At 61.2% G+C, this 57,064-nt stretch carries 53 protein-coding genes and 1 other RNA gene (2 of these 54 only partly in view); 31 read left to right on the top strand and 23 right to left on the bottom strand.

Annotation, left to right across the window (positions count from 1 at the left end):
• From accC to KUL93_RS00800, 5 genes are all read right to left on the bottom strand, one after another.
• Positions 1-83 carry the beginning of an acetyl-CoA carboxylase biotin carboxylase subunit gene (gene accC, locus KUL93_RS00820; RefSeq protein ID WP_217125230.1) on the bottom strand. It extends 1,318 nt beyond the left edge of the window, so only the first 83 of its 1,401 coding nucleotides appear in the window; it begins with the start codon at positions 81-83; the stop codon falls past the left edge of the window.
• A gap of 7 nt (positions 84-90) precedes the next feature.
• On the bottom strand, positions 91-579 hold the full coding sequence (accB, locus tag KUL93_RS00815) for an acetyl-CoA carboxylase biotin carboxyl carrier protein (protein ID WP_217125229.1): 489 nt from the start codon (positions 577-579) through the stop codon (positions 91-93).
• Positions 580-590: 11 nt separating this feature from the next.
• On the bottom strand, positions 591-1,076 hold the full coding sequence (gene aroQ, locus KUL93_RS00810) for a type II 3-dehydroquinate dehydratase (RefSeq protein WP_217125228.1): 486 nt from the start codon (positions 1,074-1,076) through the stop codon (positions 591-593).
• Between the two features lie 88 nt (positions 1,077-1,164).
• A complete protein-coding gene (locus KUL93_RS00805; protein WP_217125227.1) occupies positions 1,165-1,788 on the bottom strand; it encodes a TlpA disulfide reductase family protein in 624 nt (207 codons plus the stop codon).
• On the bottom strand, positions 1,788-2,369 hold the full coding sequence (locus KUL93_RS00800) for a hypothetical protein (protein ID WP_217125226.1): 582 nt from the start codon (positions 2,367-2,369) through the stop codon (positions 1,788-1,790). The genes KUL93_RS00805 and KUL93_RS00800 overlap by 1 nt, the downstream gene beginning before the upstream one ends.
• A 56-nt stretch (positions 2,370-2,425) precedes the next feature.
• Here KUL93_RS00800 and mpl point away from each other — a divergent pair, with 56 nt between their 5' ends.
• Both mpl and KUL93_RS00790 read left to right on the top strand, forming a co-directional pair.
• Positions 2,426-3,835 carry a UDP-N-acetylmuramate:L-alanyl-gamma-D-glutamyl-meso-diaminopimelate ligase gene (gene mpl / locus KUL93_RS00795; protein ID WP_217125225.1) on the top strand — a complete coding sequence of 470 codons (1,410 nt, stop codon included), beginning with the start codon at positions 2,426-2,428 and terminating at the stop codon, positions 3,833-3,835.
• Between the two features lie 76 nt (positions 3,836-3,911).
• The gene (locus KUL93_RS00790) at positions 3,912-4,475 is read left to right on the top strand and encodes a DNA-3-methyladenine glycosylase family protein (RefSeq protein WP_346731606.1); all 564 of its coding nucleotides are present in this window, start codon (positions 3,912-3,914) and stop codon (positions 4,473-4,475) included.
• Here KUL93_RS00790 and KUL93_RS00785 read toward each other — a convergent pair.
• The 11 genes from KUL93_RS00785 to KUL93_RS00735 all read right to left on the bottom strand — a co-directional run bounded on the left by KUL93_RS00785 (position 4,469) and on the right by KUL93_RS00735 (position 18,065).
• Entirely contained in the window at positions 4,469-7,216 is a 2,748-nt protein-coding gene (locus KUL93_RS00785) for a nitrate reductase (protein WP_217125223.1), read from the bottom strand. The genes KUL93_RS00790 and KUL93_RS00785 overlap by 7 nt on opposite strands.
• Positions 7,201-7,509 carry a nitrite reductase small subunit NirD gene (gene nirD, locus KUL93_RS00780; protein WP_119334799.1) on the bottom strand — a complete coding sequence of 103 codons (309 nt, stop codon included), beginning with the start codon at positions 7,507-7,509 and terminating at the stop codon, positions 7,201-7,203. The genes KUL93_RS00785 and nirD overlap by 16 nt, the downstream gene beginning before the upstream one ends.
• A complete protein-coding gene (gene nirB, locus KUL93_RS00775; protein WP_217125222.1) occupies positions 7,506-9,947 on the bottom strand; it encodes a nitrite reductase large subunit NirB in 2,442 nt (813 codons plus the stop codon). Before nirB ends, nirD begins: the two co-directional genes overlap by 4 nt.
• Positions 9,944-10,756 carry an ABC transporter ATP-binding protein gene (locus tag KUL93_RS00770; protein ID WP_217125221.1) on the bottom strand — a complete coding sequence of 271 codons (813 nt, stop codon included), beginning with the start codon at positions 10,754-10,756 and terminating at the stop codon, positions 9,944-9,946. The genes nirB and KUL93_RS00770 overlap by 4 nt, the downstream gene beginning before the upstream one ends.
• Positions 10,757-10,771: 15 nt before the next feature.
• The gene (locus KUL93_RS00765) at positions 10,772-11,722 is read right to left on the bottom strand and encodes an ABC transporter permease (RefSeq protein ID WP_217125220.1); all 951 of its coding nucleotides are present in this window, start codon (positions 11,720-11,722) and stop codon (positions 10,772-10,774) included.
• Between the two features lie 22 nt (positions 11,723-11,744).
• Positions 11,745-13,172 (bottom strand): CmpA/NrtA family ABC transporter substrate-binding protein, encoded by a 1,428-nt coding sequence (locus tag KUL93_RS00760; protein ID WP_217125219.1) that lies wholly within the window; start codon positions 13,170-13,172, stop codon positions 11,745-11,747.
• Positions 13,173-13,365: 193 nt separating this feature from the next.
• Positions 13,366-15,093, bottom strand: coding sequence for a bifunctional protein-serine/threonine kinase/phosphatase (locus KUL93_RS00755; protein WP_217125218.1), 1,728 nt, complete (start codon positions 15,091-15,093; stop codon positions 13,366-13,368).
• 73 nt (positions 15,094-15,166) lie between these two features.
• Positions 15,167-16,057, bottom strand: a complete 891-nt coding sequence (locus KUL93_RS00750; RefSeq protein WP_217125217.1) for a formate/nitrite transporter family protein — start codon at positions 16,055-16,057, stop codon at positions 15,167-15,169.
• Positions 16,058-16,457: 400 nt separating this feature from the next.
• Positions 16,458-17,087, bottom strand: coding sequence for a BON domain-containing protein (locus tag KUL93_RS00745; protein ID WP_217125216.1), 630 nt, complete (start codon positions 17,085-17,087; stop codon positions 16,458-16,460).
• Positions 17,084-17,644: a phosphoheptose isomerase family protein gene (locus KUL93_RS00740; RefSeq protein WP_217125215.1), complete on the bottom strand. Its 561-nt coding sequence runs from the start codon at positions 17,642-17,644 to the stop codon at positions 17,084-17,086. The genes KUL93_RS00745 and KUL93_RS00740 overlap by 4 nt, the downstream gene beginning before the upstream one ends.
• Positions 17,645-17,654: 10 nt before the next feature.
• The gene (locus KUL93_RS00735; protein WP_217125214.1) at positions 17,655-18,065 is read right to left on the bottom strand and encodes a YraN family protein; all 411 of its coding nucleotides are present in this window, start codon (positions 18,063-18,065) and stop codon (positions 17,655-17,657) included.
• A gap of 12 nt (positions 18,066-18,077) precedes the next feature.
• Here KUL93_RS00735 and rsmI point away from each other — a divergent pair, with 12 nt between their 5' ends.
• From rsmI to KUL93_RS00630, 21 genes are all read left to right on the top strand, one after another.
• Complete coding sequence (gene rsmI, locus KUL93_RS00730) at positions 18,078-18,974, top strand: 16S rRNA (cytidine(1402)-2'-O)-methyltransferase (protein ID WP_217125213.1); 897 nt, start codon at positions 18,078-18,080, stop codon at positions 18,972-18,974.
• A complete protein-coding gene (gene pyrC / locus KUL93_RS00725; RefSeq protein ID WP_217125212.1) occupies positions 18,964-20,043 on the top strand; it encodes a dihydroorotase in 1,080 nt (359 codons plus the stop codon). Before rsmI ends, pyrC begins: the two co-directional genes overlap by 11 nt.
• The gene (locus KUL93_RS00720) at positions 20,024-20,458 is read left to right on the top strand and encodes a hypothetical protein (RefSeq protein ID WP_217125211.1); all 435 of its coding nucleotides are present in this window, start codon (positions 20,024-20,026) and stop codon (positions 20,456-20,458) included. Before pyrC ends, KUL93_RS00720 begins: the two co-directional genes overlap by 20 nt.
• A gap of 18 nt (positions 20,459-20,476) precedes the next feature.
• Positions 20,477-20,850, top strand: an RNA gene (gene rnpB / locus KUL93_RS00715) — RNase P RNA component class A.
• 163 nt (positions 20,851-21,013) lie between these two features.
• Positions 21,014-21,457, top strand: a complete 444-nt coding sequence (gene mraZ / locus KUL93_RS00710; protein WP_217125210.1) for a division/cell wall cluster transcriptional repressor MraZ — start codon at positions 21,014-21,016, stop codon at positions 21,455-21,457.
• A complete protein-coding gene (rsmH, locus tag KUL93_RS00705) occupies positions 21,454-22,386 on the top strand; it encodes a 16S rRNA (cytosine(1402)-N(4))-methyltransferase RsmH (protein ID WP_217125209.1) in 933 nt (310 codons plus the stop codon). The genes mraZ and rsmH overlap by 4 nt, the downstream gene beginning before the upstream one ends.
• Positions 22,383-22,655 (top strand): cell division protein FtsL, encoded by a 273-nt coding sequence (ftsL, locus tag KUL93_RS00700; protein ID WP_217125208.1) that lies wholly within the window; start codon positions 22,383-22,385, stop codon positions 22,653-22,655. Before rsmH ends, ftsL begins: the two co-directional genes overlap by 4 nt.
• Entirely contained in the window at positions 22,652-24,382 is a 1,731-nt protein-coding gene (locus KUL93_RS00695; RefSeq protein WP_217125207.1) for a peptidoglycan D,D-transpeptidase FtsI family protein, read from the top strand. Before ftsL ends, KUL93_RS00695 begins: the two co-directional genes overlap by 4 nt.
• 9 nt (positions 24,383-24,391) lie before the next feature.
• The gene (locus tag KUL93_RS00690) at positions 24,392-26,092 is read left to right on the top strand and encodes a Mur ligase family protein (RefSeq protein ID WP_217125206.1); all 1,701 of its coding nucleotides are present in this window, start codon (positions 24,392-24,394) and stop codon (positions 26,090-26,092) included.
• Entirely contained in the window at positions 26,089-27,480 is a 1,392-nt protein-coding gene (locus KUL93_RS00685; RefSeq protein WP_217125205.1) for a UDP-N-acetylmuramoyl-tripeptide--D-alanyl-D-alanine ligase, read from the top strand. Before KUL93_RS00690 ends, KUL93_RS00685 begins: the two co-directional genes overlap by 4 nt.
• Positions 27,481-27,500: 20 nt before the next feature.
• Positions 27,501-28,589 carry a phospho-N-acetylmuramoyl-pentapeptide-transferase gene (mraY, locus tag KUL93_RS00680; RefSeq protein ID WP_217125204.1) on the top strand — a complete coding sequence of 363 codons (1,089 nt, stop codon included), beginning with the start codon at positions 27,501-27,503 and terminating at the stop codon, positions 28,587-28,589.
• 6 nt (positions 28,590-28,595) lie between these two features.
• Positions 28,596-29,981, top strand: coding sequence for a UDP-N-acetylmuramoyl-L-alanine--D-glutamate ligase (gene murD, locus KUL93_RS00675; protein WP_217125203.1), 1,386 nt, complete (start codon positions 28,596-28,598; stop codon positions 29,979-29,981).
• A complete protein-coding gene (gene ftsW, locus KUL93_RS00670; protein ID WP_217125202.1) occupies positions 29,981-31,204 on the top strand; it encodes a putative lipid II flippase FtsW in 1,224 nt (407 codons plus the stop codon). The genes murD and ftsW overlap by 1 nt, the downstream gene beginning before the upstream one ends.
• On the top strand, positions 31,183-32,256 hold the full coding sequence (gene murG, locus KUL93_RS00665; protein ID WP_217125201.1) for an undecaprenyldiphospho-muramoylpentapeptide beta-N-acetylglucosaminyltransferase: 1,074 nt from the start codon (positions 31,183-31,185) through the stop codon (positions 32,254-32,256). Before ftsW ends, murG begins: the two co-directional genes overlap by 22 nt.
• Positions 32,253-33,665 carry a UDP-N-acetylmuramate--L-alanine ligase gene (murC, locus tag KUL93_RS00660; protein ID WP_217125200.1) on the top strand — a complete coding sequence of 471 codons (1,413 nt, stop codon included), beginning with the start codon at positions 32,253-32,255 and terminating at the stop codon, positions 33,663-33,665. The genes murG and murC overlap by 4 nt, the downstream gene beginning before the upstream one ends.
• Positions 33,665-34,612 (top strand): D-alanine--D-alanine ligase, encoded by a 948-nt coding sequence (locus KUL93_RS00655; protein WP_217125199.1) that lies wholly within the window; start codon positions 33,665-33,667, stop codon positions 34,610-34,612. The genes murC and KUL93_RS00655 overlap by 1 nt, the downstream gene beginning before the upstream one ends.
• On the top strand, positions 34,597-35,376 hold the full coding sequence (locus KUL93_RS00650; RefSeq protein WP_217125198.1) for a cell division protein FtsQ/DivIB: 780 nt from the start codon (positions 34,597-34,599) through the stop codon (positions 35,374-35,376). The genes KUL93_RS00655 and KUL93_RS00650 overlap by 16 nt, the downstream gene beginning before the upstream one ends.
• Positions 35,373-36,590 carry a cell division protein FtsA gene (ftsA, locus tag KUL93_RS00645; protein WP_217125197.1) on the top strand — a complete coding sequence of 406 codons (1,218 nt, stop codon included), beginning with the start codon at positions 35,373-35,375 and terminating at the stop codon, positions 36,588-36,590. The genes KUL93_RS00650 and ftsA overlap by 4 nt, the downstream gene beginning before the upstream one ends.
• A gap of 46 nt (positions 36,591-36,636) precedes the next feature.
• Entirely contained in the window at positions 36,637-37,842 is a 1,206-nt protein-coding gene (ftsZ, locus tag KUL93_RS00640; RefSeq protein ID WP_217125196.1) for a cell division protein FtsZ, read from the top strand.
• A gap of 13 nt (positions 37,843-37,855) precedes the next feature.
• Positions 37,856-38,803, top strand: coding sequence for a UDP-3-O-acyl-N-acetylglucosamine deacetylase (lpxC, locus tag KUL93_RS00635; RefSeq protein WP_217125195.1), 948 nt, complete (start codon positions 37,856-37,858; stop codon positions 38,801-38,803).
• On the top strand, positions 38,800-38,988 hold the full coding sequence (locus KUL93_RS00630; RefSeq protein WP_217125194.1) for a hypothetical protein: 189 nt from the start codon (positions 38,800-38,802) through the stop codon (positions 38,986-38,988). The genes lpxC and KUL93_RS00630 overlap by 4 nt, the downstream gene beginning before the upstream one ends.
• Here the strand turns inward: KUL93_RS00630 and KUL93_RS00625 are convergent.
• On the bottom strand, positions 38,950-39,459 hold the full coding sequence (locus KUL93_RS00625; RefSeq protein WP_217125193.1) for a DciA family protein: 510 nt from the start codon (positions 39,457-39,459) through the stop codon (positions 38,950-38,952). The two genes, KUL93_RS00630 and KUL93_RS00625, sit on opposite strands and share 39 nt — an antisense overlap.
• Positions 39,460-39,501: 42 nt before the next feature.
• On the opposite strand from KUL93_RS00625, the gene secA reads away from it, so the two are divergent.
• The 3 genes from secA (at position 39,502) to purB (ending at position 44,978) form a co-directional block, all read left to right on the top strand.
• The gene (secA, locus tag KUL93_RS00620; protein ID WP_217125192.1) at positions 39,502-42,255 is read left to right on the top strand and encodes a preprotein translocase subunit SecA; all 2,754 of its coding nucleotides are present in this window, start codon (positions 39,502-39,504) and stop codon (positions 42,253-42,255) included.
• Positions 42,256-42,294: 39 nt separating this feature from the next.
• Positions 42,295-43,539: a bifunctional glutamate N-acetyltransferase/amino-acid acetyltransferase ArgJ gene (gene argJ / locus KUL93_RS00615; RefSeq protein ID WP_217125191.1), complete on the top strand. Its 1,245-nt coding sequence runs from the start codon at positions 42,295-42,297 to the stop codon at positions 43,537-43,539.
• Positions 43,540-43,610: 71 nt separating this feature from the next.
• Complete coding sequence (purB, locus tag KUL93_RS00610) at positions 43,611-44,978, top strand: adenylosuccinate lyase (RefSeq protein WP_430408191.1); 1,368 nt, start codon at positions 43,611-43,613, stop codon at positions 44,976-44,978.
• A gap of 19 nt (positions 44,979-44,997) precedes the next feature.
• On the opposite strand, the gene KUL93_RS00605 is transcribed toward purB, so the two are convergent.
• The gene (locus KUL93_RS00605) at positions 44,998-45,624 is read right to left on the bottom strand and encodes a response regulator transcription factor (protein WP_217125189.1); all 627 of its coding nucleotides are present in this window, start codon (positions 45,622-45,624) and stop codon (positions 44,998-45,000) included.
• 8 nt (positions 45,625-45,632) lie between these two features.
• Positions 45,633-47,546 (bottom strand): sensor histidine kinase, encoded by a 1,914-nt coding sequence (locus KUL93_RS00600; protein ID WP_217125188.1) that lies wholly within the window; start codon positions 47,544-47,546, stop codon positions 45,633-45,635.
• A gap of 76 nt (positions 47,547-47,622) precedes the next feature.
• Between KUL93_RS00600 and KUL93_RS00595 the strand changes: the two genes are divergently transcribed.
• From KUL93_RS00595 to KUL93_RS00585, 3 genes are read left to right on the top strand one after another with little or no spacing between them, the layout of a single operon-like run.
• Entirely contained in the window at positions 47,623-48,222 is a 600-nt protein-coding gene (locus KUL93_RS00595) for a TRAP transporter small permease (RefSeq protein WP_217125187.1), read from the top strand.
• On the top strand, positions 48,223-49,506 hold the full coding sequence (locus KUL93_RS00590; RefSeq protein WP_217125186.1) for a TRAP transporter large permease: 1,284 nt from the start codon (positions 48,223-48,225) through the stop codon (positions 49,504-49,506).
• Between the two features lie 25 nt (positions 49,507-49,531).
• Positions 49,532-50,539, top strand: coding sequence for a TRAP transporter substrate-binding protein (locus KUL93_RS00585; RefSeq protein WP_217125185.1), 1,008 nt, complete (start codon positions 49,532-49,534; stop codon positions 50,537-50,539).
• Between the two features lie 68 nt (positions 50,540-50,607).
• Here KUL93_RS00585 and secF read toward each other — a convergent pair whose 3' ends face one another.
• From secF to KUL93_RS00565, 4 genes are all read right to left on the bottom strand, one after another.
• Positions 50,608-51,540, bottom strand: coding sequence for a protein translocase subunit SecF (gene secF, locus KUL93_RS00580; RefSeq protein WP_217125184.1), 933 nt, complete (start codon positions 51,538-51,540; stop codon positions 50,608-50,610).
• A 12-nt stretch (positions 51,541-51,552) separates the two neighbouring features.
• The gene (gene secD, locus KUL93_RS00575) at positions 51,553-53,391 is read right to left on the bottom strand and encodes a protein translocase subunit SecD (RefSeq protein WP_217125183.1); all 1,839 of its coding nucleotides are present in this window, start codon (positions 53,389-53,391) and stop codon (positions 51,553-51,555) included.
• Positions 53,392-53,410: 19 nt separating this feature from the next.
• Positions 53,411-53,740, bottom strand: coding sequence for a preprotein translocase subunit YajC (yajC, locus tag KUL93_RS00570; protein WP_249419154.1), 330 nt, complete (start codon positions 53,738-53,740; stop codon positions 53,411-53,413).
• 76 nt (positions 53,741-53,816) lie between these two features.
• The gene (locus KUL93_RS00565) at positions 53,817-54,302 is read right to left on the bottom strand and encodes an Lrp/AsnC family transcriptional regulator (RefSeq protein WP_217125182.1); all 486 of its coding nucleotides are present in this window, start codon (positions 54,300-54,302) and stop codon (positions 53,817-53,819) included.
• A gap of 115 nt (positions 54,303-54,417) precedes the next feature.
• Between KUL93_RS00565 and ipdC the strand changes: the two genes are divergently transcribed.
• Together ipdC and rfbB are read left to right on the top strand one after the other, a co-directional pair.
• Entirely contained in the window at positions 54,418-56,046 is a 1,629-nt protein-coding gene (gene ipdC, locus KUL93_RS00560) for an indolepyruvate/phenylpyruvate decarboxylase (RefSeq protein WP_346731605.1), read from the top strand.
• Positions 56,047-56,154: 108 nt separating this feature from the next.
• Positions 56,155-57,064 carry the 5' portion of a dTDP-glucose 4,6-dehydratase gene (gene rfbB / locus KUL93_RS00555; protein WP_217125180.1) on the top strand. 173 nt of this gene lie beyond the right edge of the window, so 910 of the gene's 1,083 nt are visible here — the first part of the coding sequence; it begins with the start codon at positions 56,155-56,157; its stop codon lies off the right edge, out of view.

Below are 57,064 nucleotides of genomic sequence, written 5' to 3'. Positions count from 1 at the left end.
TCACCCCGGTTCGCGATGAGAATTTTGCTAAACGGAGGCCGTTCAGGGACTGTGTCGAGCGCAGGTTGGTTTGTGTGACGCATCGCGGTCTCATCCGATCACGAAGAGGGGTTGACCATATTCGACCGGCTGGCCGTTTTCGACCAGGATCGCTTTGACGACACCCGCGACGTCGGCTTCGATTTCGTTCATCAGTTTCATCGCTTCGATGATGCAGAGCCGGTCGCCCACTTTGACATGGCTGCCCACTTCGACGAAGGGGGGCGCGGTGGGCGACGGGGCGCGGTAGAAGGTGCCCACCATCGGCGATTTCACGACGTGACCTGGGGGCAATCCCGGGTCGGCTGGGGCAGCGGTTTCGTTGGTGGGGGCGCTCACTGCGGGTGTGGCTTGTGGGGCGGTGGGTACCGGTGTGGCGTGGACCGTTGCGCCCGCGGGGTATGGGGCAGTGACCGGCGGGAGGGTAACCGGGGGTTGCTTGGCGATGCGAACTTTTTCTTCGCCTTCGGTGATTTCGATTTCGGCAATCCCGGACGCTTCGACGAGTTCGATCAATTTCTTGAGTTTGCGCAAATCCATCGATCGGTTCCTTACGTGGTTGAACGGAGGGGCGGCGTTTCGCGTTCGAGCCAGTTCATCGCCGCTTCGAGCGCCGCCTCATAGCCAAAGGCGCCAAGCCCGGCGATGACGCCCACGGCTTTGTCGGAAAGGTAGGAGTGGCGCCGAAACGGCTCGCGGGCGTGGATGTTGGAAAGGTGAATTTCGATGAAGGGAATTTGCACCGCGGCAAGCGCGTCGCGAATCGCGATGCTGGTATGGGTGTAGGCGCCGGGGTTGATGAGGATGAAATCGACGCCCTCTTCCATCGCTGCTTGGATGCGGTCGACGAGCGCCCCTTCGTGGTTGCTCTGATAGCTTTCGATCACGGCTTTGGCGCCAGCGCGTGCGGTGAGCGCCGCGTGGATGTCGGAAAGGGTGGTGCGACCGTAGATTTCTGGTTCGCGCACGCCCAAGAGGTTGAGATTCGGGCCGTGGAGTACCAAAATGCGCCACGGTTCGTTAGGAGCAGCAGCCATCGGGTCGTTCCTTTGCAGCGTTTCGCGGTGCAAAGCTGCAAGTTTGCCGCATTTCGCCGCTTTTGGCTAGAGGGCGTTCGCCCGGGGGTCATCGTTCGAGCGCTTGGGCGATGAGTGTTTCAAGACGCTCCCGCGAGATCAAGCCGACATGGTGCGCGACTGGTTGCCCGTTTGCGTCGAGAACCAGCGTAAAGGGCATGCCGCGGTTGGGGTTGCCGAGTTTCGTCGTCTGCCCCAAGGCAAAGCCGCCTGCGACCAGGGTGGGGTAGGGCAGGTCGAATTCGCGAGCGAACGCAAGGAGTTTGTCGCGTTCGTCAAGCCCCAAGCCTACGAAATGGACGCCCCCAGCGTAGTGACGCGCAAGCGCGGCGAAATCGGGGAGTTCCTTTTGGCACGGCGGGCACCAGGTGGCCCAAAAGTTGATGACCAGCGGTTTGCCGCGCCACTCGTTCAGGGTTCGTGGGCTACCCGTGTCGATTTCCGGCATTTGAGCGGTCAGGAGCTGCCGAAGCGCACGGGCATCGTAACCCGAAATGGTGGGCCCGGTTGGGTTCTGGGGGGCAACTGTTTGACTGAAAAAGAGCCACAAGACGCCTGCGGCAAGAAGCCCCGCAATGAGCCAATGGAGTAGGGTTTGGCGTGGCGACGCACGAGTAGACTTCGAGTTCGGTGCTTGGGGGGTGGGGTTTGGGGCGTTGCGTGGGTCGTTCATCACGCCTCCTGCAAGAGTTGTTCGAGCATCGCGAGGGTGAGGCCGCGCTCCGCTTTTTTCCGTCGCCGTTCGTCGAGCGCGGGCCAGACGCGCAACCGGACGGGATAGGGGGTGTCTTCGAGGATCAATTCGGTTTCTGGGCGGCGCGCGGCACTGGCTTTCGGGGTATGGACCCGGAAATGGCGGTGTTCGTTGAGGAGAAAAATTTCCACCTCTTTCCCCGATTCGGCGAAGAGGTCGATTTCGATTTCACTCATCGGCCCAGCGGTCCCGTGCGCAACCGCGCCGACCAGGTACGCCGGCCACGGAAGCCACGAAAGCGTGTGCGCAGCTTCGCGACGCATCGCGGTGAGCTGTTCGGGAAGGTTTTCAATCTCACCGTATTCGGCGACGAATTCTGCCAGTGCTGCTTCGACCGCTTCGTTGCTGGGCAGCATCGTGCGCGGCGGCAGGCCAAGCTGTTTGGCCGCTTTGCGCTTGGCAAACGCCAGATCGCGAATGCCTTCGTCGAAGATGAGCCGCGCAGCAACGTGGGCGATCTCGTCGCGGTAGTCGATCGCCTCGTAAGTTTTGCGTTTCATGGGGAATGGGGTATGCGAGAATTCGCCTTATTGTACCAATCAGACGGTGCTGCACGATGCATCTGCACATTTTGGGTATGGGCGGGGTGTTCATGGCTGGGGTGGCGATCTTGGCGAAAGCGCTCGGCTACCGGGTGACCGGGTGTGATGGGCCCCTCTATCCTCCGATGAGCGACGTGTTGGCAGCGCATGGGTTGACGCCGATCGAAGGGTATGACGCCGATCAGATTCGTTTGGGTGCCGATTGTTACGTGGTCGGGAATGCGATTTCCCGCGGCAACCCGTTGCTGGAGGCGATCCTGGACGCCGGTTTGCCTTTCGTCTCGGGCCCACAGTGGTTGGCCGAGACGGTGCTGCGCGGGCGGTGGGTGATCGCGGTGAGCGGTACCCACGGCAAGACGACCACTACGGCGATGACGGCGCATATTTTGCGCACGGCGGGGTTCAACCCTGGGTATCTCATCGGCGGCGCGGTGCCGGGGTTCGAAGCGCCGGCGGCGTTGGGGGATTCTCCATTTTTCGTGATCGAAGCCGACGAGTACGACACCGCTTTTTCGGACAAGCGGGCGAAATTCCTCCATTACCGCCCGCGGACGTTGGTGATCAACCATTTGGAGTACGACCACGCCGATATCTACCCCGATCTGGCTGCGATCGAGACGCAATTCCACCATTTGATCCGAACGATGCCGCGAAGCGGGGCGATTTTCGCGCGTGCGGGAATCCCGGCGATCGATCGCGTATTGGCGCGGGGGGTATGGTCGGAAGTGGCCCGTTTTGGGTTAGCAGAATCGTATCCAGGTGGACATAATGCCCAAGCAGACGACCGGGCGGAAGTGCCGCGCTGGCAGGTGCAGGTGGCAGGGGATCGGGCGCACTACGCGTTCGATGGGCGAGCGATCGGAAGTGTGACCCTTCCGTTGCCGGGAGTCCATAATGCGCTCAACGGACTTGCTGCGGTGGCGGCTGCGTCTCATGCGGGTGTGCGCCCGGAGATCGCGGTGGAAGCGCTGGCCAGTTTTCCCGGGGTGAAGCGGCGGCTCGAAAAGGTGGGGGAGGCGGCTGGGGTGACGGTCTTCGACGACTTTGCCCACCATCCGACGGCGATTGCCGCGACGCTCGATGCGCTGCGACCCCGGGTGACGGGGCGATTGATCGCGCTTTTCGAACCGCGGTCGAACACGATGAAGCGCGGGGTGATGCAGGCGGAGTTGCCCGCAGCCTTTGCACGCGCGGATCGTGTCTTCGGGTACGCGAAAGGACTTTCTTGGGACTTGGCGGCAGCGCTGGCGCCGCTCGGTGCAAAGGCCAAGGTGGCAACTGAGATCGAAGCGTTGGTGGCGGAGATCGTTGTGTGCGTAGAACCGGGTGATGCGGTGGTGGTGATGAGTAATGGGGCATTCGAAGGGGTGCAGCAGAAGTTGCTCGCGGCACTGATGGCTAAGGAGCGACACGTTGGTGTGTGATCCGGGCCCCGAAGCGTGGGTTCGTCCACCCTATTGGGAAACGGCGTGTGCCGAGCTCAGGGCGCGAGACCCCAAAATGGCCGAACTGATCGCGCAGTATGATGGGGAGCTGCTGGGGTCACACGGCGATCCCTTCGTGACACTTGCGCGCGCGATCGTGGGGCAGCAGGTATCGGTGGCGGCAGCCGATCGGTTGTGGGAACGGCTTACCGCTGCGGTGGATGGCGTGGTGTCACCCGAACGGGTTTGGGCGGTTGAACCTGAAGCGTTGCGCGGCGCGGGCCTTTCGGCGCGAAAAGTGGAATACCTGCGTGATTTGGCGCGACACGCGCAGGAGGGTTCTCTCGACCCGGAACGCTGGGCGGGGATGTCTGACGAGGTGATCATCGGCGCACTCACTGCGGTGCGGGGCATCGGGCGGTGGACGGCTGAGATGTTTCTGATTTTTCATCTGCTGCGCCCCGACGTCTGGCCAGCGGACGACTTGGGGTTGCGTAAAGCGTTGGTTGCGCGTTATGGGCTGCCGGCAAAGCAGCCCCTTGCGGCATGGCGCAGCGCTGGGGAGCGTTTCCGCCCGTGGCGCACCGTTGCCACCTGGTATCTGTGGCGTAGCCTCGACCCGGTGGCGGTGGCTTATTGAACGGCGCGCGCTTCTAAGGTGATTTTCCGGATTTCTGGCAGGCATGAGCCGCACACGGTGCCGCATCCGAGTTCCGCTTGTAGCCGTTCGAGGTCGGCGCCAGCCGCAACGGCACTGCGTATGGCCGTTTCACTGACCATACGACAGTTGCTGACGATGCGGCTGGATGTGAGGTCGGCAAGTGGCGGTTCCGCCAACGGAGCGAAGAGCCAGCGGTGGAATGTATCGGTTTGGGTCCCGTTCTTGATCGCTTCGCAGAGCCAATGTGCCGCCGCGGTTTCTCCGCTCAGCAGGATACCGGTCAGTTGCCGCTCAGCGATGCGCGCCCGTTTGAGGATGTGGTTGCTGCGGTCTTCGTATTGCAGAAGCTCCGGCCCGCTGAGTGCGAGGAGCGATGCCAACCGTTCCAGAAGCTCGTCTTCGGGAGGAGTGCTATGGGCGAGGGTGACGCGCAGGATCGGCCAGCGTCCTTCGTCGAGGGTCAGGGCCGCGTAAGGGAAGTTGGCCACCAGAGGGCGTAACGCTGCTTGCCATTGAAGCAGGGGTTCGATCGGGTTATCTGGGTGATCGCTTCGGCGCAGGATGACGGTTCGCCACGGCAGGTTGCATTTTTCGACGCGCACCGCTGCGTGTTTCAGGTGAGGCTGTTTGGAGAGGGGATCGGTGACGGCCAAAGTGAGCGCATTGCTCCCTTCGCCCGAAAGAGAACGCCTGCCCCAGTGCATAGCAAGGAACAGGTGGCCGCTGCGGACTTCGTCTGCGGCGGCTACCGGCAGGATGAGTTCGCCGCGTCGGCTGCGCAGGCGCAGCAGATCCCCTTCATGCCAACCGCGCCGTTCGATGTCGGTGCGGTTCATGCACACGACCGGTTCAGGGTCGTGGCGGAAGAGTTGCGGAATGCGTCCTGTGCGGCTCATCCCGTGCCACTGGTCGCGCAACCGTCCGGTGATGAGCAGAAAAGGGTGGCGCGCGTCGATTTGCTCGGGGAGACGGCCGCGATCGAGCGTTTGGAATCTAGCTTTGCCGTCGGGATAGGAAAAACGGTGATCGGAGAAGGGGCGCGCTTGACTTTGACCGGAGGTAAAGGGCCACTGTTGCGGTCCAAGCTGGTCGAGCGTGGCGTAGGTGAGCGTTTCGATAGCGATCTCGGTGCCCGCAGTGGTTCGGGCATAATCGAGAAAGATCGCCTCTTCGGTGGGGAAGGAAAAGAGGCGCTCGGCCCGCTCCGGTATGCCGAGGGCTTTGCCCAGATGCCGGGCGAAAGCCTGGACGATCCACCAGTCGGGTTTGGCCTCACCAGGAGGGGGTACGGCGGTGCACACGCGGCTGATTCGCCGTTCCGAGTTGGTCATCGTTCCCTCTTTTTCACCCCAGGTTGCAGCGGGAAGAAGAAGATCGGCAAACGGGGCAGTTTCGGTATCCTGCCACGCGTCTTGGAGGACGACCCATTCGGCGCGGCGCAAGGCTTCGACAGCATGTTCCAGGTGGGGGAGCGAATGGGCCGGATTGGCGCACGCGATCCAGATGGCCTTGATCGTGCCCTCGGCAAGAGCGTCGAAGATTTCGACCGCGGTTTTTCCTGGACGCTCGGGCAGGGAGGGGATGCCCCAGAGTTGAGCGAGTTCGCTTCGGTCTTTCTCCGAGTTGGGGTCGCGGTGGCCGGGGAGCAGGGTGGCCATGGTGCCAGTCTCGCGGCCGCCCATCGCGTTGGGCTGACCGGTAAGCGAGAAGGGCCCCATGCCCGGTCGCCCGATCTTACCGGTGGCCAAGTGAAGGTGGATGAGCGCCACACCGTTGCTGGTTCCATGGATCGACTGGTTCAGTCCCTGGCACCACAAGGAGAGGGGGGACTGCGCGCTTCCGAAGCGTCGCGCTGCGTCGACGATGGTTTTTGGGCTGAGGCCGCAGATCGGCGAGACAGCGCCGGGGGTGAGCTCGGCGAGTTCACGGCGCAGAGCTTCGAACCCTTCGGTGTGCGTGGCGATGAACGCCTCGTCGATCATCCGTTCCCAGACGAGCACGTGGAGCATTGCCAGGAAGAGAAACGTGTCGGTCCCCGGTTGGATGGCCAGGTGCAGGTCTGCGTATGCGGCGGTTTCACTGCGGCGCGGGTCGATGACGAGGATCTGGCGTTCAGGATGGCGGTTTTTGGCCGCCTCGATCCGGCGGAACAGGATAGGATGGGTGATTGCAGCGTTGCTGCCTGCCAGGAGGTATAGGTCAGCGAGATCAATGTCTTCGTAGCAGCAGGGCACAGTGTCACTGCCCAAGGTGGACTTATAGGCGGTAACGGCCGAGGACATGCAGAGACGCGAGTTGGAGTCGATGTTGTTGGTGCCCACCAGTCCCCGCGCCAGTTTGTTGAAGAGATAGTAGTCTTCGGTGAGGAGTTGCCCGGAAACGTAGAAAGCAACCGCATCCGGGCCGTGGGTGGCGATGATCTGCGCGAAGCGTTCCGCGTTGAGGCGCAGCGCCGTGTCCCAGTCGGTGGGCTGGAACGCAGCGCCCCGCTTTGGGCGTATCAGAGGCCGCGTGGCCCTGCCGGTGCGTACGTGCGCTGCTGCAAGGGTTTGCCCTTTGATGCAAAGTTGTCCGCGGTTCACGGGATGGTCGGGATCGCCGCGGACGTTGAGAAGGTTGACACCGTCGGTTTCGATGGCCACCCCGCAGCCGGTGCCGCAGTAGCAGCAGACGCTCTTCACTTCGGTGATTTTGCGCCGATTCGTTACAGCGCGATCCATACCCACTCCTCTTCGACTTTGGTGGGGTAGCGTGTTACGCATCCCTTGTCAGGAGAAACCGCTTCACCGGTGGTGAGGTCGATCCGCCAACCGTGCAACGGACAGGTGACTTCATGGCCGGCGACGATTCCCTGCGAGAGCGGACCACCCTTGTGGGGACAGCGGTCGGTGACCGCGAAGAGCTGGTCGTCCCGTGTGCGAAAGAGGGCGATTGCGCCTTTGGGGGTCTCGATCCGCATTGCCCCGAGGCGTGGGATCTGCTCGAGCGGACAAACTTTTTTCCAAAGGTTCATTCGGTCATCTCCATGATGGCGTATTCTCGGTCTTGGGTTGCAACGGCTTTCTGCCAGGGATCTTCCACGCCCTGGAGCGAGTAGAGGAGCCGTTCGTAAAGTGCCTGCCTTTTCTCGGGGTTGTCGACGATCTGTGCTTTGACGTAGTCGAGGCCGACGCGGGCCAGGTAGTGGCAGGTGCGTTCGAGGTAGAAACCCTCTTCGCGATAGAGTTGTAAAAAGGCCCCCACGTATTCGATGACCTCTTCCTCACTCTTGACCTTGCAGAGGAATTGAGCCACTTCGGTTTTGATCCCGCCGTTGCCGCCGATGTAGATTTCGAAACCGGAGTCGACACCGATGATGCCCACATCCTTGATTCCCGATTCGGCGCAGTTGCGCGGACATCCCGAGACGGCCAGTTTGACCTTGTGTGGCGACCACATGCCGAAGAGCGCTTTTTCCAGACGAATGCCGAGTCCCATCGATTTCTGCGTGCCAAAACGGCAATGTTCGGCTCCAACGCATGTCTTTACGGTGCGCAACGATTTGCCATAGGCGTGGCCGGAAACGAGTCCAGCCTTACCCAATTCGGCCCAGATCTTCGGTAGGTCGTTCTTCTTGACACCGAGCAGGTCGATGCGCTGCCCGCCGGTGAGTTTGATCGTTGGGACACGGAATTTTTCCGCCACATCGGCAATCGCTCGCAGCTCCGTCGGGTTGGTCAGACCGCCCCACATCCGGGGAACCACGCTGAATGTGCCGTCTTTCTGGATGTTGGCATGGGCCCGTTCGTTGATGAAGCGGGACTGGGGGTCGTCCTGCGCTTCGTGGGGCCAGGTGGAGATCAGATAGTAGTTGAGGGCGGGGCGGCAAGTGGCGCAACCGTCTGGGGTTCGCCAACCGAGCGTCTCCATCACCTGCGGAATCGAGAGGAGCTTCTGCTCACGGATCGCTTGCCGAACTTCGGCGTGGGTGAGATCAGTGCAGTCGCAGATCGGTTTTTCGCGGGTATTGTTCGGCTGGTAAACGCTGCCGAGTACATTGGCCAGGATCTGTTCTACCAAGCCAGTGCAAGAACCGCAACTTGAGGAGGCTTTGGTGTGCTTGCGCACATCTTCCAAAGTGAAGAGGCCGTTGGCCTTGATTGCCGCGACGATTGCCCCTTTGGTGACGCCATTACAGCCGCAAACCTCGGCGTCGTTGGGCATGGCTGCAGCGCGGTTTTCACCGCTGTGACCTGTATTTCCGAGGTGATGGGGGCCGAACATCAGTTGGTGGCGGATTTCTGTGATCTTCTGCCGGTCTTTGATGAGCTGGAAGTACCAAGCACCATCGACGGTGTCGCCGTAGAGAACAGCGCCGACCAAGTGGTCGCCTTCGATCACCAGTTTCTTGTAAACGCCAGCTGACGGGTCGGTGAAGGTGATGAAATCGCTCTGTGGCGAGCCCATGAAGTTGCCCGCCGAGAAGAGGTCGATGCCGGTGACCTTGAGTTTGGTCGAGGTGACAGAGCCGGTGTATCGGGCGATGCCGAACTCTGCGAGATGGTTGGCGCAGACCTTGGCTTGTTCGAAGAGGGGGGCCACCAGCCCGTAGGTGACGCCACGGTGTTCGACACACTCGCCAACCGCGTAGATCTTCGGATCGTAGGTCTGGAGGGTGTCATTGACGACGATGCCGCGACGACAGTAGAGACCGGCGCGCTGCGCCAGTTCGATGTTCGGCCGGATGCCTACGGCCATGACGACGAGGTCAGCTTCCACTCGGGAGCCGTCGGCGAACTCGACGCTTTGCACCCGCCCATCGGGACCTGGGTGAAGCGCTCGAGTTTCGGTCTGAAGCATGAAACGCAACCCTTTTGCTTCCAGCGATTTTTGCAGCAGTTCCCCGGCATAGCGGTCAAGTTGGCGCTCGAGCAACCATGCTCCGATATGGACCACCGTTACCGTCATTCCGCGCAGCGCCAGTCCGTTGGCTGCTTCCAGGCCGAGAAGCCCTCCACCGATGACGACCGCATGGCGGTATTTTTGGCTGGCTTCGATCATCGCTTCGGTGTCGGCGATGTCACGCCAACTGATCACGCCGTGAAGGTCGTTTCCAGGAACCGGCAGGATGGCTGGTGACGATCCGGTGGCAAGGAGTAGGCGGTCGTATTCGGCGCTCGTGCCGTCTTCGGCGACGACTCGTTGGGAGATGCGGTCGATTTCGACGACTCGTTTCCCGAGATGCAGCCGGATGCCATGGGTTTCGTACCAGGTGGGGTCGTTGAGGATCGTCTCGACGAACGGTACCTCACCAGCCAAAACCGACGAGAGGAGGATGCGGTTGTAGTTGGGGTGGGGTTCGGCGCCGAATACGGTAATCTCGTAGCGGTCCGGCGCCAATTTCAGCAACTCTTCCAGGGTTCGGCAGCCAGCCATGCCGTTGCCGACCACGACAAGACGTGGTTTTCTCATGCGAGGACTCCTTCTTCGATACGGCGAGCTTGTTTGGCGTAGAGAAAGTCGAGGACATGCGCGCGCAGGGCGGCGTAGGTAGGGTCTTTGGAAAGTGTCAGACGGTTGCGCGGCCGCGGTAAGTTGATGGGGAGAATTTCGCCGATGGTCGCCTCAGGTCCATTGGTCATCATGACGATGCGGTCGGAGAGCAGAACCGCCTCGTCTACGTCGTGTGTGATCATGATCACGGTGTTTTTGAGCGTTTCCTGAATTTCCATCAGCGAATCCTGGAGGTGGGCGCGGGTAAGGGCGTCGAGTGCGCCGAACGGTTCGTCCATCAGCAAGACCTCCGGTTGCATGGCTAGCGCACGGGCGATACCCACCCGTTGCTTCATCCCTCCCGAGATCTCGGCCGGATACTTGTGGCGGGCGTGGTCCATATGGACGAGTTTCAAGTTGTGCTCGATCCACTCCTTTTTCCATGAGGAGGGCTTGTCGCGAAACACTTGGTCGACAGCCAGTTTGACGTTTTCATAGACGTTCAACCAGGGCAGGAGGGAGTGGTTCTGAAAGACCACAGCGCGTTCGGGACCGGGTTCGCGAACCTCTCTGTCGTTGAGCAGGACAACCCCTTCGGTGGGTTGATACAGACCGGCGATGATGTTGAGCACGGTCGATTTGCCGCAGCCCGAGTGGCCGATGAGCGAGAGGAACTCGCCCTTGGCGATCTTGAGGTTGATGTCACGCAGCGCCCGGAATGGGCCTTTCGGCGTGGGAAATTCGATGCTGACTTGAGAGAGTTCAAGGTGGGGGAGAGGGGGATTCATGCGTGCCGCTCCTTTTCAGCGCAGTGTGGCCGTTTTGTCCCAGGAGACCCACCGTTGGGCGAGCAGCATCAACCGGTCGAGGAGGAAACCGATGATGCCGATGGTGACTACTGCCACCATGATCCGCGCCAGAGATTGGGAACTTCCGTTCTGGAATTCGTCCCAGACGAATTTGCCGAGCCCCGGGTTCTGAGCGAGCATCTCCGCAGCGATGAGCACCATCCAGGCGATTCCGAGCGAGATGCGCAGCCCTGTGAACATGCTGGGGATGGTGCAAGGCAGGACGATCTTGCGCAGATGGGTCAGGGGGCTCAGACGCAACACGCGGCTGACGTTCTGCATGTCACGGGTGACGCTGCCGACACCGGCCGCGGTGTTGATGATGGTGGGCCAGAGGCTGCAGAGCATCACGACGAACATCGAGGTAAGGTACGCTTTGTCGAACAGGGGCGATTCGCTCACATAGACGGCCGAGACCACGATGGTTACCAATGGCAGCCAGGCGATCGGTGAGATCGGTTTCAACACCTGGATGATCGGGTTGATCGCCGAATAGGCGGTTTTGCTGATTCCGATGAGCAATCCAACCGGTATGGCAATCAGAGAACCCAGCAGGAAGCCCGAGGCGACGGTGATGAGACTGCGCCGAATTTTGTCGAAAAAGGTCGGCATCCCTCTGTATTCGCGCCAGACGATTTCGGCATTCGGGTTTTCCTGCAGCTTCTTTTCGTTGCGAATACGCTGCCGCTCGTAAAACTTTTGTTCGCGAATCTTTTCCTGCTGGTACTCTTCGATCAGGTTGGTGAACTGTTGCCAAGTTTCGACCGGGCCAGGAAATTTCCCGAGGGTGGTATCGATTTGGCTGGCAACGCCTTGCCAGACGGCCAGAAATAGAGTGAGGCCGGTCAGCGGAGCGAGCAGGGAGCGCAGGGGGGGCAAGCGAAATGGGACCATATCGTTCCTCATGCGTCTTTCCTTTTCTCAGAAACTACGCCTTTTCGTTTCCTTTGAGCCCAATCGGCAACGAATCGATGTAGCGGTTGGGAAACCTTCCGTCGTACGGGATTCCATCGATGAATTCCCGCTGGACAGGGCGAAAACCGTCGCTTTTCCAGATTTCTTCAGGGAAATCGGATTCATTCATGATCCCTTCTGCAATCAGGGATTCGACTGCGGTTTTGTATAGGTCTGGGCGATAGACCTTTTTCGCCGTCTCGAAATACCAGTCGTCCGGCCGTTGTTCCGGTATCTGGCCCCATCGCCGCATCTGAGTCAAATACCAGATGGCGTCAGAGTAGTATGGGTACGGAGCGTTGTAACGGAAGAAGACGTTGAAGTCGGGGGCCGCTCTTCTGTCTCCCCGCTCGTATTCGAAGAATCCGGTCATCGAGTTGGCGATCACGTCGTAGTCGGCACCAACATAGTAGGGGCGGGAGAGAATCTTGACGGCTTCCGGTCGGTTCTTGTTGTTTTCCTGATCGAGCCAGTATTGGGCACGGATCAGTGCGCGTACGATGCGAATGGTCGTGTTCGGGAATTTTTCAGCAAATTCGCGGCGAATACCGAAGACTTTTTCTGGGTTGTTCTTCCAGATCTCATCGTCGGTGATGACGGCTACGCCGATGCCGCGCATGACCGCTTGCTGGTTCCACGGTTCTCCGACACAGTAGCCGTCGATCGTTCCCGCCTCCAGAGTGGCCGGCATTTGGGGAGGTGGGGTGACCGAGAGGTGGACTTGCGCTTGAATGGTACCGGCGGTGTCTCCCCGTTGTGGGGCATAGTAGCCAGGATGGAGTCCTCCGGCCGCCAACCAGTAACGCAATTCGTAGTTGTGGGTGGAGACGGGAAAGACCATCCCCATCTTGAACAGCTTTCCTTCTTTCCGGTATTGCTCGACCACCGGCTTGAGGTATTCGGCGCCTATCGGGTGCTTCGGCTTGCCGTTTTCTTGGGGGATCGATGGTTTCATCATCTCCCACACCACATTGGAAACGGTAATCCCGTTTCCGTTGAGATCCAGCGAGATTGGCGTGATGATGTTTGCCTGTGTGCCATAGCCGATGGTTGCAGCAATGGGCTGACCAGCCAGCATGTGGGCGCCATCCAGTTGTCCATCGATCACGCGGTCGAGCAAAACTTTCCAGTTGGCCTGTGCCTCGAGCTCGACGTAGAGTCCTTCTTCTTCGAAATAACCGAGCTCTTTGGCGATGGCGAAAGGCGCCATATCGGTAAGTTTGATAAAGCCGAATTTCAGATCCGCTTTTTCGGGTTCCCCCAGCTTTGCCGAGGCCTGTGCCGGTGTGCGTACCAGTCCCGCCGAAAGGCCAATAACCGCTGCAGTCACGGCTGCCCCTTTTTTCATGAAGGTTCTCCGGCCGATCAGAGTGGTAAATTTCCCGTCTTGCTTGCTGCTCATTTTTCGCTTCCCCTCTTTATTTGATTCGGCTGGTTTCACAATCATCTTTCCAGCAAAAAACGTGCCATCAATTACGGGCGTTGAAAGACCGATTTTTTTTGAGGTTCGGTCGAATGTTGCACCGCAGCAGTGCGCGATTGCGATGATTTCGTGCGCTGTGTCACCATTTCGGTGCAGGGCGATTGCTCGTTGCTTACTGGAGCAACATGGGGTGGGTTAGAATCAGTACCAGCAGACAAAAAAAGAGGATGAATGAGACGGTTTTCCAGAAGAGGAGCGGGTCGCGGTTGTGGAACGATCGGTTATGCATGGGGACGAAGTCGGGATTGGGGTGGCGCAAATCGTGGAGAAATTCGGAGAGGCTCTCGTACCGTTTTTCCGCTCTGGGGTGGACGGCTTTTCGAATCGCTGCGTCAACCCAGAAGGGGATGGAAACGCCCAGCTCGCGCAGTGAACGGTAGCGCAGTCGGTAAAGCTCCTCTTTGCTCACGATCTTGGCGGTGTCAGTGCCATAGGGAAGGTGGCCACCGCTCAACATTTGGTAAGCGATGACGCCGAGCGAGTAGAGGTCGGATCGTTTCGAGCCCCGTTCCCCAAGGCGGTACTCTGGGGCTAGGTAGGGAACGGCGCCGGGTGGGACAGATTCGTCCTTGGGTATCTCTTCAACCCAACCTGCGATCTGCGCCGAGCCGAAGTCGATCACTTTGACGTTACCGTTGGGTTCGATGAGGATGTTCTGAGGACGAAGGTCGCGGTGAATGATCTCTTGCCGGTGGAGCGCCCGAAGTCCTTTGGCGATCTGTTCGACGATTACACGGACCGTTTCGAGATCGGGTGTGGGGTTGTCTTTCATCCACTGGTCGAGTGTCTGTCCATCGATGTAGGTAAAAACCGAATAGAGTGCGGTGGGTAGGGTGGTGCGTTCGGCGGCCTTGACCAGGTGGGGGCTGTCGATACGGCGAGCGATCCACTCTTCCATCAGGAAGCGTTCGAGGTAGTCGGGGTTGTGGGCGAATTCGGTTGCTGGCGCCTTGATGACGACTCGAGCGTCACTCCCGTCCTGCTGTGCGAGGTATAGGTGGCTGCGGGGGCCACGGTTTAGCTCGCGGATGATGCGGTAACCATCGAGCTCGCTCTGCGGGCGAAGCTCTCCTGGCAGTGGCAGACGAGCCGCCTCCTCGCTCAGCTCATCCTGCTCGGGGGGAGGAAGTTGCTCGATGCGTATGATTTGGATGGTGAGGTTATCGTCGCTGCCGCGATCAAGCGCTGCTGCAACGATCCGTTTTGCAGCCAGGTCGAGGTCGTTTGGGTTTTCCCGGATGAGCCGGGCGATTTCGGCGTCGGGAAGGTGCTCGTAGACGCCGTCGGTCATCAGGATCAGGATGGCACCCACCTCTACGGTGTAGCGCTGATAGTCCATCTCCAGTTGTTCGCGCATCCCGAGGGCACGAGTGAGGTAGCTCTTCTCTCCTTCCCAGACGCGATGTGCTTCGCTAAGGTGGACCAGCTGGTCGCCGACGAGGTGGCAGATCCGCGTGTCGCCGATGTGAAACAGGTGCGCGGAGCGCGATTTGAGTACGATCGCGCTGAAGGTGCAGACGTATCCCTGGTCGAGGTCGAAGCGGCCTGGCCGATGGCGCGACTGGGCGTACAGCCAGGAATTGGTGGCCGCCATGACCCGACGCATGGCGTTTTTCACTGACCAAGCTTCCGAAGTGTCGTAATAGTCTGTGAGAAGACTTTTTACCGCTGTTTCGGCCGCGATATGGCTCACCGCACTACTGCTGATGCCATCGGCGATGGCCGCGGCGATCCCTTTCGTCCGGAGAAGATGGCGAGGGGGGCAAAGGTAACCGTGGAAATCTTGGTTGACCGCTTTGCGCCCCTTGTCCGAATACTGCCCGACACTGACCTGCAACATGTTCGCGTTCCGCCAAGGGGCCTCGTCCCCAGGTAGGGGGGCGAGGCGTGATGAGGTCAGAGGCGTGATGAGGTCAGAGGCTTGCTTTGAGTGTCTCACCGTACCGATGGAGTGAGCTGGGTTCGCGATCGCTTTTGCCAGCGTTCCGGCCGTTCTTGAGCAGTCGTTCTGGGCTGGTCCGAACGTGGGTATAGTAGAGCGGAAGTCCGACGAGGAGAAATCCGCCTACGAGGTTGCCCAGCGCAGTGGGGATTTCGTTCCAGATGAAATAGTCGGCCAGGGTGAAGCCACCTCCCATGATCATAGAAAAGGGGAAGAGGAACATATTGACGATCGAGTGTTCGAATCCCATGTAGAAGAAGAGCATGATCGGCATCCACATCGCTGCCATCTTGCCGGTAGCGGAGGTCGAGATCATCGCGCCGACTACGCCCATAGAGACCATCCAGTTACACAGAATTCCCCGGATAAAGATGGTGAACCACCCTTCGATGCCATGCGCCTTGTAACCGAGCGTCCGCCCTTCGCCGATATGCCCCACTTTCTCGGCGATCACCCCGCCATCGGTGGAGTAACCATAGGTGAGAATGAAGGACATCAGGAAGGCGACAAAAAGCGCACCGGCGAAATTACCGATGAAGACCAGTCCCCAGTTGCGCAGTACCTCAGAAACGGTGACTCCGGGACGCTTGTCGAGCAGCGCGAGCGGCACCAGCGTGAACACCCCTGTGAGGAGGTCGAACTTCATCAGGTAAAGCATGATGAAGCCGACCGGGAAGAGGATGGCACCGAGTAACGGCGATCCTGTGTTGACGGTGACAGTAATCGCAAACATCGCGGCAAGCCCGAGGATGGCGCCCGCCATGAAGGCGCGGATGAGCGTGTCCTTGGCGGACATGTACACCTTGGATTCACCTTGATCGACCATCTTGGTGACGAATTCGCTGGGTTCGAGATATGACATGGTGAAACCTCCTTCAATTCTATTGTTACTGGGACTTTTCGGCGCTGTGCCCGTGGGCGGTTGGCCGACTTTGGGCCAAGGTAGCCCGAGTTTTTCTCAGCAAAATGGATGCCTAAAATGTATGTTATTGAAATAAAATAAAAAATTGCAAGGTTGCGCTTTTCGGAGGGGCATTGTTGTTGAAATTTGGTGCACTGCACCAAAATTGTGCATGAATGGTGCAGAGGCGCACCGGAAAGTGAACTTCCGGAGTGCGTTTATGACTTTGGCGGGCTGTTGCGATTAGCAACGATGAATATTGAAAGAGGATTTGCGCCCAAAGCGTGCCCCCTTTGCTGCGCGAAGGGGGCGGTAGGGTTATTCCGTTGTTTCCGTTGGCGAGGGAAGAAAGCAGTAGCCGTCATCGCCCGTTCTGCGACTGCTTCGCTGCATGATCGAGCCGCTTCGCCTCTTCGTCGCTGATGAATTCGAAGACGCGCACCACCCGCTTCACCCCTGAGGTGGTGCGGGCAACATAGGTGGCTGCGTCGCCTTCGCGGCGCGTCACAAGCCCCATTAGGAAGACCACCCCCCCTTCGGTGACCACCTTGACGAGGTGGGCGGGGACATCACGGTTGCCTACCAACCGCGCTTTGACCTGCGTGGTGAGCGATGCGTCGTTGGCGCGCGATGCAAGTGCAGAGGGGGGCGCAATGATCAGTTCATTGACGACAGTGCGGACGTTTTCGGTTTTTTTGGCGAGTGTTTCCGCGCGTTGCTTGGCCGCTTCGTCGGGGACTTCGCCCGTGAGGAGCACGATGCGGTTAAAGGAGGTGACGTTCACATGGGCGCGATCGCCAAGCGCTTGTTGGATCGCGCTACTGATCTTCCATTCCAGTTGCTCGTCTTCGACGATCGCGCCACCGGTTCGCCGGTCCGCGGCAACCGCTGCGGTTGCCGCAACACCGGTGGCGACTGCGGGAAAGCAGCCCGACAGGGTGGGGGTGAGCACCGCCAACCCTAGGGTGAGCGTCAGGGTCGTTTTTTTCATACCACTTCTCCAAATAAGAGTTGTTCCCAGGTTTCGGTAAGCGCGTTGAGTAAGAAGAGGAGCAGTTCGTCCTGTTGTGCGGGGGGAAGTTCCGGTAGCGCCACAGGCACGTCGCCACCGCGCAGTTGCGACCAGATGTGTTCGTCTGGGTCGTGGCCGATCACGATCAAAGGGGATTGGGCTTCAAGCGCAGTGCGCATCGCAGCGCGTAGGGTTTCGCTCGGACCGCGGCCAAGCAGGATCATGACGCAGTCGCCCGGTTGCGCCAAAACGTCCAGCGGTTGCCCGTGCGGTGGCGGCGTTGCGGCGCTGGGCAGGTGAACTGCGGCAAAAGGGGGGCGTTCGCGTTCGAGTCCGTACCAGAGCCGTTCGGTGAAATGGGCAGCAAGGTGGTGGGTCCCTGGGCCGCTCACGATCCACAGTCGGTTACCGCTCAAGACCGTTTGCGCCAAGATTTCCGCTGCGGCAGCAAGCGGGGGCGCCAAGGCGTCGACGGTTTCGCGGTAAAGGCTTTGCTGGAACGCAAAGCGGTCGCTCAAGGCTTCGATCAGATCCATAGGGTGCAGTTTACCAAGGGGAAGGGGTAAACGCGTTGGGGATCCACTGAGGCTCAGGCTGAGTGCCGCAATAGGCCAAGAGATCGCACCGCATCGCGCGACGGGCATAGAGACGCCCTTCGCGGCTGTTGAGCCAGTAACGGATTGCGGCGGTCAGGCTTTGCAGCTTCGCGGGGGTGACGCTCTCGACCGCCGAGCCGTAACGGACGGAGCGGCGGTAACGCACTTCGAGGAAGACCAGCGTTGTTCCATCCAGGGCAATGATGTCGATCTCGCCGCGTCGGCAGCGGACGTTGCGGGCAATGACCGTCCAGCCGCGGTCATGGCACCATTGCGCCGCTCGGTTTTCGAAATGGGTGCCGATGGTGCGGGCGTCTGGTGGGTGGTGGGTCGCAGTTGTGCGAGAATCAGAAAATGGCATAGGGGGGTAAAGATGCAAGCGGATTGGCGTGCGTTGGCGGAGGAGGCCTCATGGCGGTTGCCGACGGCTGCATTGTACGTAGTCGCAACCCCGCTTGGCAACCGGTTCGACCTCTCTGTGCGCGCATTGGCGGTGCTTTCGGGGGTAGCGGGGATCGCGGCAGAAGATACGCGCGTCACGGCGCGGTTGTTGGAAAGTTGGGGGATTCGCACGCCGCTCGTTGCGCTACACGCCCACAACGAGCGCAGCGCCGCGGCGCTTTTGTGTGCGCGCCTTGCCGCTGGCGAGCACTGGGCGTTGGTAAGTGACGCGGGGACCCCTGCCGTTTCTGACCCCGGTGTCAAGGTGGTTGCCATGGTGCGCGAGCAAGGGTTTCCGGTGGTGGCGATTCCAGGCCCCAGCGCGGTGACCGCAGCGATCTCGATTTCGGGGTGGGGGGAGACGGGTTTTGCTTTTCGCGGTTTTTTGCCGGCAAAAGCGGCGCAGCGCCGTGCCGCAATCCGCGAAGCGGCCACAGGGGATCTGCCTACGGTCTGGTTCGAAACGCCCCACCGGATCGACGAAGCGCTTGCCGATTTCGCTGCTACGCTCGGGGCGAACCATCCCGTGTTCGTCGCACGGGAGATGACCAAGCGTTTTGAAGAGAGTTTTCGCGGAACCGTAACCGAGGCCCAAGCGTGGCTGGCGGCACGGCGTGAGCGCAAGCATGGTGAATTCGTTTTGGTCGTTCCACCGGCGAACGACGACTCCGAACGTACGGCGAACGCGCGGGCCTGGTGCGAACGGTTCCTTGCAGCGGGCGTGGCGCGTTCGGAGGCGGTCCGCTGGGCCGCTGAACTTTTCCAGATTTCCAAGAACCGGTTGTATGATTGGGTAATTGCGCACGAAAGGATTCGCGATGACCGTTGAGCGGTTTGCTTTGCCCCGGCCTGACGATTGGCATTTGCATGTTCGCGACGGCGCAGCTCTTGCCGCGGTGGTGCCCCATACCGCGGCGGTTTTTGGTCGCGCGCTGATCATGCCCAATTTGAAACCCCCTGTGACCACGGTTGCCGAAGCGCTCGCCTACCGCGAGCGGATCCTTTCCGTGGTCCGTGCCCTATCCGGAGCGGCAGCGCGCTTCGAGCCGATCATGACGCTCTATTTAACCGAAACGACGCCAGTTGCCGAAATCGACCGCGCAGCGGCAACAAAGGGGCAGGTTCGTGCGGTGAAGCTCTATCCGGCTGGGGCAACAACCAATGCCGAGAGCGGCGTTCGGTGCATCGAGCGGGTCTATCCCGTTCTGGAACGGATGGAAGCGCGCGGGATTGTGCTCTGCGTGCATGGCGAAGTCACCGATCCGGAGATCGACCTCTTTGATCGTGAGGCAGTTTTCATCGAGCGGGTGCTGGATCCGATCGTGCGCCGTTTTCCAGGGCTCAAAGTGGTGCTCGAACACATCACCACCGCTGAAGCGGTGGCGTTCGTCGAAGCGGCACCAGAAAACGTTGCCGCGACGATCACGGCGCACCACCTGCTTTATAACCGCAACGCGATTTTCCAGGGCGGGATTCGTCCTCACTACTACTGTTTGCCAGTGCTCAAACGGGAGCAGCATCGGCAGGCGCTCGTTCGAGCGGCTACGAGTGGCAACCCTAAATTCTTTTTGGGTACCGATTCTGCCCCCCATGCGCGCAGTACAAAAGAGGCGGCCTGTGGGTGCGCAGGCTGTTACACGGCGTACGCGGCGTTGCCGCTCTACGCGAAAGCGTTTGCGTCGGTGGGGGCGCTTGATCGGTTGCCCGATTTCGCGGCACGCTTTGGCGCCGCATTCTACGGTTTCCCGCGGGCAACCGAGCAGGTGACGTTGGTGCGACGCACCTGGACGGTACCGCAAACGTTTCCCTATCTTCCCGACGATCCTTTGGTGCCGCTCTCAGCGGGAGAGACGCTTGAATGGCAGGTGGAGGTGAGCGATGGCAAGGAGCATCAATGAATTGCGGGGGCGGTTGCTGACCCCTTTTCTTTTGGGGGTAGCGGCGCTCGTTCTGATCGGCTGTGAGAATTCGGCGACGGCGTACCAGATCGAAGGGCGCGAGCATGCGTTGATTTTGGTGCGCGAGCAGCGGCTGCCCTTTGCGGCAATCGAACAGTTCGTTTTGGTGAGCCGCCTGCCGGTCTGTCAGCGCCGTTGGCGCATCCAAGAAGATGGCACCCCCATGGCGTCGATGCGGGTCTATCGCGCCGGGGATCTCCTTTGGGCGCTCGAGCAAAAGGGCAGTTGGTATTTGGCGACGACCGAAGATTGCAAAGTACAGCGCTGGCCGAACCCTAATCCGCAATCGTTGGGGCCGTTGGTGGGAACGTTTCAAGAAAAAGACGGTCGGGTGGTCTTTGTTGCGGCACAGTAAGCCTTTATAATACTTTTGGAAGTCCGCCAGGGCAGTCGCCGCCGTCGCAACGACGGGGGAGGAAAGTCCGGGCTCCGCAGAGCAGGATGCCGGCTAACGGCCGGGCGCCGTGAGGCGACGGAAAGTGCCACAGAGAACAGACCGCCGATGGCCCTTTCTACGGGATCAGGCAAGGGTGAAACGGTGGGGTAAGAGCCCACCGCGGGACGGGTAACCGGACCGGCACGGTAAACCCCATCCGGAGCAAGGCCGAATAGGGAAGCGATGGCGTGGCTCGCGCCGCTTCCGGGTTGGCCGCTCGAGCCTGGCGGTGACGTCAGGCCTAGAGGAATGACTGCCCCAGGCGGTGCTGCCGCCTGCGACAGAACCCGGCTTACCGGCGGGCTTCCGTTTCTTCTCCTTGACTTCTCCCGTTTTCGTCCCACGTTTTTCGGCAATCGATTGCCCCTTTTTCCCTACAGGTCCGCCAGTTTTTTATAAGTGTAAATTTATTCAGTAGTTTTATGTGGGAGTAAGTGGTAAAAAGTGGGGTAAAAGGGGTTTGGGTGGAGCAATATGTTTCAAGGCGCGGTGGCGCTCACACTCGATGCGAAAGGGCGGATGACGATCCCGCAGCGGCACCGCGAACTGCTCTGCCCAGACGGAGCCCCACTGGTGCTGACCGCGCATCCCCACCGCTGTGTCGTGCTCTATCCGCAATCGGTTTGGCAGCCGATTCGCGACGAGATCGTTCGCATGCCTGGGCTCGATCCGCGTGCCGCAGCGTTGAAGCGGCTGTTGGTAGGGTTTGCCGAAGAGCAGACGCTCGATGGCGCGGGCCGGGTGTTGTTGGCGCCATCGTTGCGGCAATGGGCCGAGTTGGAAAAGAACGTGTGGTTGGTTGGGCAAGGGAGTCATCTCGAGCTTTGGTCTGAAGCCGGTTGGGCGAAACAGCAAGAGGCGATGCGGTCGCTCTCCTTTGCCGACCTCCCCGAGCCATTCCAAGGGTTGGCTTTATGAATGCGCACGGAGTGCACCAACCCGTGTTGCTGAGGGAAGCTCTGGAGGCGCTCGCGGTGCGTCCGGACGGGTGTTACCTGGACGCGACCTTTGGCCGAGGGGGGCACAGCCGCGCCATTTTGGCGCGCTTGGGCGCGAAGGGGCGGCTTGTGGCGCTCGATCGCGATCCCGAAGCGGTGGCAGCGGGTCGGGCATTGGCGAAAGCAGACCAGCGGTTTGCGATTGCCCATCGCCCCTTTTCCCAGCTGGCAGAAGCGCTCGATTGGTGGGGGCTTGCCACGGTCGATGGGGTGCTTTTCGACTTTGGCGTCTCGTCGCCCCAACTCGACACTCCGGAGCGGGGAATGAGTTTTCGCTTTGACGCCCCGCTCGACATGCGGATGGACCCGACCCGCGGCGAGCCGGTGCGGGCGTGGTTGGCCACAGCAGAGCGGGACACAATCAAGGAGGTAATCCAACAGTATGGCGAAGAGCGGTTTGCTCATGCGATTGCAAAGGCGATTGTCGCCGCGCGCGCCCGAGCGCCCATTGTTTCCACGCGGCAGTTGGCCGAGATCGTGGCAAAAGCGGTCCCTCGCCGTGAGCCGGGGCAACACCCAGCGACGCGCACCTTCCAAGCGCTTCGGATTTTTGTAAACCGTGAGTTGGAAGAGATCGAGCAGGCCTTGCCGCAAGCGGCGGCGCGGTTGGCTTCGGGGGGGCGGCTGGTTGCGATCAGCTTTCACTCGCTCGAGGACCGGATCGTGAAGCGGTTTTTGCGCGCGCAGTGCGAACCTGCGCCGCTGCCGCCAGGCGTGGCGATTCGTGAGGACGAACGGCCCGAGCCCGCGATGCGCTGGGTGGTCAAACGCCTTTCGCCAAGCGAAGCGGAATGTACGCACAACCCGCGTGCACGGTCCGCGGTATTGCGTGCTGCGGAGAAGCGATGAGCGCAGGCTGGTGGGATGGCGTGTTGGTGGGTGCTGCGATCGGCTCGGCGATTGCGGTGGTTACCGTGCACCACGAAGTAAGGGGTTTGGTTCGGGCGGTCGAGGCGGAAAAGGCGACGGGGGCACGCATCGAAAGTGAGTGGCGGCGTTTGGAAGTGGCGCGTGCAGCTGCGGAACGGCCGGAGCGGCTGAAAGCGGTTGCGGCACGAATGGGGTTAGCGCCCCCTGCCGTAGCGCGTATCCGGCGCTGGGAGGAGCAGAAACCATGACACACGATCTGGCGATCGGGGCGTTTCGCTTGGCGGTACCGCTACCCCGCTTGGTCTTCGTTCTGGGCCTTTTTGGGTTGTTCGTCGCTTTGGTGGTCGGGCGCGCAGGGTGGTTGGTTGCGGCCGAACGCCATTTTTTGCAAGCGCAAGCTGAGCAGCGTTTTGAGCGCGTGGTCACGGTACCGGCAGCGCGTGGCCGCTTGCTCGACCGCAACGGGACGATCTTAGCGCAATCGGTCGAAACCCACTCGATCTGGGTCGATCCCAAGTTATGGCAAGACGCCACGTCAGAGCAGGTCGAAGCGCTCGCTCGAGTGTTGGCAACGACACCCGATGCGATCACAGCGCAGATCGCTCGGGGCGGAAGCCGTTTTGCCTATTTGAAGCGCCATCTCGATCGTCAAACCGCTGAGACCATATTGGCGCTCGAAATACCCGGCGTTTCGGCGCTCCCGGAGCCAAAGCGCGTCTACCCTTACCGCGAGCTCGTCGCGACGATCGTCGGCATCACCGATATCGACGGAAACGGACTGGAAGGGTTGGAACGCGGGTTCAATAAACGGTTGCAGGGGCATCCTGGCAAGAAGGTGTTGGTGCAGGATCGCCAAGGGCGACCTATTCGCGAAGGGGAATGGCTGGTGCCGGTCCGGGCCGGAGAGGATCTCATTCTGTCTCTGGATCTCCGTATCCAGGCAGCAGCGTTGAACGCGGTGAAAAACGCCGTGACCGAATTTCAGGCAAAGGGTGGGGCGGCAGTGGTGATCGACGCCAAGAGCGGCGAGGTGTTGGCGATGGCCAACTGGCCCACCTTTGATCCCGATGCGCGCGCGCAACTCGATTGGAACGAGGTGCGAAACCGAGCGCTTACGGACAGTTACGAGCCGGGATCGGTGGTCAAGCCGATTCTCGTTGCGTTGGCGTTGGAGCAGAACGTGGTTCGTCCAGAGACGCCGATCGACGTGCGGGGGGGCGTGATCCAGGTTTCTGGGTTTTCGATTCGGGACGCCCACGCAAGCGACAGGGTATTGACCGTAGCGGAAGTGATTCAAAAATCGTCGAACGTGGGTGTCGTCAAAATCGCGCAGAAACTGGACCCCCAAGCGCTTTGGCAACACTATCGGCGCTTTGGTTTTGGCGAACGGCCTGAGATCCCATTTGCGGGGGCTACGGCAGGTCACCTGTTTCCGGCGCAGCGCTTGAAACCGATCGAAGTGGCCACGATGGCCTTTGGCCACGGAATGTCTGCATCGCTTTTGCAGGTGGCAGGCGCCTACCAGGCGTTGGCTAACGATGGTTGTCGTTTGCCGATTACGTTTGTTCGGTTAGAATCGCCCCCTTCGTGTTCACAACAGCAGCGCGTCATCTCTGCGCGTACGGCACGCACCGTGCGCGCGATGCTGGAAAAAGTGACGGACGTAGGGGGAACAGGAACGCGCGCGCAGGTTGCTGGCTATACGACCGCGGGGAAAACCGGGACAGCGCGTAAAGTGGAACATGGACAGTACGTGCACAAATATGTCGCGTCGTTCGTCGGTTATGCCCCAGCGACCGACCCGCGAATCGTCGTCGCGGTGATGGTCGATGAGCCAAACGCGCAGAAAGGGTATTACGGAGGAACCGTTGCTGCGCCCGCTTTTGCTGAGATCGTTCGCCAAGCGCTTCCCGCATTGGGCGTTTTGCCCGACCAGCCCGTACAGGTGGTGGCGTCGCGCGCTCCGCGTGGGTGAATCGAATCGATGAATGGGTTTGCGACCCACTGCTGGCCTGATGTGCTCGAAGCGGTTTATTGCGCATGCCGCAACCGTTTTCCCAACGCACCCCTTGCTAGCGACTCCCGTTTGGTCCAACCCGGTGGTCTCTTTTTGGCGTTTCGCCACGACGGTCGAAACGGCTGGGACTATGTGACCGATGCCATTCGGCGGGGCGCCGCGGCGGTGATTGCCGATTGCGATTCGGCGGCGTGTGGCGAAGCGGGAACGAAGCCAGAGGGGGCGTCGGCGGACGAACCCGAAATCCTTACCAGTGACACCGGAAAAGAGGTGTTGTTGTGGCGCGTCCCGGAGCTACAACGCTGGGCGGGGGAGTGGGCCCACCGCTGGTACGATGCGCCTTCTCAACACCTCTCGGTCTGGGGGGTTACCGGCACCAATGGGAAGACGACGGTTAGCCAGTGGTTGGCGCAGACGTTGGAGGCGCTTGGTCGCCCCACTGGGGTTGTCGGGACTCTGGGGGCAGGGCGGTTGGGGGCGCTTACTGCAACGGGATTCACCACCCCCTCTGCGGTGTTGCTCCACACCCTGCTGGCGCAGTTTCGCCAGGAGGGCTGTCGTGCGGCTAGCCTCGAGGTTTCGTCGATCGGTGTCTGTGAGCGGCGCCTCGACGGCGTACGGTTCCACGGGGCGATCTTTACCCACCTTTCGCGCGACCATCTCGATTACCACGGGTCGCTTGCAGCGTACGCCGAAGCGAAACGCCGTTTCCTTTTTCGCCCGGAGCTTGCCCATCAAATTTTCTGGGTTGATGATCCCTATGGCGCGCAGTGGGGAAGCTCCGCAGCGCAAGAGGCCGAACACACGGCGGGGGAACCCCGCCGGACGGTTTGGTGGGTTGGGACCGAAGCGACCATTCGGCACCTGATGACGCGTAGCGCTGCTTCGCACGGTAGCGGTGTGGCTACGGTTGCGTTGACGGCAGAACCCCAATGGGTAGCCGGGCGATGGACCGTTCCGGTCTCCGTTCGTTTTGCCGGAACCGGACATTTGGGTGGGGACGCGCCCGTTCTGCGGACGGGAACGCTCGAGGTGCCGGCAGCGGGCGCGTTTCAGATCGCAAACGGCGCGCTGGTGTTGGCTGCTCTGTTGGCTGAGGGAATCGCTTTGCCCGATGCGCTCGCTGCGTTGGCGCACGTGGCGCCGCCGCCTGGGCGGATGGAGGTGGTGGCCGAACGGCCGATGGTGGTCGTCGATTACGCGCATACGCCGGACGCGTTGACCAAAGTGCTTGAGAGCCTCCGCCCCATCGCCGCGGCGCGTGGCGGTGCGCTCTGGGTTGTCTTTGGGGCGGGCGGCAATCGCGATGCCGGGAAACGCCCGGAGATGGGGCAGGCAGCGGCAACCTATGCCGATCGTCTGGTGGTGACGAGCGACAATCCCCGCTGGGAGTCGCCCGATGCGATCGCTGCCGCGATTCTGCGTGGGGTGCCTGCAGGAACCGCGGTCACGGTGGCGCTAGACCGCGCCGAAGCGATTCGATTCGCGGTCGTTTCCGCTGCGGCAGACGATGTGATTTTGCTTGCGGGCAAAGGGCACGAGTGGTATCAGGAAGTTGCTGGCGTGAAAATCCCATTTTCCGATCACGAATGCGCGCGCGCTGCGTTGAGGGCGCGTCATGCCAAGACGCCGTCTGACGCGCCACCTTCGCATACGGAGCAACGATGAACGCATCTTTGGCTGAAATCGCCGCGGCAATCGGTGCACCAACGCCGCCAAACGCACTGCATCGCTTTGTCGATGGCGTCACCACCGATTCGCGCGCTGCGTGTGCGGGAAAACTGTTTGTCGCGTTAGCGGGGCCGCGCTTCGACGGCCACGATTTCGTTACGACGGCGCTCGCGCAAGGGGCGGTTGCTGCGGTGGTTTCGGCGACGCGTTGGGCGCAACACCGTGACCGTACGACTGTACCTACCGAACGACTCATACTGGTGCCCGATACGCTGGCGGCGTTGGGGGCGATCGGGCAGTGGTGGCGACGGCAGTGGGGTGGTGTGGTAGCTGCGGTGACCGGCAGCGCTGGCAAGACGACGACCAAAACGTTGCTCGCGTCCGCATTGGCAGCGATCTGGGGCGCAGATCGGGTTTGGGCGACGCCTGGGAACTGGAACAACGCCATTGGCGTGCCGCTTACGCTTTGTGGAATCGAAAGGGCCCATTGGGGGGCGGTCGTAGAAGTAGCGATGAACCAGCCCGGGGAGATCGTTGCGTTGGGGCGGTTGGCCGAACCCAACGTCGCGGTGGTGTTGAACGCGCTGCGCGCCCACCTGGCCGGGCTCGGCAGCCTCGAGGCGGTGGCGGCCGAGAAAGGGTCGCTCGTTACCACGCTCGCGTCAGACGGGGTCGCTGTGCTGCCTGCCGATTCCCCTTTTTTCGCCGAATGGCGGCAGTGGGCCCAACCGCGCCGGATCGTGACGTTTGGGCGCACGTCTGCAGCAAGGGTGCGGTTGTGTCACGAGGCTACCGGCGCCGAAGGTGTCCGCTTCGATGTCGTCAGCGACCGGCAAAAAGCCACGGTGCGCTTGCCGTGGGTCGGACGCCACTTCGCCGAATTGGCGTCTGCGGCCTTAGCGGTGCTCGACGCGCTGCAATTGCCATGGGAGCCGGCGGTTGCTGCCTGGCAGGCACTTCCCCCCGTGGCGGGGCGGCTACGGCGGCTTCAGACGCCCACCGGAACGGTCGTTCTCGACGACACGTATAATGCGAATCCCGACGCGATGCGCGCTGCGATCGACGCTCTGATGACGTTGCCGCAGCCGCGCAAAGTGGTCGTGATGGGGGAGATGGCGGAACTGGGGACGCACGCTGCCGGGTTGCACGAAGAGGTCGGCCGCTATGCCAAAGCAGCGGGTGTCACCCATTTCTTGACCTTGGGACAAATGGCGCAAGCGGCTGCTTCCGGGTTTGGGCCAGGGGCGAAGGCCTTCACCGATTTGCCGCGATTGCTGGAATCGCTGTTGCCGCTTCTCGATGCGCAGACGGCCATTTTGGTGAAAGGTTCGCGCGTGAGTCACATGGAGCGAGTCGTGGCATCGATCGTCCCACCGGCTGACTGACTGCGCGCAAGGAGAAGGGCATGTTGTTGGAGTTGGCGCAGTGGCTCGCGCACGAGGTGCGGGCGTTCAACGTCTTTACCTATATTACGCTACGTACGATGCTTGCGGTGCTCACCGCGCTCGTGTTTGCTTTCCTTTTGGGACCCGGTGTGATCCGCTGGTTGGCGGCAAAAAAGTTCGGGCAAGCGGTGCGCCACGATGGGCCGCAAAGCCATTTGCAAAAGAGCGGTACGCCGACGATGGGGGGGGTCTTGATCCTGCTCTGCACGACGCTTGCGGTTCTCCTCTGGGGAGATCTGGGTAACGCCTACGTCTGGTTGGTGCTCATGGTCATGCTCGGTTTTGGGCTGGTGGGTTGGGTCGATGACTGGCGCAAAGTGGTGCGCCGGGACCCCAAGGGGTTGCCCGCGCGGTGGAAGTACCTCTGGACTTCGCTGATTGCGTTCGCAGCAACCGGCTATCTGGCATACCGTGCGACGCTACCGGTTCATACCACGCTCATCGTCCCCTTTTTCAAAGAGGTGGCGGTTCCGTTGGGGACCGTTGGGTTGGTGGTGCTTGGCTATTTCGTGATCAACGGCGCCAGCCACGCGGTCAATCTCACCGATGGGTTGGACGGCCTTGCGGTGATGCCGGTGGTGCTTGTCACCGGGGCATTGGCGATATTTGCTTATGTCGCCGGACACGCGGTTTTTGCGCGCTACCTTGGCGTCCCCTATGTGCCGGGAGCGGGCGAGTTGGCGGTGGTTTGTGGCGCAATCTGCGGCGCTGGCCTTGGGTTCCTTTGGTTCAACGCCCATCCGGCGCAGGTCTTCATGGGCGACGTTGGGGCACTTGCGTTGGGCGCGGCGATGGGTACGATCGCGCTGATCGTGCGCCAAGAGATCGTCTTTTTCATCATGAGTGGGCTTTTCGTCGTCGAAGCGCTGTCGGTGATGCTCCAAGTGGGTTTTTTCAAATACAGTGGCGGCAAGCGCATTCTCCGGATGGCGCCGTTGCACCACCATTTCGAATTGGGTGGCTGGAAAGAGACACAGGTGGTGGTGCGTTTTTGGATCGTCACGATCATCCTGGTCTTGATCGGGTTGTCGACGTTGAAACTGCGGTAGGTGGCAATGGATCTGGTGTTGGGCCTGGGGGTGAGTGGTGCGGCGATGGTGCGCTGGTTGGTGGCGCAGGGGCGTTCCGTTCGCGCTGCCGATACCCGTGCGTCGCCACCAGAAAAGGAGGCACTCATCGCCGAATGTCCAGGGGTTGAGTGGCGCTTTGGGTGCGCGATGGACGCTGCGCTCCTTGATGGGGTCGACCGGGTCTGGGTGTCGCCGGGGCTGGCAACAGACCTTCCCTGCTTGGTCGCAGCGCGTGCAGAGGGGCTATCGGTTGGCGGGGAACTTGCGCTCTTTGCCGAAGCGCGGGCAGCGCGTGGCGATCGTGCGCCGATTCTAGCGATCACCGGCACCAACGGCAAAAGTACGACGACGGCGCTCGTTTCCCATCTGCTGACCGCGTTGGGGTGGGACGCGCCACCGCTGGGCAATTTCGGCAAACCGCTTCTTGCCGAGGCGCTTGAGCGGGAGCGTACGGGCCGACCGTGGCCGCAGGCCTGGGTGGCCGAGCTCTCCAGTTTTCAGCTTGAGGCGGCAGGCACCTTCACCGCCGATGCGGCGACGATTCTGAATGTGAGCGAAGATCACCTCGACCGTCACGGTTCGATGGCCGCTTATGTGCGTGCCAAGGCGCGGATTCTCGAAGGGGCGGCGTGCGCCGTGTTACCGCGCGACGACGCAACGCTCTGGCAATGGCTCGGCGATGCCGCGCAACGCGTGCGAACCGTTACGTTCGGTCTCGACCAGCCGCCAACTGACGAAGACTGGGGCGTTGTTGAATCTGAGGGGCGTTCCTGGTTGGCGTGGGGGGATCGGCTGCTCGTGCCAACCGACCGTTTGGCGCTTCTGGGGCGTCACAACCAGCGCAATGTGTTGGCGGCGCTCGCGCTGGTGGTTCATCTTACGGGGTGGGACGATCGGTTGGCGGCAGCGGTGACCTCTTTCCGCGGGTTACCCCACCGCATGGTGTTGGTCGCGACGCGCAGCGACGGCGTTCGTTTCGTCGAAGATTCGAAAGGAACCAACGTAGGCGCGACGGTTGCGGCGATCACGTCGCTGGATGCGCCGATTCGCTTGCTGGCAGGTGGCGATGGCAAAGGGCAATCGTTCGTGCCCCTTGCTGAAGCGGCGCGGGGACGCGTCCGCTGTGCGTACCTGTACGGCCGTGATCGCGCTGCGTTGGCTGAGGCGTTCACCGCGGCGGGTATCGCCGTCCATTGTTGTGAAAATCTCGAGGAGGCGACGGCACGGGCTGCACGCGACGCCGAGCCCGGCGATATCGTGTTGTTGTCGCCCGCGTGTGCCAGTTGGGATCAGTTTCGGGATTATCGCGCACGCGCCGCGTGTTTCGTCGCTGCCGTCGAGCGCCATTTGGCCACGGAGCGGATTCTGTGATGAAGCCTTGGATCGCCACAAGGCCGCGAGAACGCCAAGCGGTGGAAACCAAGCTGCCCACCCACGTTTGGCTCCCTGCTGAGCTGCGCCCCCATTTCGACGCGCCTGGCGCGCCAGATCCGTTACTGCTTTGGCCGACGCTTTTGCTCGTCGGTTGGGGGCTCGTGATGGTCTATTCGGCAAGCATCGCAGTGGCTGCAGAACAGTACGGAACCCCCTATTTCTTCTTGATTCGGCAGTTGTTTTTCGTTGCGATCGGTATGGGCGTGGCGTGGTGGACCTATCGCTTGCCGCTTCGCTGGTGGGAAAAGAACAGTCACTGGCTTTTTGTGGCCTCGCTCGTTTTGCTTATTCTGGTGCTGATCCCTGGGATCGGGAAAACGGTCAATGGGGCGCGTCGGTGGATTGCGCTTGGACCGCTCAATCTCCAGCCTGCAGAGATCGTCAAATTCACGATCGCGCTCTTTGCCTCACACTATACCGTGCGCCGTTTCCATGCGATGCAGAGCTTCTTTGCCGGGTTTTTGCCGTTTTTGGTCGTGGTCGCGGGGGTCGGGTCGTTGCTGCTGTTGCAACCCGATTTTGGCTCGCTCGTGGTGATGAGCGTAGTGGCGTTTGGCATTCTTTTCATGGGCGGGCTCAGTTGGCGAATCGTCGGGTTACTCGCTGCTGCGGCAATCTTTGTCTTTGCGGCGTTGGTCGTGGTCTCCCCATACCGGATGCAGCGATTCGTGGCGTTTCTCGATCCGTGGTCGGACCCGTTGGGGAAAGGGTATCAATTGACCCATGCCCTGATCGCCTTCGGTCGTGGCGAATGGTTGGGTGTCGGCTTGGGTGGCAGCATCGAAAAACTCTTCTATTTGCCCGAAGCGCACACCGATTTCATTTTGGCCGTGATCGGTGAAGAGTTGGGTTGGGCAGGGGTTGTGACGGTGGCGCTTCTTTTTGGCATATTGGTTTGGCGGATGGTGGAGGTGGGGCGACGGCTGGTGCACGTGGAGGCCTATTTCCCCGGTTTGGCTGTGATCGGCGTGGCGCTCGGGATCGGTGTGCAGGCGGTGATCAACATGGGGGTCAATGTCGGTTTGTTGCCCACCAAGGGGCTCGCGCTGCCGTTCATGAGTTACGGCGGTTCGGCGCTCGTGATGAACCTGCTGGCGGTGGCGTTCGTGATGCGGGCAGAGTGGGAGTTGCGTTCGTTATGTCGTCGGAACCCGGTGTAGCTGCGGTTGCCGCCGGCGGGACAGGCGGGCACATTTTTCCGGCGCTTGCCGTGGCGCACGCGCTCGAGCGCCGCGGCTGGACCGTGGTTTGGCTAGGGAATTCGTCTGGGTTGGAAGCAAAAATTGCGGCGCAAAACGGTATTGCGTTGTGTGACGTGGCGTTTGGGCAGGTGCGCGGCAAAGGGTGGCGCCGTTGGTTCGCGTTGCCCGCGGCGCTTATTGCGGCAACGGGGCGGGCGGTTCGGGGTTTGCGTGCCCATCGGGTTTCCGTGGTCGCAACGTTTGGAGGATATGTCTCGGTTCCCGCTGCGCTTGCGGCCAAACGGTTGCGGTTGCCCTTGGTGATTCATGAGCAGAACGCGCGCGCGGGGTTGGCCAATCGGGTACTTGCGCCGCTTGCCGATCGTGTGTTGGCCGCATTCCCCAATGGGTTGCGCCGCGCGCAGGTCGTGGGAAACCCGGTCCGCGAAACGATCGTCGCGCAGGGGGAGCCTCAACTGCGCTATCGTTGCCGGGAAGGGCCGTTGCGCCTGTTGGTTTTGGGCGGTAGCCTCGGGGCGCAGCGGCTCAATCGGCTGGTGCCGCTGGCGCTTCGGTTGTTGGCACCCTCGCAACGGCCGATGGTCCGCCACCAAACGGGGGAATGCGATTATGAAGCAACGGTTGCGGCTTACCGCGAGGCGGGTGTGGCCGCGCAGTGCGAACCGTTCATTGTCGAGATGGGATCGGCGTTGGCGGCAAGCGACTGGGTTTTGTGTCGCGCCGGCGCGATGACGGTCTCTGAAGTGGCGGCAGTTGGCGTGGCGGCACACTTCGTTCCCTACCCGTACGCCGTCGATGATCATCAGTACGCGAACGCCCAATGGCTGGTGGCGCGGGATGCGGCGCTGGTGACGCGCGAAGCCGATTTGACCCCAGAGCGATTGGCCGAATGGTTGCGTACTGCTTCGCGGGCCGACGCGGCACGTATCGCAGAGCGCGCCTACGCACTAGGTATTCGCGATGCTCAGGTTCGCATCGCCGAAGTGATCGAGGAGATGACCCACCGATGAAACATCGGGTTCGAAAAGTTCATTTCGTGGGAATCGGCGGTGTCGGCATGAGCGGCATCGCGGAGGTTCTGGTTCAGATGGGGTTTGCCGTAAGCGGCTCCGATTTGACGCTCAATCCAGCGGTCGAACGGTTGCGCCAAATGGGGGTGACCGTGTACCTCGGACACGACGCCGCGCACCTTCAAGATGCCGATGCGGTGGTTGTCTCTTCCGCAATCGCGCCCGACAACCCCGAGTGGGTCGAGGCGCGAAAGCGGCGGATTCCGGTCGTGCCGCGTGCCGAAATGTTGGCCGAACTGATGCGCTTTCGCCAAGGGATCGCGATTGCCGGCACGCACGGCAAGACGACCACGACCTCGCTGGTTGCCACGATTTTGGCCGAAGCCGGGTTCGATCCGACCTTCGTGATCGGTGGGCGACTGTTGGCTGCGGGCAGTAACGCCAAGTTGGGTTCGGGGGCTTATCTCGTTGCGGAAGCGGACGAATCGGACGCTTCGTTCTTGCATCTTTCCCCCGTGATCGCGGTGGTGACCAATATCGATGCCGACCATATGGCCACCTATGGCCACGATTTCGAGCGGCTGAAGGCGCACTTTCTGGAGTTTCTCCACCGCTTGCCGTTCTGGGGGGTTGCGGTCCTCTGCTGGGACGAAGCGGCGGTGCGCGAAATTGCGCAACGGTGTAGCCGGGTGGTACTCTCGTATGGGTTCCACCCGGAGGCGATGGTCCGTGCTGAAGAGGTGGTGGTGCGTGACGGCAAAACCCATTTCACACTGGTGCGCCGCAACGGCGAGCCACGGCGCACCGCCGTGACGATGTCGCTTTTGGGGACGCACAACGTGCGCAACGCGCTCGCGGCGGCTGCGGTGGCGAGCGAACTGGGAGTCGACGACGAAACCATCGCGCGGGCGCTTGCGACGTTTCAGGGGGTTGCGCGCCGGTTCGAACGCCATGGGTGGTTTGCGCTGACGAACCCCACTGGCGCGCGGGTGCGCTTTGAACTCATAGACGACTACGGCCACCATCCGCGGGAACTTGCGGCAACGATCGAGGCTGCTCGTTTGGCCTATCCCAACCGACGGCTGGTGCTTGTTTTTCAGCCGCATCGCTATACGCGCACGCGCGACTGTTTCGACGACTTTGCCCAGGTGCTTTCCGAGGTCGATGGGTTGGTGTTGACCGAAGTCTATCCAGCGGGGGAAGAGCCGATTCCGGCCGCCGACGGCCGTGCACTCGCTCGTGCCGTTCGGTTGCGCGGACGGGTCGAACCGGTGTTTGTCGACGGTATCGACGCGATTCCAGAGGCACTCGCAGCGGTGGTTCAGGACCACGATATCGTGCTCAGCATGGGGGCGGGTTCGATCGGAACGCTCCCGCGCCTGCTGGCACCTTACGCGGAGCAGGCATAATGCGCGAACGAATTGCTGTGTTGATGGGCGGGACGTCGGCAGAACGGACGATATCGCTCCGCTCCGGAAATGCCGTGTGTGCGGCGCTTACCCGAGCGGGGTATGACGTGGTCCCGTTCGACCCCAAACTGCGCGACTGGCCGGAGTTGACGCAGGAAGGGATTACCAAAGCGTTCATCGTCCTACACGGACGGGGGGGCGAAGATGGGACCGCGCAAGCGATACTCGAATGGTTGCGCATACCCTATACGGGAAGTGGTGTGTTGGCAAGTGCGCTCGCCATGGACAAATGGCGGACCAAGCTCGTGTGGCAAGCGGTGGGATTGCCGGTGATTCCGGGGATTCGCGTGACACGGGATGCGTGGCAGCGAGATGCCGACGCCGTGCTCGACACCGTGCGGCAAGCGATTCCTGCACCGTGGTTCGTCAAGCCGGTCCATGAGGGTTCGAGCGTCGGAGCTGGGGCTGCAGAGAATCGGGACGCACTGGTGGCACGCATCGAAGCGGCGTTGACGTACGACGACGACGTCCTTGTCGAGCAGCAGGTGCGGGGGCGGGAACTGACCGTGGCATTCCTGGGAGATGCGGTTCTTCCTGTAATCGAGATCGAAGCGCCCGGAGGCAATTACGATTTCCACCACAAATACGAAAGCAATGAGACGCGCTACCATTGCCCTGCGCCGCTTCCGGAACCAACCCTGCGGGCACTGGAAGCGCTCGTACTTCAGGCTCGCGACGCATTGGGCTGTGAAGGATGGGGCCGTGTCGATCTCCTCTGGGACGGTAGCGAAGCGAAACTGCTTGAAATGAATACCGCACCCGGTATGACCGACCATTCGCTGGTCCCGATGGCGGCGCGTGCCGTGGGGGTCGATTTCGACCTACTCTGCGAGCGCATTCTCGAAACGGCGCGGCTCAAAGGGGGCATTTCGTGCACGCACGGTTGAGCGGCGCGCAATGGTGGCGGTTGGGCGCGAAAGTGGCGTTGGCAGGGGTGTTGCTCGTCTGGGGGATTGGCTTGCTCGCTCTGGTACGGGCGCAGCTCTTCGTGCCGGTTCGGGAGGTGGCATTGGTGGTGAGCGAAGGGTCGGTTGCCCAGATCGACCCAGAACAGATGGTCGAGACGGTGACACAGCAGGTGCGCGGTCAGGCCCTCTGGGAAGTCGATCTGATCCGCATCGAGCGGCAGTTGAAGGCGTTTCCCGTCGTCGATCGGGTCCGTGTGGAACGCGTATGGCCAGACCGGCTGGTGATCGAGTTGGCGTTGCGCAAAGCCGTATTGCGCTGGCGCAATTTGGATGACGGCACGTGGCGTTGGATCGACGCGCAAGGGCGTCCCTTCCAGGATCGGCTTTCCCCCGAAAACGGCGAAGGAATTTGGCTTGCCGCACACGAGGCACAACTGATCGACGGGTTTCGCAACCTTCGAGCGATTGCACCAGTCTTGCCCAATTCGTTACACCTCGGCGGAATCACGCTGTCACCATTGGGGGCGATTACGTTGACCTTCGTCGAGCCTGTCGAATGGATGCTGGGAACTGCCGCGTCTCCGGCAGCAGTGAAACAGCGGGTGGCGTGGCTGAGTCAGCGTTGGCCGCAGTTGGTGAGCCGTTTGGGGGCGATGCCCACGCGCGTCGACGTGCGTCACGACCAGGCTTTCGCGGTCTCGTTACCTCCTGCGCCCGCATCGGAACAGGATCGACACGGATGAGCGAACGGATCGCCCCTTTTCTTGCCCTCGATATCGGTACCGCGAAAACGGTAGCGGTCGTGGCACGCCGACGCCGCGAGGGGGGCGTTGACGTCTTACACCTGGCCGAAGTACCTACAGGGATGGGGTTGCGGCACGGGATGGTGGTCAATATCGATGCGACGTTGGCCGTCGTTGCCCGCGTTGCCGAAACGTTGCAAGAGAAAATCGAGACCACCTTTTCGGAGGTCCGCGCGACGATCAGCGGTGCACACCTTGCTTGCTTGGACAACGAAGGGGTCGTGCCCGTGCAGGGTGCGGAAGTCTCCGAACAGGATGTCGCGCGCGTCTTGGAGGCCGCCAAACAGCTACCGCTTGCCGAAGACCGCCAATTGCTGCACGCGCTGGTTCAGGAGTTCGCGCTCGACGATTTGGGCGGAATCGCGAACCCGGTGGGGATGAGCGGACGAAAACTGGCGGTACGGGTGCATGTCGTCACCGGATTGAAGAGCGCAACGCACAATTTGGTGAAATGTATTCGTCGCGCGGGGTTGAATTTGACCACGTTGATGGTGCAAGGGCTGGCTGCGGCGCAAGCGGTGCTTACCGAAGACGAAAAAGCGCTGGGCGTGTTGCTCCTCGATATCGGCGCCGGGACGACCGATATGGTGGTCTATGCGCAAGGAGCGGTTCGGTATTGCACCGCGTTGCCGCTGGGCGGTGACCGCATCACCCATGACATCGCGATGGCGTTGCGTACCCCTGCTGCCGACGCAGAACGGCTCAAATGCGTTTCTGGCGCGGCATCGTACGACTGGGTGGCGATCGATGAGTTCGTCGATGCCCCGACAATTGGCGATCGACCGCCGCGGCGCTTGGCGCGGCAGCGGCTCGTCGACGTGATCCATCCGCGGGTTGAGGAGATTTTCGAAATGGCGTTGGAAAGGCTGCGCGAGCAGGGGCTGGAAGAGCAGATCAGCGCCGGTGTGGTCTTGACCGGGGGCACCGCGAAATTGAGCGGTATTACGGACCTTGCCGAAGCTGTTTTCGGAGCGCCAGCGCGGGTGGGGATTCCCTATTTGAGCAACGAAGCCGAAAAGTGGGAAGATCCCGCGTATGCCGCGGTTAGTGGTTTGCTCCACGCGCAATGGGGAGATGCTGCGATTTGGAGCAAACGGCAGTCTGGGTGGTTTGCGCAGTTGCGCCGCTGGTTTTTGGGCGCAGAGAATCGATGATTGGCGCTAAATCGGGTAGAATCGAACAAAGTCAGGGAGAAGGGTCATGGCACTGCACGCATTGGAAGAGGTGGTCGAAGCGGCAGAAGCGAAAACGGTCATTCGTGTCTTAGGCGTTGGCGGGGCCGGCTGTAACGCGGTCGATCACATGATCCGTGAGGGCGTGGCAGGCGTTGAGTTCGTCGCAATCAACACCGATAGCCAAGCGCTCTCCCGTGCGCTTGCGCCAACCAAGGTTCAGTTGGGGCGCAGCGGGCTTGGAGCCGGCTCCAAACCGGAAGCGGGGCGGGAGGCCGCGTTCGAAAGCCGAGACCAGATTGCCGCCGCGCTTGACGGCGCACACATGATCTTCATCACCGCCGGGATGGGGGGCGGAACCGGAACGGGTGCGGCGCCTGTGATCGCTGAGATCGCGAAAGAGATGGGGATCCTCACCGTGGCGGTCGTCACCAAACCGTTCGAATTCGAAAATCGCGACCGCGTTGCCGACAGCGGGATCGAAGAGCTCACGCGCCACGTCGATTCGTTGATCGTGGTCTTGAACGATCGGTTGCTGGAAGTGTTCGGTGACGATGCCTCTTTCGAAGCGTGCTTCAAGGCTGCCGACGATGTCCTCAAAAACGCGGTTGCCGGGATCGCCGAAATCATCAATGTTCCCGGTATGGTGAACGTCGACTTCCAAGACGTGCGGACCGCGATGGCGGAGATGGGGCGGGCGATGATGGGTTCGGCAGAGGCAAGCGGGGTCGATCGAGCGCGCATCGCCGCCGAACAGGCAGCGGTGAGCCCGCTCCTCGAGGGGACCGAACTCTCTGGCGCACGGTGTGTCTTGATCAATATCACCGCAAGCCGCGCTTCGCTCAAGATGAGTGAAGTGCGCGACGCCGTGCGCGCGATTCAGGGGTACGCAGCGCCAGAAGCGTTCGTCAAATACGGCACCGTTTTCGACGATGCGATGCAAGACCGAATTCGGGTCACCGTCGTCGCGACAGGGCTGGGGGCAGGGCGTCGTCCGACCACGTCCGACCTTTGGGAAGAGGCCCGTGCGACGGGTACCTATGGTGCTGCGGCCACACAGGCCGTCGCGCCGAATGGCCGTCCCACGAGCGTAGCGGCAGCAGAAGCGAGTAAAGTGATTCGCTCGTCCCGTGCCACCGGGCGCAAACCGGTCCGCTCGTTCGCCGAGCAGTTGGCAAGTAAAGGCATGGACAAACTCGATATTCCTGCGTTCCTGCGCAAGCAAAACGACTGAACGGGGCGCGTTCGTGATCACGCAGCGAACAGTTGCTCGTCCTGTCCAGACCGTTGGCGTGGGGTTGCACAGTGGGGCCAAGGTCGCGTTGCGTCTGCTGCCTGCGCCCCCCGATGCCGGGATTCGATTCGTTCGCATCGACCATTGCCCCGCGGTGGAGATCCCCGTTTCCGCCGACGCGGTGACGGAGACCCGTCTCTGCACCGGAATTCGTCGTGGGGACGTCGGGGTGGGGACGATCGAGCATCTCCTCTCGGCGCTTGCAGGGGTGGGCGTCGACAATGTCACGATCGAACTCGACGGCCCCGAAGTGCCGATCATGGACGGAAGCGCGGCACCCTTCGTCTTGTTGCTTTTGGAGGCAGGGACGGTCGCGCAATCGGCGCCTCGCCGATTTGTCCGCTTGAAACGCCCGGTCGTGGTCGAAGAGGGCGACAAATGGGCGCGGTTGGAGCCGTTCGACGGGTTTCGGCTCTCCTTTCAGATCGAATTCGACCATCCGGCGATCGCTGCCTCGAAGACGGAAGCGCTCGTCGATTTTGCCGAAGAGAGTTACTTACGGGCGGTGGCGCGCGCCCGAACCTTTGGCTTCGTTCATGAAGTCGAGCAGTTGCGCCAGATGGGGCTGGCGCGCGGCGGCAGTCTCGAGAATGCCGTGGTGCTCGACGAATTTCGGGTGCTCAACCCCGGCGGTCTGCGTAGCCCGGATGAGTTCGTCCGCCACAAGATCCTCGACGCGATCGGGGATCTCTACGTGCTGGGGCATCCGCTGCTTGCCCATTACCGCGCGTACAAATCGGGGCATGCGCTCAATAACCGGCTGTTGCGTACGCTTCTAGCGGACCAAACCGCGTGGGAGTGGGTGACCTTCACCGATACCGGCCCTGCGGGGCCTCGCGTTGGCTGGCCCCATCGCCGCCCGTCTCTCTTGCCGATGCCTGATACCGTTCCGGTCTCTTGACGGTGGTTGCGTTTCGTCTGGTACTCGTCCTTACCGTTTTGGCTGTGCTCGTGGCGCTTGCTGCCTATTTCGTGACCGGTGAGCGGCGGTGGGTGCGCTGGGCGCTGCGCGGCGCGAGCGTAGGCGGCGCGATTCTGCTTCTCTACTTACTGCTGTTTTTGCTCGAACGACTCGTTGCCCTGTGACTGGGGGCCTGCGGCGGGTGTTTTTTCCGTTACGCGGCGAAGCCACGCGGTGAGCGATTGTGCCAAGGGGTCGTCTGCGGGAAGTTGCGCGCGCAGCTCGGTGAGCGCCGCGATCGCAGCTTGGCTCAACCCGCGTGGGGCATGTGCCAGCGCTTGCGGGCGTTGCGCGAGCGTCTGCACGAGCTCTGGCCGCACACGCCAGCGGATCGCCGTGACGGCAAAACCCCGGCGGCTCAGTTCCGCGATGAGCGTCGGGGTCATCGGTTTCAATTTCGCAACGACAAGCGCCGACGGACTCATCACCGTCAATTGCCCCCCCTCGAAGCGGCCGACGCTCAGTTGTGCGCACCACTCGGGCGGCAGGATTTCGCTCAGCGCCTGCTGCACTTGCCACAACCATAACCCTTGACGCTGCAATTCGCGCAGACGCGATTCGCCCGCGAACGCCTCCGGAAGTCGCTGGAAGGACATGATACACTTCGCCTTTGACGCGTAATCGCCTTGGAATGTAGCATGATCGCGAAGCTTTTGAAAAAGATCTTTGGCAGCCGCAACGACCGGTTGATCAAACAGTATCGCGGAATCGTCGCGCGGATCAACGCCCTCGAAGAAGCAACCGCCCGTCTCTCCGATGCCGAACTGCAACACAAAACCGCGGAATTCAAGCAGCGTGTCGCCAACGGCGAATCGCTCGACACGCTGCTGCCTGAAGCGTTTGCAGTGGTCCGTGAAGCGGGCAAGCGCGTGCTGGGGATGCGCCATTTCGACGTCCAGTTGATCGGCGGCATTGCGCTGCACCAAGGGAAAATCGCCGAAATGCGCACCGGTGAGGGGAAGACTTTGGTCGCGACCCTTCCCGCCTATCTCAATGCGCTTACCGGCAAAGGGGTGCACGTCGTTACGGTGAACGACTACTTGGCCAAACGGGACGCCGAATGGATGGGGCAATTGCACCGTTTCCTGGGGCTGACCGTGGGTGTCAATCTGCCAGGGATCGACCACGCGGCGAAGCAGGCGGCCTATGCGTGCGACATCACCTACGGGACCAACAACGAATTCGGGTTCGATTTCTTGCGCGACAACATGGTCTATCGCCCCGAGGATCGAGTGCAGCGGGGGCTCCATTACGCGATCGTCGACGAAGTCGATTCGATCTTGATCGACGAAGCGCGAACCCCGCTCATCATTTCGGGACAGGCCGACGACAATACCGAACTCTACGTCAAAGTGAACGCCATCATCCCGCTGCTCACCGAGCAAAAGATGGAAGGGGATGAGGTGGTGACGCCGGGCGACTACACCGTCGACCTCAAAGCGCGCCAGGTGCTCCTCACCGAACAAGGGTATGAAAAGGTCGAGCGCATCCTCACCGAACAGGGGCTGTTGCCCGAAGGGTCGAGCCTGTACGACCCGCGCAACATCACCTTGGTGCATCACGTCTTTGCCGCGCTGCGCGCACATGCGCTCTTTCATCGTGACCAACACTACGTCGTTCAGGATGGTGAGATCATCATCGTCGATGAATTCACCGGTCGCTTGATGCCCGGTCGCCGCTGGTCGGAGGGGTTGCATCAGGCGGTCGAAGCCAAGGAAGGGGTCCCGATTCGCGCCGAGAACCAGACGCTTGCGTCGATCACCTTCCAAAACTACTTCCGGATGTACGAAAAATTGGCGGGAATGACGGGGACCGCCGACACCGAAGCCTACGAGTTCCAGCAAATCTACGGCCTTGAAACGGTGATCATCCCAACCAACCGGCCGATGATCCGCAAGGACGAAAACGACCGGATCTACCGCACCGCAAAAGAGAAGTGGCAAGCGGTGATCGAAGACATCGAAGAGTGCCGCAAACGCGGTCAGCCGGTGCTGGTCGGGACGACCTCGATCGAAGTGAACGAATTCCTCTCTGGGCTCCTCAAAAAAAGGGGGATCCCACATCAGGTGCTCAACGCGAAGCAGCATGCGCGAGAAGCGGAGATCATCGCTCAGGCGGGGCGCCCGGGGATGGTGACGATCGCGACCAACATGGCAGGTCGGGGTACCGACATCATCTTGGGCGGGAATATCAAACCTCAGGTCGAAGCGATCCGCAACGACCCCAACCTTTCCGAAAGCGAAAAAGCAGCGAAGATCGAAGCGCTCGAGAAGGAGTGGGAAGAGAACCATCGCTGGGTGATCGAAGCCGGGGGGCTACGCATCATCGGGACCGAGCGGCACGAGTCGCGCCGTATCGACAACCAATTGCGCGGTCGCGCCGGTCGTCAGGGCGACCCCGGCTCGTCGCGTTTCTACCTCTCGCTCGAAGACCCGCTCCTCAAGATCTTTGCGGGCGACCGACTCAATGCGTTGATGGTGCGGCTCAAAATGCCCGAGGGGGAGGCGATCGAACATCCGATGGTGACGCGGGCATTGGAGACCGCGCAGCGGCGGGTCGAGCAGCACAACTTCGATATCCGCAAGCAACTGTTGGAGTACGACGACGTCGCGAACGAACAGCGCAAGGTGCTCTATGCGCTGCGTAACGAAGTGGTCGACGCCGCGAGCGTCGCGGAGATGATCGACGAGATGCGCGCGGGGGTTTTGCGCGACACGTTCCGTACCTTCGTACCGCAAGACAGTATCGTCGAGCAGTGGGATCTTACCGGACTCGAGCAGACGCTTGCCAGCGAATTCGCATTGCCGCTCCCGGTCAAAGCGTGGCTCGAAGCGGAACCGGAGCTGAGTGACGAAGCGATGCTGGCGCGAATCCTGGAAGCGGCGGATCGGGCCTACGCCGAGAAGAAAGCGCTCGTCGAGCCAAACGCATGGGCACAGTTCGAACGTTCGCTGCTCCTTCAGAGCATCGACCAGCACTGGCGCGAACACCTTGCAGCGCTCGACCACCTGCGCCAAGGGATCCACCTGCGCGGATACGCGCAGAAGAACCCGAAACAGGAGTACAAGCGGGAGGCGTTCGAGCTTTTCGAAACGATGCTTGAGGCGATTCGCCGCGACGTCACACAAATCCTGATGACGGTTCGGATTCAAGCGCCGGAAGCGGTCGAGGCGGTGGCCCAACAGGAACCGGAACTCAAAGCGCTCCATTTCGAACATCCCGACGCGGGTGTTGCGACCGCAGCAGAATCGGAAAGCGACGGGCAACGCGCTGGCCAAGCGGAAACCAAGGACGAACCGTTCCGCCATGCGCTTCCCAAGGTGGGGCGGAACGACCCGTGCCCGTGCGGATCGGGGAAGAAATACAAACACTGTCACGGCCGTTTGGTGTGAACCGCTCTGGGCAAGCGGTTGGATAGGAAAGGGTAAAGAGTGGCTGTTGGTCTGACGTTTCAACCAGAAATTTTGCAGGCGGTCCCGGGGGTTAGCCTAGGGGTGACCGAAGCGGGGATTCGGAAAGCGAACCGCCGCGACCTCACGGTGATCGCGATCGATCCGGGCAGTATCGCTGCCGGGGTGTTTACGCAAAACCGTTTCTGCGCCGCGCCGGTCCAGGTGTGCCGCGAACATCTTGCGGCAACGGGTGGAAAAGTGCGTGCGCTTGTGATCAACACCGGGGTGGCCAACGCGGGCACCGGAGCGCAGGGGCTTGCCGACGCGCGGACCACCTGTGCCGCGGTCGCAGAAGCGCTGGGCGTTACCGCAACCGAAGTCTTGCCGTTCTCCACCGGCGTGATTCTGGAACCGCTGCCGATCGCGAAAGTGCTCGCCGGGATCCCCGACGCGGTCGCAACCCTCAGCCCCACCGGCTGGGCGCACGCAGCGGAAGCGATCATGACCACCGACACTGTGCCGAAAGCGGCCAGCCGAACCGTGACACTCTCCGACGGCAGCACGGTGACGCTTACCGGCATCAGCAAAGGGGCCGGGATGATCCGGCCCAACATGGCGACGATGCTCGGGTTCATCGCCACCGACGCCCGGGTCGATCCCCACTGGCTCGACGCATTGGTTCGCGAAGTCGCCGACGAGTCGTTCAACGCGATCACGGTCGATGGCGATACCTCGACCAACGATTCATTCGTCGTGATCACGACGCAGCGCACCGGGCCACTCCTTCGGGGGAATGCGACCTGCACCGATTCGCGCCGCTTTCGCGAAGCGCTCCTGGCGCTGGCCCAATGGCTCGCGCAAGCGATCGTGCGTGACGGTGAAGGCGCGACCAAATTCGTCGCGGTCTCGGTAACTGGCGGCAAGGATCGTGGCGAGTGCCGTCAGGTGGGCTATGCGGTGGCCCAGTCGCCACTCGTCAAAACGGCACTCTTCGCTTCCGACCCCAACCTGGGCCGGATCCTCGCGGCGATCGGCTACGCTGGGATTGCCGATCTCGACGTCACTGGCGTACGGGTTTGGTTGGCGAATGCCGAAGAAGAGACGCTCGTAGCCGAACAGGGTGGGCGGGCTGCCTCGTACCAAGAGGCCGACGGCGTGCGGATCATGAAAGCCGACGAGCTCACGATTCGAATCGACCTGGGGCGCGGCGACGCCGCAGCAACCGTCTGGACCTGCGACTTTTCCTACGACTACGTGAAGATCAACGCCGAGTATCGCTCCTGAGGACTACGACGATGACCGAAACGACGTGCCCAACCGTTTCTCTTTTTCCCAACCCTGAGGTGCAGGAATCGCTGTCGCCGCACGCTGCGCTCTTCGCGCTTTCACCGCTCGACGGTCGTTACGCCGAAAAACTCGACGCGCTGCGGCCGATCTTCTCTGAATTCGGTTTGATGCACGCGCGCGTCTGCGTCGAGGTGGCTTGGCTCCTCCATTTGGCAGAGACGCCCGAGATCGCCGAAGTGCCACCGCTCGACGCGGCGACACGCGCCGAGGTCGAGCGGCTCGCGCGTGAATTTTCGGCCGCAGACGCCGCCCGCATCAAAGCGATCGAGCGCGAGACCAACCACGACGTCAAAGCGGTGGAATATTGGCTCAAAGAACGTTTGGCCGCGTTGCCCGCGCTTGCCAAGGCCAAGGAGTTCGTCCATTTTGCGTGCACCAGTGAAGACATCAACAACGTCGCGCATGCGTTGATGCTGGCGTCTGGCCGCAACGTCGTATTGGCGCGCCTTGATGCCGTGATCGAAGCGCTGCGCGCGATGGCACACACGCACGCCGACCTGGCGATGCTGTCGCGCACCCATGGGCAACCCGCTAGCCCGACGACGCTCGGGAAAGAGCTTGCGAATATCGTGGCGCGGCTCGAAAAAGGGCGCGCTGCGATCGCCGCGGTGACGCTTACCGCAAAATTCAACGGCGCGGTGGGGAACTACAACGCCCATACCGCCGCGTACCCGGAGCTCGATTGGGAAGCGATCAACCGCCGCTTCATCGAATCGTTGGGGCTAGCTTTCAACCCCTACACCATCCAAATCGAACCGCATGACGCGATCGCCGAACTCTGCGACGCAGTTGCTCGCGTCAATACGGTCGTGATCGACGCTGCGCGCGACCTCTGGACCTACATTTCGCTGGGTTATTTCCGCCAGCGGCTCAAAGCGGGGGAGGTGGGATCATCGACGATGCCCCACAAGGTCAATCCGATCGATTTCGAAAACGCCGAAGGAAACCTAGGGGTTGCGAACGCGCTCTTGCGCCACTTTGCGGAAAAACTGCCGATTTCTCGTCTGCAGCGCGACCTGACCGACTCCACCGTGTTGCGCAACCTCGGGGTGGCGTTTGGCCACACCCTCTTGGCGCTCGACAGTTTCGCGCGTGGCCTTGGGAAACTCGACGTCGATGCGAACGTGATCGTTGCCGATCTCGACGACGCCTGGGAACTTTTGGGCGAAGCGGTGCAAACCGTGATGCGGCGCTATGGCTTGCCCAATCCGTACGAACAGCTCAAAGCGCTCACCCGGGGACAGAAAATTACCGCGGAACGGCTGCGTGCGTTCATCGCGGACTTGCCGTTGCCGGAGCCGGTCAAAAACCGTCTGCTGGCGATGACCCCGCACGACTACACCGGTAAAGCGAGCGAGCTTGCGCGGCGGATCTGAGCAGGACGCGTGCTTGCGGTCATGATGCTTCGATTTCCGCCCGCAGGTGGGGCGGCATCTGCGCTGCAAGTTCGAGCGCACTTTTTACCCCCAATTTTTCGAAAAGATGCCCGCGGTGCACCTCGACGGTACGCACCGCGATCCCCAAGCGATCGGCGATCGTTTTGGTGGGAAGTCCCTGTAGCGTCAGCCGCAATACCTCGCGTTCGCGTTCGGTCAGTTTCGCCAACCCATCTGTCCACTGCGCTTCACGCTGCCGTTCGGACCAGAGCTTTGCTTCGAACGCCAGCGCTTCCTGGATTCGGGCAACCAGGGCCTGGCCTTCGATCGGCTTTTCCAAAAAGTCGAACGCACCCTGTTTGAGTGCGACCACTGCACTGGGGACATCGCCATGGGCAGTGAGAAAAAGGATCGGGAGTTGAAAGCCCCGTTGCCGCAACAAGGCCTGGCCGTCCAGCCCGTCGATCTCGGGCATGCGCAGATCCATCACGATCACCCCGCGCGCTTGCGGCGTGACCGCGGCCAAAAAGTCGGCGACCGAAGCAAAGGTGGCGACGCAAAAGCGATGGGCGCGCAACAGCCACGAGAGGGCTTGGCGCACATCAGGGTCGTCGTCGATGAGGAATACGGTGATCTCAGAGGTCATCACGGCTCCTAATGCGCGGCAGCGGGTTGAGAGACGACACCACGGGCGGCATGGGTGGCTTGGCGCGGAAAACGCAACGTGACCACGGTGCCGCCGTCGGGGTGGCGGCGGATCTCCAGTCGCCCGCGATGGGCTTCGACCACCGAACGGGTCACCCACAACCCCAAACCGAGCCCGTCGGGTTTTTGGGTGATGAACGCCTCATCGAGGCGTTGCCATGCCGTTTCCGCAATCCCTGGCCCCCAGTCGCGGAGCACGATCGCGAACCGATCGGCATCGCTTTGCCAGGTGACGGCGACGCGCCGCGCCCGTGCTTCGGGCTCCGCGGCGGCTTCGATGCCGTTGATCAAGACGTTCGCAACCGCTTGTTGGAGCAAGATCGCATCGACCTCGACCGTGATCTCGGGCCCAGGGGTCACTTGAATGTGGACACCGGTTCGCTTTGCAAGCGGCTCGACCAGTTGCACGACTTCGGTCATCAGTTTCGCGATCGCATGGGGCGCGTAGAGGGGTTCGCGGTGGCGGCTGAATTGGCGAATCCGCTGCACGACTTCGCCTGCGCGTAACGCTTGGCGTTCGATCGCCGTGAGCGCGTCGCTGAGCGCAGCGCCCGTTGGGTTGTCCCCAGCAGTGCCTCTGTTTGCGTCCTGCTGCAGCAGATGGCGCGCGCCGCTGGCGTAGCTGGCGATTGCCAACAGCGGCTGGTTGAGTTCGTGCGCGATCGCAGCCGCCATCTCGCCAAGTGTCACAAGGCGTGCTTGCGCGGCCAGGCGGTTGCGCTGCCATTCGATCTCTCGCTCTTTTTGCCGCTGCTCGGTGACGTCGATGATCGAAGCCATCCACCCGATCTGCTTACCTTCTCCATCAACGAGCGGTGCCTCGAAAACCAGCGCTTCCAACGGTCGTCCATCCTTGCGACGAAAGCCAATCTCGAAACCTGCCGTAGGTCCCTTCCCGGCCAGAATCTGACGGTGCAACGCTTCGGTCTCTTCTTGCTTTTTGGGGTCCCAATAGGGCATGGGGGGTGAGCGGCCGATCAGTTCCTCTGCCGTGAAGCCGGTCATCGCGCAAAACGCGTCGTTGACGTAGAGGATCTTGCCTTCGCGGTCGCGCGCCCGAAGCCCCACGCGCAACGAATTCTCCATCGCGCGGCGAAACGCCACTTCGTCTTTGAGCGCTTTGAGGGCTTGCAAACGCGCACTGGCAGCGCGGGCCGCAAATCCGATCGCGACGATCGCGGCCAACCCCAAGATGAAGCTTGCAGTGAGCAGGAGCCGCTGCGCAAAGGGCGTGACCGGCGGGTCACCAGCCAGCTCCACCATCCATTCGACCCCAGGGAGCGTGACGACGGTGCGATAGCGCGACTCCGGCGCCTCGGTAGTGGGTGCGCCGCTTAGCGCGAGCAGTTCGCCTTGCGCATCGTAAAGCGCTGCGTGGTAGTGCTGCAGCACCCACCACGGCGCTTGCGCCAAGAAGGTGGCAAGGTCGATGTGCGCAATGAGCGCCAGTCCGTCGGCAAGGGGGTGGCACCAAACCAGTTCGCTTTTTCCCGGGTCGGAGGCAACGAACGACCACGGTTGCTCAGCTTGGCAACGTAAAGCGCGCGATGCGTGTGGAACGATCTCGAGCGCCGTGAGCTCACGGTGCTGGCGAAAGAGCAAAGTTTTCGAAGCCGTAAACGAAATGGCTCCGTCGGGGGAACTGATCGCCTCGACAGTGCCTTTCAGCTTGGCAGCGAGGTCGTCGAGTTGAAACGTCAGATATTGCCGCAACCAGAGCGTATCTTGAATGCGCTGTTGGGTGCGTTGCGCTTCGAGACTCAGCCATTGGTACCCTGCGGTTGCCGCGAGCGCGAGCATCAGGGTCAGTACAGCGATGAGCGGGGGCCAAAAGAGTGGGTTGTGCTGAGCGAAGCGGCGCATAGTGGAATTCCACGATAGCGTTTCGCGGACGATTGTCGCACAATGCGCCGCATCTCTGGTCTGTTGGGGCATGACGATGCGTTTCCGGCAAATCCTGAACCACCTCGAAGAGTGGCTGATCGGTTTTCTTCTGGCATTGACGACCGGGGTGATTTTCGTCGCGGTTGTCCATCGCTATCTGAGCGGTGTGCCCATCCCTTATCTGCAAGATTGGCTGCTTGCGCGCGATTTGGGGTGGGCGCAGGAGTTCGCGCTCATCTGTGCCGCGTGGATGGCCAAAATCGGCGCGGCGTATGGGGTGCGGACGGGAATTCACGTCGGCGTCGATATTGTCACGGAGCGGGCTACGGGCAAGACGCGCGCGCTCCTCGTGACGTTGGGGCTTGGAGCCGGGATCCTCTTCAGTGCGTTGACAGCCTGGTTCGGGGCGTTGTTCGTGTGGGAGAACGGTTTGGCCTACGCTTTTTACGACACGTTGGGTTGGGACACGGGGCCCTATTTCGAAGGCTCGGTGACACCCGATCTCGAATGGCCGTCTTGGGCGGTCTATCTGATCATCCCCATCGGGGGAATGCTCATGGGGTGGCGGTTTTTGGAGGTGCTGATCCGTTTCTGGCGTACGGGTGAGTTGCCGCGCCACCAGGTCGCTCACGTTGCTGGGTTGGAGGAGTCGTAAATGAACGCGGCGATTCTTTTCGGTTTGCTTTTTCTCTTGATGGTTGTCGGGATGCCGATCGGGGTCGCGCTTGGCCTCACCGTCTTCCTCTTCATGGGGGTTTTGGCCAATGTGCCGCTCGAATCGGTCACCCTCAAAATGATGTCGGCGGTGGAAAAATTCGAGCTGCTCGCAATCCCGTTCTTCATTCTGGCCGGGAATTTTCTCACCAGCGGGGGGGTTGCGCGCCGGATGATCCGCTTTGCGAACGTGATGGTCGGTCACATCACCGGGGGATTGGGGATGACCGCGGTTGCCGCGTGCGCACTCTTTGCGGCCGTTTCGGGCTCCTCTCCGGCCACGGTGTTGGCGATCGGTTCGATCCTCATCCCGGCGATGCTCAAGCAGGGCTTTCCCCAGCGCTTTGCGATCGGTACGGTCGCATCCGCAGGTGGGTTGGGCATCCTCATTCCGCCGTCGATCGTGATGGTGATGTACGCGGTGACCACGAACTCTTCGATCGGTGCGCTCTTCATGGCGGGGGTCGTTCCCGGGATCGTGCTCACCCTGATGCTTGCCGCGACCACCTGGTGGCAGGCGAAGAAAAACCATTTCCCCAAGCAGCCGAAAGCGAGCTGGCGAGAGCGCTGGGAGGCCTTTCGCGACGCCATTTGGGGGTTGATGCTGATCCTGATCGTGATGGGTGGGATCTACGCGGGCATTTTCACCGCGACCGAGGCTGCGGCGATGAGCGCCGTCTATGCCGCGTTCATCGCGCTCTACGTCTATCGCGACCTCACTTGGCGCGACGTGCCGCGGGTGTTCATCGAATCGGCGAACATGGCGTCGATGCTCTTTTTCATCATCTCGGGCGCGGTGGTTTTTTCGTTCATCCTCACCAGTGAGCAGATCCCGCAAATGCTGGCGCAGGCGATCATCGACATGGGGCTGGGTCAAATCGGCTTTTTGTTGATCGTCAATATCCTGTTGTTGGTTGCCGGTAATTTGATGGAGCCGAGCTCGATCATCTTGATCCTTGCGCCGATCCTTTTTCCGGTCGCGGTAGCGCTTGGGATCGATCCGATCCATTTCGGTGTGGTCGTTACCGTCAATATGGAGATCGGCATGATCACGCCACCGGTGGGACTCAACCTCTTTGTCGCAAGCGGCATCACCCGTGCGGGGCTCACCGAGGTGAGCGTCTCGGTGTTGCCGTGGCTCGTCACGATGCTGCTCTTTTTGATTTTGGTGACTTACTGGCCCGCGCTCTCGCTTTGGCTGCCGCGAGCGCTGGGGATGATGTAAAGGCAGCCTTGTACAGGAGGTGACTATGAAACTGAAGACCGTTGTGTTTGCATTGGCTGCGATCGGCGTGATGGGTGCGGCGCAAGCGGCCGAACCGATCGTGATCAAATTCAGCCACGTGGTGGCAGATGACACCCCGAAGGGGAAGGGGGCGCTCAAGTTCAAAGAGTTGGCGGAAAAATATACCAACGGTGCGGTGAAGGTCGAGGTCTATCCCAACAGCACGCTCTACAAAGACAAAGAGGAGCTCGAAGCGTTGCAGTTGGGCGCGGTGCAGATCATCGCCCCGTCACTCGCCAAGTTCGGGCCACTTGGGGTCCGGCAGTTCGAGGTCTTTGACCTCCCCTACATTTTCGACGGCTACGAAGATCTGCACAAAGTGACCTATGGGCCGGTGGGTAAGAAACTGCTCGCTGCGCTCGAACCGAAAGGGATCACAGGGCTGGCGTATTGGGACAACGGCTTCAAGGTCTTTTCGGCCAACAAGCCGCTACGCAAGCCGGAAGACTTCAAAGGGTTGAAGATGCGGATCCAGTCCTCGAAAGTGCTCGAAGCGCAGATGCGGGCGCTCGGGGCGCTGCCGCAGGTGATGGCGTTCTCCGAAGTCTATCAGGCGTTGCAAACCGGTGTGGTCGATGGCACCGAAAATCCGCCGTCCAATCTTTATACCCAGAAGATGCACGAAGTGCAGAAATATGTGACGCTGTCGAACCACGGGTACTTGGGCTATGCGGTGATCGCCAACAAACGCTTCTGGGATGGTTTGCCGGATACGATCCGTACCCAGCTCGAAAAAGCGATGAAAGAGGCGACGGAGTACGTCAACGACATCGCCAAGGAAGAGAACGAAAAAGCGCTTGAAGCGGTGCGGAAAGCGGGAACGAGCGAGATCATCGAATTGACGCCGGAAGAGAAATTGGCGCTCAAGAAAGCGCTCATCCCCGTGCATGAAGAGATGGCGCCGCGCATCGATAAGAAAGTGATCGAAATGGTGTACGAAGCTACCGGCTTCGATCCGCAGAAATTGCGCTGATCACCGAGCAGGCTGCGTTGTTGCGTCATTGGGGTCGCTGCATGGGCAGCGACCTTTTTTTGCGCGGTTCAGACGACCGCTTCTTCTTTCTTGCGTTCCGGCTTGATGAGGCTTTCGCGGGTGACACCAAACCACATCAAGAGTGCCGACGAGACGAAGATCGACGAATAGATTCCGAAGAGAATGCCGATCGTCAATGCCAGCGCAAAATAGTAGAGCGTCTCTCCGCCGAAGAGAAGGATTGAGAGCACCATCGCCAAGGTGCTGCCGTGGGTGATCACGGTGCGGGACATCGTCGAGGTGATCGCATGGTCAAGGAGCGACGCGGTAGAGACCTTGCCGCGGCTTGCGCGCATCTTTTCCCGCACGCGGTCGAAGATCACCACGGTTTCGTTGACGGAATAGCCGAGCACGGCAAGTACCGCAGCCAGTACCGGCAACGAAAACTCCCATTGGAAGAGCGCAAAGAAACCAAGAATGATCACCACGTCGTGCAGGTTGGCGATGATCGCCGCTACAGAAAAGCGCCACTCGAAGCGGATCGCCAAATAGATCATGATCCCGATCACGACCAAGACGAGCGCGATTGCGCCGTTTTCCGCAAGTTCACGTCCTACTTGGGGGCCGACGAATTCCACGCGGGTAACTGTGATCTCAGGCAGGTGCTTGGCAAAAAGGGCGCGTAGGTTGTCTGCGACTTCATCAGGGGGGAGCTCATCGTGTCGCGCCAAGCGCACGATCGCTGCTTTCGTCGAGCCGAAATGTTGCACCTGCGCTTCGGGAAAACCGTTTTGCACAAGGGTTTCACGCAGCGGCGGCAGTGTGATCGACTGTTCGCTATGGATTTCGACCAACGTCCCCCCAGTGAATTCGATCGAGAGGTTGAGGCCGCGGACGATCAAACTGCCCACCGCAACCAGGAAAAAGAGGAGCGAAATGGCGTTGAAAATGGGCGCAAAGCGCATGAAGGGGATGTCGGCACGAGGACGAAAGAGTTCCATGGTCGAGACCTTTCAACCGATTCGAATACGCGAAATGCGTTTGTTGCCGCCGTAGATCAGATTGACCAGCCAGCGTGAGACCAGAACGGCGCTGAAGATCGAGGTGAGGATACCCAGGACATGGACCACTGCGAATCCACGTACCGGACCCCAGCCGAAAATCAGGAGCGCCAGACCGGCGATCAGCGAGGTGACGTTCGAGTCCAAAATGGTATCGAACGCGCGATCATACCCCGCGGCAATCGCCAATTGCGGGGAGACACCCGCGCGCAGCTCTTCACGAATCCGCTCGTTGATCAGCACGTTGGCGTCGATCGCCATCCCCAGCGTGAGCGCCACGGCTGCGATACCCGGTAGGGTCAGCGTGGCTTGAAGTAGCGAAAGGAGCGCGATCAGCAACACCAGGTTCACAAAGAGCGCGACCACCGAAACGATACCGATCACCTCATAGTAGACGATCATGAAAAGGGCGATCGCCAGGAAACCGTAGAGCGTGGCATTGACCCCGCGTTCGATGTTCTCTTTCCCTAGGCTCGGCCCGATCGTGCGCTCTTCGACGATCCGCATCGGGGCGGCAAGACTCCCCGCACGCAACAACAACGCGATGTCACGCGCTTCTGCCGTCGTCATCGCGCCCGAGATCTGCACGCGACCGCCGCCGATCTCCGTTCGGATCACCGGGGCGGTGACCACTTCGGCAACCCCGCGGTCGATCAAAAGGATCGCCATGCGTTTGCCGACATTTTCACGGGTGACGTCGCGAAAGATCCGGGCGCCAGCCGCATCGAGTGTGAGGTGGACCGCCGGTTCTTGCGTCTGGCTGTCGAACCCGGGTTGTGCATCGGTCAGCCGCTCACCCGTGAGAACCACGTCGCGCTTGACGAGAATGGGACGACCGTTGCGCTCGGTGAGCAGCTCCGTTCCCGGCGGAACACGACCCGCGAGTGCCGCTTCGAGCGCGCCGGGGGTGTCGTCGACCAGGCGCACTTCCAGGGTCGCGGTGCGTCCCAAGATGTCTTTCGCTTTGGCCACGTCTTGCACGCCCGGAAGTTGCACGACGATGCGGTTCGCCCCTTGCTGTTGAATCACCGGTTCGGCAACGCCCAGTTCGTTGATGCGGTTGTGCAACGTGGTGATGTTTTGTTTCAAAGCGAATTCGCGGATTTTCTGTTCCGCGCTGGGTGTCAGCCGCGCGATGAGGCGCGTTTCGTCGCCGTTTTCTTGGAGGTCGATGGCGAGCTCGAGAAACGTTTTCGTCAGTACCGTGCGCGCCTGTTGTGCAGTGGTGGGGTCCGAGAAACGGGCAACGATCGTATTGCCTTGGCGGGCGATACCCAGTGACCGAATCCGCTCGGAGCGTAGCGTGGACCGGATGTCCGCAGCGAGCGCGTCGAGCCGCTGCGCAATCGCCCCTGCCATATCGACTTCCAAGAGAAAGTGGACGCCGCCCCTAAGGTCGAGCCCTAGGTACATCGGTTTCGCGCCGATCGCCAATAACCACTTCGGTGCGCCGGGCAGGAGGTTCAGCGCTACGATGTAGCGCGGTTTTTTGGGATCGGGATTGAGCGCTGCGTCGATGAGGTCACGCGCTTTGAGTTGCGTTTCGGTTTCGGCGAAAAGGATCCGAAGTCCATCGGGGTCCCGTTCGAATCCGGTGGCTTCGAGGTGCGCGGAAGCGAGCGTTTCCCGAATGCGCGCCTCTACGGGCGCGGCGTCCCACGGAGCGCCCGCTTTGATCGGCGCAACCTGGACCGCGGGGATTTCACCAAATAGGTTGGGGAGCGCGTAAATTGCCCCAACGATCACCACGAGGACGATCAGGACACTTTTCCACAGCGGATAGCGGTTCATAGACGCAGCGCTTTCACGATCAGAGGTGTTTGACGGTGCCTTTGACGAGGACGGCGAGGATCGTCGGTTTTTGCACCACCACTTCGACCCCTTTGGCGATCTCGACCGTGACGAACTGGTCGTCGATCGCCCGGACGATCCCGATGATCCCACCTTGGGTGAGTACCTCATCGCCGACTTTGAGCGCTTCGAGCATCTGTTTGTGCTCTTTGGCGCGTTTCATCTGGGGACGGATCATCAGAAACCAGATGACCACGAACATCAAGATGAGCGGAAGCAGCTGCATCAACCCACCGGTGGGGTCGGCGGTAGCGCCTGCGGCTTGCGCGTAAGCGTTAGTGATCCACATCAGAACAACTCCTACGAAAAAAGCCCATTGTATCACTGCATGCGGTGCGGGTTGGCAGACGACCGCGGTGGCCTGTTTACCGGTGGACGAGCGCAAGCGGTAGTTCCGTGGTCTCTTTGACGCCTTGGAGACGGATGTGGGTTTCGATTCGCGCCACGCCGGGTAGGCGCAAAACCGATTCCCGGACGAAGCGACCCAAGGTTTCCAGGTCGGGGGCGACGATTTTCAACCAGTAGTCGGCACTGCCGGTAATCGCGTGGCATTCGACGATGGGGGGTAGCAGCGCGACGGCGCGTTCGAACGCTTCAGGCCGGGTGGCGCTGTGGCGCTCCAGCCAGAGCGACGCGAACGCAACCACCCCAAACCCCAACCGCGCCCCATCGAGAATCGCTGGGGTCGCTTTGATGAAACCGCGTCGTTCGAGTTGTTGTTTGCGCCGGGCGACTTGCGACGGCGAAAGCCCGACCGCTTCACCGATCGCAGCCAGCGCGTGCGTCGCGTCGCGTTGCAGGAGGCGCAAGATTTCCCAATCGACGGGGTCGAGCAATTCTTTTGCGTTCATATTGGGGAAAACAAAAATTTTGTGCGAATTTTAGCCCGATATTGTCGATCATGCGAATTTTTTGTCCGACGATTGCGCGATAATGACGCACCACATCCAAAAGGAGGCCACTGCGATGAACCTCACCACAGCGTTACTGCACGCACTCAAAGCCAATGGCGCCAAACAGATCTTCGGGATTCCGGGCGATTTTGCCTTACCCTATTTCAAGATCATCGAAGAGACCGGCATTTTGCCCCTCTATACCTTTTCTCACGAACCGGGCGTCGGTTTCGCTGCCGACGCAGCCGCGCGGTACCACGGCGGGTTGGGCGTTGCGGCGGTGACCTACGGCGCAGGGGCGCTCAACATGGTCAATGCCGTTGCGTCGGCGTATGCGGAAAAATCGCCGGTTGTCGTAATCTCCGGTGCGCCGGGGGCGCATGAAGCCAGTTCTGGGCTCTTTCTCCACCATCAGGCAAAGACGCTCGATTCGCAATACCGAATCTATCAAGAGATCACCTGCGACCAGGTGCGTCTTGACGATCCCGGAACGGCCCCCAAACAGATCGCGCGGGTGTTGGCCAATTGCAAACGCCATTCGCGCCCCGTTTATATCGAGATACCCCGCGATCTTGTCGCGGTGCCGTGCGACCCCGTTCCGGCGTTGCCCGAGGCGACGGTCGACCCCGAAGCGATCGCTGCGTGTGCCGACGAAGTATTGGCGCGACTCAAACAGGCCAAGCAGCCGGTTTTGCTGGTAGGTGTCGAAGTGCGGCGCTACGGTGTCGAGCAAGCGGTTGCGAAACTTGCCGCCCGCTTGGGCATTCCCGTCGTGACCAGCTTCATGGGGCGCGGCTTGTTGGCCGACGCCAATGCGCCCCTTTTGGGGACTTACATGGGGATCGCCGGGGATCCCGAGATCACCCAGTTGGTCGAGGAGAGCGATGGCCTGTTGTTGTTGGGCGTGATACTTTCGGACACCAATTTCGCCGTTTCGCAGAAACGGATCGATTGGCGGCGAACGATCCATGCCTTCGACGGTGCCGTTCGGGTGGGGCACCATCACTACCCCAACATTCCGCTCGATCGCCTGATCGATGCGTTGCTTGCGCGCACCCCAGATCGAGGGAATCGCTTCCAACCGGCACAACGGCAATATCCGACTGGGCTCAGCGCCGACGACGGCGAGATCACCCCGCAGGCGATCGCAACGGCGGTGAACGATTTGATGACCACCCATGGGAAGGTGCCCCTTGCTGCGGACACGGGCGATTGCCTCTTTACCGCGATGGATATCGTCCACACCGCGATGGTAGCGCCGGGTTATTACGCGACGATGGGGTTTGGGGTTCCGGCGGGGCTTGGGATTTGTGCCTGCGGCGAACGTCCGATCATTCTGGTCGGGGATGGCGCGTTCCAGATGACCGGATGGGAGTTGGGGAACTGCCGCCGTTACGGCTGGGATCCCATCGTGATCGTGCTCAACAACGCCAGTTGGGAGATGTTGCGGGCGTTTCAGCCGGAGTCGCACTTCAACGATCTCGACGACTGGAACTTCGCGGCAATGGCGGCAGGGATGGGCGGCGATGGCATGCGGGTGCGCTCCCGGCGCGAACTGAAAGCGGCGTTGGATCGCGCGTGGCGGACACGTGGGCGCTTCCAATTGATCGAGGCGATGATTCCCCGCGGCGTGATGTCGCCGACGTTGGCCCGTTTCGTCGCGGGCGTCAAGCGCCTGAGCATGCCGAAAAGCGCAACGTAGCCGAGCAGAGCGCAGGCACGGCGGGGTTGCCGTTTACTCGGATCGTCGCATTCCTTGTCGCTCGGTCGGTTGCGGTACAATTTCCCCTTTCCGAAGGGGAAACGGGCAATGACGATTTTGGTCACGGGTGGCGCGGGCTTCATCGGCAGCAATTTTGTCTTGGATTGGCTGGCAGAGCGGGATGAGCCCGTGGTGACGCTCGATGCGCTGACCTACGCGGGCAATCTCGAGAACCTCGCGCCCGTCCTCGACGATCCGCGCCATACTTTCGTAAAAGGGGATATTGGCGATTCGGCGCTGCTCCAACAGCTTTTGGCCTCACACCGGGTTCGCGCGATCGTCCATTTTGCCGCCGAATCGCACGTCGACCGCAGCATTCTTGGGCCAGAGGCGTTCGTCCAGACGAACGTCGTGGGCACTTTTCGCCTCCTCGAAGCAGCGCGCCACTATTGGCAGCAACTGCCTCTTTCGGAGCAGGAAGCGTTTCGTTTCCTCCACGTCTCCACCGACGAAGTCTATGGCACGCTCGAACCAGACGACCCGCCCTTTACCGAGACAACCCCTTATGCACCCAATTCCCCCTACGCGGCGAGCAAAGCGGGGTCCGACCATCTGGTGCGGGCCTACCACCACACCTACGGATTGCCGACGCTCACCACCAACTGCTCGAACAACTACGGGCCGCGGCAGTTTCCCGAAAAGCTGATCCCGCTTTGTCTTTTGCGCGCGCTTGCGGGCGAGCCGCTTCCGATCTACGGCGATGGGCAACAGATCCGGGACTGGCTCTACGTCGGTGACCATTGCGCCGCGGTGCGGCGCGTGCTCGATGCCGGTACGCCAGGTGAGACCTACAACATCGGCGGGTGGAACGAGCAGACCAACCTTGCGGTGGTCACCGAGCTCTGCACTTTGCTGGATCGCCTGGCCCCGCGTGGGGATGGCCGCTCCTATCGCGATCAAATCACCTTTGTTGCCGATCGGCCCGGTCATGACCGCCGCTATGCGATCGACGCGCGCA

It is taken from the genome of Hydrogenophilus thiooxidans (assembly GCF_019049855.1).
GTDB lineage: Bacteria > Pseudomonadota > Gammaproteobacteria > Burkholderiales > Rhodocyclaceae > Hydrogenophilus > Hydrogenophilus thiooxidans.
Note: the sequence above shows the minus strand (reverse complement) of the source record. Positions and strands in the feature narration are given on the sequence as shown.

Coding starts and splice junctions, on each gene's coding strand:
- murC (WP_217125200.1), top strand. CDS start 32,253: ATGAAACATCGGGTTCGAAAAGTTCATTTCGTGGGAATCGGCGGTGTC.
- KUL93_RS00750 (WP_217125217.1), bottom strand. CDS start 16,057: ATGTCATATCTCGAACCCAGCGAATTCGTCACCAAGATGGTCGATCAA.
- KUL93_RS00770 (WP_217125221.1), bottom strand. CDS start 10,756: ATGAATCCCCCTCTCCCCCACCTTGAACTCTCTCAAGTCAGCATCGAA.
- nirB (WP_217125222.1), bottom strand. CDS start 9,947: ATGAGAAAACCACGTCTTGTCGTGGTCGGCAACGGCATGGCTGGCTGC.
- KUL93_RS00755 (WP_217125218.1), bottom strand. CDS start 15,093: ATGTTGCAGGTCAGTGTCGGGCAGTATTCGGACAAGGGGCGCAAAGCG.
- aroQ (WP_217125228.1), bottom strand. CDS start 1,076: ATGGCTGCTGCTCCTAACGAACCGTGGCGCATTTTGGTACTCCACGGC.
- murD (WP_217125203.1), top strand. CDS start 28,596: ATGGATCTGGTGTTGGGCCTGGGGGTGAGTGGTGCGGCGATGGTGCGC.
- ftsL (WP_217125208.1), top strand. CDS start 22,383: ATGAGCGCAGGCTGGTGGGATGGCGTGTTGGTGGGTGCTGCGATCGGC.
- yajC (WP_249419154.1), bottom strand. CDS start 53,740: ATGTGGATCACTAACGCTTACGCGCAAGCCGCAGGCGCTACCGCCGAC.
- ftsZ (WP_217125196.1), top strand. CDS start 36,637: ATGGCACTGCACGCATTGGAAGAGGTGGTCGAAGCGGCAGAAGCGAAA.
- KUL93_RS00805 (WP_217125227.1), bottom strand. CDS start 1,788: ATGAACGACCCACGCAACGCCCCAAACCCCACCCCCCAAGCACCGAAC.
- murG (WP_217125201.1), top strand. CDS start 31,183: ATGTCGTCGGAACCCGGTGTAGCTGCGGTTGCCGCCGGCGGGACAGGC.
- KUL93_RS00765 (WP_217125220.1), bottom strand. CDS start 11,722: ATGAGGAACGATATGGTCCCATTTCGCTTGCCCCCCCTGCGCTCCCTG.
- KUL93_RS00735 (WP_217125214.1), bottom strand. CDS start 18,065: ATGCCATTTTCTGATTCTCGCACAACTGCGACCCACCACCCACCAGAC.
- KUL93_RS00600 (WP_217125188.1), bottom strand. CDS start 47,546: ATGCGCCGCTTCGCTCAGCACAACCCACTCTTTTGGCCCCCGCTCATC.
- KUL93_RS00655 (WP_217125199.1), top strand. CDS start 33,665: ATGCGCGAACGAATTGCTGTGTTGATGGGCGGGACGTCGGCAGAACGG.
- mraZ (WP_217125210.1), top strand. CDS start 21,014: ATGTTTCAAGGCGCGGTGGCGCTCACACTCGATGCGAAAGGGCGGATG.
- nirD (WP_119334799.1), bottom strand. CDS start 7,509: ATGAACCTTTGGAAAAAAGTTTGTCCGCTCGAGCAGATCCCACGCCTC.
- KUL93_RS00785 (WP_217125223.1), bottom strand. CDS start 7,216: ATGGATCGCGCTGTAACGAATCGGCGCAAAATCACCGAAGTGAAGAGC.
- accB (WP_217125229.1), bottom strand. CDS start 579: ATGGATTTGCGCAAACTCAAGAAATTGATCGAACTCGTCGAAGCGTCC.
- KUL93_RS00695 (WP_217125207.1), top strand. CDS start 22,652: ATGACACACGATCTGGCGATCGGGGCGTTTCGCTTGGCGGTACCGCTA.
- KUL93_RS00720 (WP_217125211.1), top strand. CDS start 20,024: ATGGCAAGGAGCATCAATGAATTGCGGGGGCGGTTGCTGACCCCTTTT.
- rsmI (WP_217125213.1), top strand. CDS start 18,078: ATGCAAGCGGATTGGCGTGCGTTGGCGGAGGAGGCCTCATGGCGGTTG.
- KUL93_RS00585 (WP_217125185.1), top strand. CDS start 49,532: ATGAAACTGAAGACCGTTGTGTTTGCATTGGCTGCGATCGGCGTGATG.
- KUL93_RS00740 (WP_217125215.1), bottom strand. CDS start 17,644: ATGGATCTGATCGAAGCCTTGAGCGACCGCTTTGCGTTCCAGCAAAGC.
- KUL93_RS00605 (WP_217125189.1), bottom strand. CDS start 45,624: ATGACCTCTGAGATCACCGTATTCCTCATCGACGACGACCCTGATGTG.
- KUL93_RS00625 (WP_217125193.1), bottom strand. CDS start 39,459: ATGTCCTTCCAGCGACTTCCGGAGGCGTTCGCGGGCGAATCGCGTCTG.
- KUL93_RS00685 (WP_217125205.1), top strand. CDS start 26,089: ATGAACGCATCTTTGGCTGAAATCGCCGCGGCAATCGGTGCACCAACG.
- mpl (WP_217125225.1), top strand. CDS start 2,426: ATGCATCTGCACATTTTGGGTATGGGCGGGGTGTTCATGGCTGGGGTG.
- ftsA (WP_217125197.1), top strand. CDS start 35,373: ATGAGCGAACGGATCGCCCCTTTTCTTGCCCTCGATATCGGTACCGCG.
- KUL93_RS00745 (WP_217125216.1), bottom strand. CDS start 17,087: ATGAAAAAAACGACCCTGACGCTCACCCTAGGGTTGGCGGTGCTCACC.
- ftsW (WP_217125202.1), top strand. CDS start 29,981: ATGAAGCCTTGGATCGCCACAAGGCCGCGAGAACGCCAAGCGGTGGAA.
- KUL93_RS00790 (WP_346731606.1), top strand. CDS start 3,912: ATGGCCGAACTGATCGCGCAGTATGATGGGGAGCTGCTGGGGTCACAC.
- KUL93_RS00690 (WP_217125206.1), top strand. CDS start 24,392: ATGAATGGGTTTGCGACCCACTGCTGGCCTGATGTGCTCGAAGCGGTT.
- KUL93_RS00590 (WP_217125186.1), top strand. CDS start 48,223: ATGAACGCGGCGATTCTTTTCGGTTTGCTTTTTCTCTTGATGGTTGTC.
- ipdC (WP_346731605.1), top strand. CDS start 54,418: ATGAACCTCACCACAGCGTTACTGCACGCACTCAAAGCCAATGGCGCC.
- secD (WP_217125183.1), bottom strand. CDS start 53,391: ATGAACCGCTATCCGCTGTGGAAAAGTGTCCTGATCGTCCTCGTGGTG.
- KUL93_RS00595 (WP_217125187.1), top strand. CDS start 47,623: ATGCGTTTCCGGCAAATCCTGAACCACCTCGAAGAGTGGCTGATCGGT.
- KUL93_RS00760 (WP_217125219.1), bottom strand. CDS start 13,172: ATGAGCAGCAAGCAAGACGGGAAATTTACCACTCTGATCGGCCGGAGA.
- pyrC (WP_217125212.1), top strand. CDS start 18,964: ATGACCGTTGAGCGGTTTGCTTTGCCCCGGCCTGACGATTGGCATTTG.
- mraY (WP_217125204.1), top strand. CDS start 27,501: ATGTTGTTGGAGTTGGCGCAGTGGCTCGCGCACGAGGTGCGGGCGTTC.
- KUL93_RS00565 (WP_217125182.1), bottom strand. CDS start 54,302: ATGAACGCAAAAGAATTGCTCGACCCCGTCGATTGGGAAATCTTGCGC.
- secF (WP_217125184.1), bottom strand. CDS start 51,540: ATGGAACTCTTTCGTCCTCGTGCCGACATCCCCTTCATGCGCTTTGCG.
- KUL93_RS00800 (WP_217125226.1), bottom strand. CDS start 2,369: ATGAAACGCAAAACTTACGAGGCGATCGACTACCGCGACGAGATCGCC.
- rsmH (WP_217125209.1), top strand. CDS start 21,454: ATGAATGCGCACGGAGTGCACCAACCCGTGTTGCTGAGGGAAGCTCTG.
- secA (WP_217125192.1), top strand. CDS start 39,502: ATGATCGCGAAGCTTTTGAAAAAGATCTTTGGCAGCCGCAACGACCGG.